56 protein-coding genes (1 of these 56 running past the window's edge) are annotated in these 56,797 nt (G+C 36.0%); all 56 read left to right on the top strand.

Going from position 1 to position 56,797, the window contains the following annotated elements; translation table 11 throughout:
• A protein-coding gene (gene fliM, locus ACOI1D_RS01535) for a flagellar motor switch protein FliM (protein WP_422498658.1) crosses the window boundary here: on the top strand, positions 1-524 show its 3' portion. Its footprint begins 472 nt before the window's first position; 524 of the gene's 996 nt are visible here — the last part of the coding sequence; its start codon lies beyond the left edge, outside the window; its stop codon occupies positions 522-524.
• Complete coding sequence (gene fliY, locus ACOI1D_RS01540) at positions 514-1,674, top strand: flagellar motor switch phosphatase FliY (RefSeq protein ID WP_422498660.1); 1,161 nt, start codon at positions 514-516, stop codon at positions 1,672-1,674. The genes fliM and fliY overlap by 11 nt, the downstream gene beginning before the upstream one ends.
• 21 nt (positions 1,675-1,695) lie before the next feature.
• Positions 1,696-2,058: a response regulator gene (locus ACOI1D_RS01545; protein ID WP_422498662.1), complete on the top strand. Its 363-nt coding sequence runs from the start codon at positions 1,696-1,698 to the stop codon at positions 2,056-2,058.
• A 7-nt stretch (positions 2,059-2,065) separates the two neighbouring features.
• Positions 2,066-2,725: a flagellar biosynthetic protein FliO gene (locus tag ACOI1D_RS01550; protein ID WP_422498664.1), complete on the top strand. Its 660-nt coding sequence runs from the start codon at positions 2,066-2,068 to the stop codon at positions 2,723-2,725.
• Positions 2,718-3,383, top strand: coding sequence for a flagellar type III secretion system pore protein FliP (gene fliP / locus ACOI1D_RS01555; protein ID WP_422498666.1), 666 nt, complete (start codon positions 2,718-2,720; stop codon positions 3,381-3,383). Before ACOI1D_RS01550 ends, fliP begins: the two co-directional genes overlap by 8 nt.
• A 45-nt stretch (positions 3,384-3,428) precedes the next feature.
• The gene (gene fliQ / locus ACOI1D_RS01560; protein WP_422498668.1) at positions 3,429-3,698 is read left to right on the top strand and encodes a flagellar biosynthesis protein FliQ; all 270 of its coding nucleotides are present in this window, start codon (positions 3,429-3,431) and stop codon (positions 3,696-3,698) included.
• Positions 3,699-3,701: 3 nt separating this feature from the next.
• A complete protein-coding gene (gene fliR, locus ACOI1D_RS01565; protein ID WP_422498671.1) occupies positions 3,702-4,481 on the top strand; it encodes a flagellar biosynthetic protein FliR in 780 nt (259 codons plus the stop codon).
• 1 nt (position 4,482) lies between these two features.
• The gene (flhB, locus tag ACOI1D_RS01570) at positions 4,483-5,562 is read left to right on the top strand and encodes a flagellar biosynthesis protein FlhB (RefSeq protein ID WP_422498774.1); all 1,080 of its coding nucleotides are present in this window, start codon (positions 4,483-4,485) and stop codon (positions 5,560-5,562) included.
• Between the two features lie 15 nt (positions 5,563-5,577).
• Complete coding sequence (gene flhA / locus ACOI1D_RS01575; RefSeq protein WP_422498673.1) at positions 5,578-7,611, top strand: flagellar biosynthesis protein FlhA; 2,034 nt, start codon at positions 5,578-5,580, stop codon at positions 7,609-7,611.
• A complete protein-coding gene (flhF, locus tag ACOI1D_RS01580; RefSeq protein WP_422498675.1) occupies positions 7,608-8,732 on the top strand; it encodes a flagellar biosynthesis protein FlhF in 1,125 nt (374 codons plus the stop codon). Before flhA ends, flhF begins: the two co-directional genes overlap by 4 nt.
• The gene (locus tag ACOI1D_RS01585; protein WP_422498677.1) at positions 8,725-9,588 is read left to right on the top strand and encodes a MinD/ParA family protein; all 864 of its coding nucleotides are present in this window, start codon (positions 8,725-8,727) and stop codon (positions 9,586-9,588) included. Before flhF ends, ACOI1D_RS01585 begins: the two co-directional genes overlap by 8 nt.
• Positions 9,589-9,595: 7 nt before the next feature.
• Positions 9,596-10,669, top strand: coding sequence for a protein-glutamate methylesterase/protein-glutamine glutaminase (locus tag ACOI1D_RS01590; RefSeq protein ID WP_422498680.1), 1,074 nt, complete (start codon positions 9,596-9,598; stop codon positions 10,667-10,669).
• Between the two features lies 1 nt (position 10,670).
• Entirely contained in the window at positions 10,671-12,704 is a 2,034-nt protein-coding gene (locus ACOI1D_RS01595; protein WP_422498682.1) for a chemotaxis protein CheA, read from the top strand.
• Positions 12,705-12,728: 24 nt separating this feature from the next.
• Complete coding sequence (locus tag ACOI1D_RS01600; RefSeq protein ID WP_422498685.1) at positions 12,729-13,199, top strand: chemotaxis protein CheW; 471 nt, start codon at positions 12,729-12,731, stop codon at positions 13,197-13,199.
• 6 nt (positions 13,200-13,205) lie between these two features.
• Positions 13,206-13,844, top strand: coding sequence for a chemotaxis protein CheC (locus ACOI1D_RS01605; RefSeq protein ID WP_422498687.1), 639 nt, complete (start codon positions 13,206-13,208; stop codon positions 13,842-13,844).
• Positions 13,837-14,334, top strand: a complete 498-nt coding sequence (locus ACOI1D_RS01610; RefSeq protein ID WP_422498689.1) for a chemotaxis protein CheD — start codon at positions 13,837-13,839, stop codon at positions 14,332-14,334. The genes ACOI1D_RS01605 and ACOI1D_RS01610 overlap by 8 nt, the downstream gene beginning before the upstream one ends.
• 38 nt (positions 14,335-14,372) lie before the next feature.
• Positions 14,373-15,143: a FliA/WhiG family RNA polymerase sigma factor gene (locus tag ACOI1D_RS01615; RefSeq protein WP_422498691.1), complete on the top strand. Its 771-nt coding sequence runs from the start codon at positions 14,373-14,375 to the stop codon at positions 15,141-15,143.
• A 103-nt stretch (positions 15,144-15,246) separates the two neighbouring features.
• Entirely contained in the window at positions 15,247-15,555 is a 309-nt protein-coding gene (locus ACOI1D_RS01620) for a hypothetical protein (RefSeq protein ID WP_422498693.1), read from the top strand.
• A 10-nt stretch (positions 15,556-15,565) separates the two neighbouring features.
• Positions 15,566-16,003, top strand: coding sequence for a DUF6115 domain-containing protein (locus ACOI1D_RS01625; protein WP_422498695.1), 438 nt, complete (start codon positions 15,566-15,568; stop codon positions 16,001-16,003).
• Between the two features lie 180 nt (positions 16,004-16,183).
• The gene (gene rpsB / locus ACOI1D_RS01630) at positions 16,184-16,939 is read left to right on the top strand and encodes a 30S ribosomal protein S2 (RefSeq protein WP_422498697.1); all 756 of its coding nucleotides are present in this window, start codon (positions 16,184-16,186) and stop codon (positions 16,937-16,939) included.
• A gap of 123 nt (positions 16,940-17,062) precedes the next feature.
• Positions 17,063-17,950 (top strand): translation elongation factor Ts, encoded by an 888-nt coding sequence (gene tsf, locus ACOI1D_RS01635; protein ID WP_422498699.1) that lies wholly within the window; start codon positions 17,063-17,065, stop codon positions 17,948-17,950.
• An 84-nt stretch (positions 17,951-18,034) separates the two neighbouring features.
• Positions 18,035-18,757 (top strand): UMP kinase, encoded by a 723-nt coding sequence (pyrH, locus tag ACOI1D_RS01640; RefSeq protein ID WP_422498776.1) that lies wholly within the window; start codon positions 18,035-18,037, stop codon positions 18,755-18,757.
• 2 nt (positions 18,758-18,759) lie between these two features.
• Positions 18,760-19,317 (top strand): ribosome recycling factor, encoded by a 558-nt coding sequence (gene frr, locus ACOI1D_RS01645; RefSeq protein WP_422498701.1) that lies wholly within the window; start codon positions 18,760-18,762, stop codon positions 19,315-19,317.
• A gap of 207 nt (positions 19,318-19,524) precedes the next feature.
• Positions 19,525-20,289 (top strand): isoprenyl transferase, encoded by a 765-nt coding sequence (locus ACOI1D_RS01650; protein WP_422498703.1) that lies wholly within the window; start codon positions 19,525-19,527, stop codon positions 20,287-20,289.
• Positions 20,290-20,304: 15 nt separating this feature from the next.
• Positions 20,305-21,102, top strand: a complete 798-nt coding sequence (locus ACOI1D_RS01655; protein WP_422498706.1) for a phosphatidate cytidylyltransferase — start codon at positions 20,305-20,307, stop codon at positions 21,100-21,102.
• An 86-nt stretch (positions 21,103-21,188) separates the two neighbouring features.
• A complete protein-coding gene (rseP, locus tag ACOI1D_RS01660; RefSeq protein WP_422498708.1) occupies positions 21,189-22,445 on the top strand; it encodes an RIP metalloprotease RseP in 1,257 nt (418 codons plus the stop codon).
• 186 nt (positions 22,446-22,631) lie between these two features.
• Positions 22,632-26,927: a PolC-type DNA polymerase III gene (locus ACOI1D_RS01665; protein ID WP_422498710.1), complete on the top strand. Its 4,296-nt coding sequence runs from the start codon at positions 22,632-22,634 to the stop codon at positions 26,925-26,927.
• A 252-nt stretch (positions 26,928-27,179) separates the two neighbouring features.
• The gene (rimP, locus tag ACOI1D_RS01670) at positions 27,180-27,650 is read left to right on the top strand and encodes a ribosome maturation factor RimP (RefSeq protein ID WP_422498712.1); all 471 of its coding nucleotides are present in this window, start codon (positions 27,180-27,182) and stop codon (positions 27,648-27,650) included.
• A 14-nt stretch (positions 27,651-27,664) separates the two neighbouring features.
• Positions 27,665-28,774: a transcription termination factor NusA gene (gene nusA, locus ACOI1D_RS01675; RefSeq protein WP_422498714.1), complete on the top strand. Its 1,110-nt coding sequence runs from the start codon at positions 27,665-27,667 to the stop codon at positions 28,772-28,774.
• Between the two features lie 13 nt (positions 28,775-28,787).
• Positions 28,788-29,069, top strand: a complete 282-nt coding sequence (rnpM, locus tag ACOI1D_RS01680) for an RNase P modulator RnpM (protein ID WP_422498716.1) — start codon at positions 28,788-28,790, stop codon at positions 29,067-29,069.
• The gene (locus ACOI1D_RS01685; RefSeq protein ID WP_422498718.1) at positions 29,059-29,358 is read left to right on the top strand and encodes a YlxQ family RNA-binding protein; all 300 of its coding nucleotides are present in this window, start codon (positions 29,059-29,061) and stop codon (positions 29,356-29,358) included. Before rnpM ends, ACOI1D_RS01685 begins: the two co-directional genes overlap by 11 nt.
• Positions 29,359-29,374: 16 nt before the next feature.
• Positions 29,375-31,477, top strand: coding sequence for a translation initiation factor IF-2 (infB, locus tag ACOI1D_RS01690; RefSeq protein ID WP_422498720.1), 2,103 nt, complete (start codon positions 29,375-29,377; stop codon positions 31,475-31,477).
• Positions 31,474-31,752 (top strand): DUF503 domain-containing protein, encoded by a 279-nt coding sequence (locus tag ACOI1D_RS01695; RefSeq protein ID WP_422498722.1) that lies wholly within the window; start codon positions 31,474-31,476, stop codon positions 31,750-31,752. The genes infB and ACOI1D_RS01695 overlap by 4 nt, the downstream gene beginning before the upstream one ends.
• 71 nt (positions 31,753-31,823) lie before the next feature.
• Positions 31,824-32,168, top strand: coding sequence for a 30S ribosome-binding factor RbfA (gene rbfA / locus ACOI1D_RS01700; protein WP_422498724.1), 345 nt, complete (start codon positions 31,824-31,826; stop codon positions 32,166-32,168).
• 80 nt (positions 32,169-32,248) lie between these two features.
• The gene (truB, locus tag ACOI1D_RS01705) at positions 32,249-33,142 is read left to right on the top strand and encodes a tRNA pseudouridine(55) synthase TruB (protein ID WP_422498726.1); all 894 of its coding nucleotides are present in this window, start codon (positions 32,249-32,251) and stop codon (positions 33,140-33,142) included.
• Between the two features lie 18 nt (positions 33,143-33,160).
• Complete coding sequence (locus ACOI1D_RS01710; RefSeq protein WP_422498728.1) at positions 33,161-34,099, top strand: bifunctional riboflavin kinase/FAD synthetase; 939 nt, start codon at positions 33,161-33,163, stop codon at positions 34,097-34,099.
• Positions 34,100-34,247: 148 nt separating this feature from the next.
• Positions 34,248-34,517, top strand: coding sequence for a 30S ribosomal protein S15 (gene rpsO, locus ACOI1D_RS01715; RefSeq protein ID WP_422498730.1), 270 nt, complete (start codon positions 34,248-34,250; stop codon positions 34,515-34,517).
• A 251-nt stretch (positions 34,518-34,768) separates the two neighbouring features.
• Positions 34,769-36,880 carry a polyribonucleotide nucleotidyltransferase gene (locus ACOI1D_RS01720; protein WP_422498732.1) on the top strand — a complete coding sequence of 704 codons (2,112 nt, stop codon included), beginning with the start codon at positions 34,769-34,771 and terminating at the stop codon, positions 36,878-36,880.
• A 547-nt stretch (positions 36,881-37,427) separates the two neighbouring features.
• The gene (locus ACOI1D_RS01725; protein ID WP_422498733.1) at positions 37,428-38,381 is read left to right on the top strand and encodes a polysaccharide deacetylase family protein; all 954 of its coding nucleotides are present in this window, start codon (positions 37,428-37,430) and stop codon (positions 38,379-38,381) included.
• A 40-nt stretch (positions 38,382-38,421) separates the two neighbouring features.
• Positions 38,422-39,642: a M16 family metallopeptidase gene (locus ACOI1D_RS01730; RefSeq protein ID WP_422498735.1), complete on the top strand. Its 1,221-nt coding sequence runs from the start codon at positions 38,422-38,424 to the stop codon at positions 39,640-39,642.
• Between the two features lie 80 nt (positions 39,643-39,722).
• Positions 39,723-39,956, top strand: coding sequence for a YlmC/YmxH family sporulation protein (locus ACOI1D_RS01735; RefSeq protein WP_422498778.1), 234 nt, complete (start codon positions 39,723-39,725; stop codon positions 39,954-39,956).
• A gap of 161 nt (positions 39,957-40,117) precedes the next feature.
• On the top strand, positions 40,118-40,999 hold the full coding sequence (dpaA, locus tag ACOI1D_RS01740) for a dipicolinic acid synthetase subunit A (RefSeq protein WP_422498737.1): 882 nt from the start codon (positions 40,118-40,120) through the stop codon (positions 40,997-40,999).
• The gene (gene dpaB / locus ACOI1D_RS01745) at positions 40,999-41,607 is read left to right on the top strand and encodes a dipicolinate synthase subunit B (RefSeq protein WP_422498739.1); all 609 of its coding nucleotides are present in this window, start codon (positions 40,999-41,001) and stop codon (positions 41,605-41,607) included. Before dpaA ends, dpaB begins: the two co-directional genes overlap by 1 nt.
• 10 nt (positions 41,608-41,617) lie before the next feature.
• Positions 41,618-42,841: an aspartate kinase gene (gene dapG, locus ACOI1D_RS01750; RefSeq protein ID WP_422498741.1), complete on the top strand. Its 1,224-nt coding sequence runs from the start codon at positions 41,618-41,620 to the stop codon at positions 42,839-42,841.
• 145 nt (positions 42,842-42,986) lie between these two features.
• Positions 42,987-43,697, top strand: coding sequence for a ClpP family protease (locus tag ACOI1D_RS01755; RefSeq protein ID WP_422498780.1), 711 nt, complete (start codon positions 42,987-42,989; stop codon positions 43,695-43,697).
• Positions 43,694-43,897 carry a YlzJ-like family protein gene (locus ACOI1D_RS01760; protein ID WP_422498743.1) on the top strand — a complete coding sequence of 68 codons (204 nt, stop codon included), beginning with the start codon at positions 43,694-43,696 and terminating at the stop codon, positions 43,895-43,897. The genes ACOI1D_RS01755 and ACOI1D_RS01760 overlap by 4 nt, the downstream gene beginning before the upstream one ends.
• 149 nt (positions 43,898-44,046) lie before the next feature.
• Complete coding sequence (locus ACOI1D_RS01765; RefSeq protein WP_422498745.1) at positions 44,047-46,335, top strand: DNA translocase FtsK; 2,289 nt, start codon at positions 44,047-44,049, stop codon at positions 46,333-46,335.
• A gap of 329 nt (positions 46,336-46,664) precedes the next feature.
• Entirely contained in the window at positions 46,665-47,390 is a 726-nt protein-coding gene (locus ACOI1D_RS01770; RefSeq protein WP_422498747.1) for a GntR family transcriptional regulator, read from the top strand.
• Between the two features lie 133 nt (positions 47,391-47,523).
• Complete coding sequence (locus ACOI1D_RS01775) at positions 47,524-48,618, top strand: BMP family lipoprotein (protein WP_422498749.1); 1,095 nt, start codon at positions 47,524-47,526, stop codon at positions 48,616-48,618.
• A gap of 190 nt (positions 48,619-48,808) precedes the next feature.
• Positions 48,809-50,344, top strand: coding sequence for an ABC transporter ATP-binding protein (locus tag ACOI1D_RS01780; protein ID WP_422498751.1), 1,536 nt, complete (start codon positions 48,809-48,811; stop codon positions 50,342-50,344).
• Positions 50,334-51,380, top strand: a complete 1,047-nt coding sequence (locus ACOI1D_RS01785; RefSeq protein WP_422498753.1) for an ABC transporter permease — start codon at positions 50,334-50,336, stop codon at positions 51,378-51,380. The genes ACOI1D_RS01780 and ACOI1D_RS01785 overlap by 11 nt, the downstream gene beginning before the upstream one ends.
• Entirely contained in the window at positions 51,381-52,340 is a 960-nt protein-coding gene (locus ACOI1D_RS01790) for an ABC transporter permease (RefSeq protein ID WP_422498755.1), read from the top strand.
• Between the two features lie 730 nt (positions 52,341-53,070).
• The gene (yfmF, locus tag ACOI1D_RS01795; protein WP_422498756.1) at positions 53,071-54,354 is read left to right on the top strand and encodes an EF-P 5-aminopentanol modification-associated protein YfmF; all 1,284 of its coding nucleotides are present in this window, start codon (positions 53,071-53,073) and stop codon (positions 54,352-54,354) included.
• Between the two features lie 5 nt (positions 54,355-54,359).
• Complete coding sequence (gene yfmH, locus ACOI1D_RS01800) at positions 54,360-55,643, top strand: EF-P 5-aminopentanol modification-associated protein YfmH (protein ID WP_422498758.1); 1,284 nt, start codon at positions 54,360-54,362, stop codon at positions 55,641-55,643.
• A 9-nt stretch (positions 55,644-55,652) separates the two neighbouring features.
• On the top strand, positions 55,653-56,369 hold the full coding sequence (gene ymfI, locus ACOI1D_RS01805) for an elongation factor P 5-aminopentanone reductase (RefSeq protein ID WP_422498760.1): 717 nt from the start codon (positions 55,653-55,655) through the stop codon (positions 56,367-56,369).
• Positions 56,370-56,488: 119 nt separating this feature from the next.
• Positions 56,489-56,749 carry a DUF3243 domain-containing protein gene (locus ACOI1D_RS01810; protein WP_422498762.1) on the top strand — a complete coding sequence of 87 codons (261 nt, stop codon included), beginning with the start codon at positions 56,489-56,491 and terminating at the stop codon, positions 56,747-56,749.
• Positions 56,750-56,797 lie beyond the last annotated feature (48 nt).

The following is a 56,797-nucleotide window of genomic DNA, read 5'->3' on the forward strand; positions in this document are numbered from 1 at the left end:
AGAAAGCAATTGTTAATCTCCAGGAAGCATGGTCTTCATTAGTAGAAATTGATCCAGTTTTGGAAGAATTCGAAGTAAATCCACAGTTTTTACAAATGGTCTCGCCTAATGAAACTGTTATCATTGTGTCTTTAAATACCAATATTGGTGAGACTAGTGGCTTGATTAATATTTGTATTCCACATATTGTACTGGAACCAATTATTCCTAAATTATCCGTACACTACTGGATGCAAACTTCCACCAAAAACAGAGACCCGGAAACCTACGACAAGCTTACAGAAAATATAAAACTAACGAAGGTTGAAGCAAAAGCAGTGTTAGGTGAAACAACGATTAACATTGAAGAATTCTTAGGGATGAAAAACGGTGACATTATGAATTTAAGCCAAGCTATAGATGATCCTTTAACGTTGGAAATTAATAATGAACCCAAATTTTACGTCCAACCAGGTAGACTACGGAATAAATTATCCGTACAAGTATTAGGAGAAATAGAGGGGGGAAACAGGGATGATGAGTGATGGCATGCTTTCCCAGGATGAAATTGACGCACTACTAAAAGTAGGGCAAGACGATGATGAGTTTGAAAACAAAGAAACAAACAATATAGATACATCTAATTACTTGACTAGCATCGAAGTAGACGCGCTCGGCGAAATAGGTAACATATCTTTTGGGAGCTCTGCAACTACACTATCTACTTTACTTAATCAAAAAGTTGAGATAACAACTCCAGAGGTGACTGTAATTAAACAGGAAGATGTCACAGACGAATTCACTTTTGATCATTTAAGTGTAAAAGTAGAATATGTAGATGGATTTATTGGACAAAACGTTTTTGTTATCAAGTCGGAAGATGCATCAATAATATCTGATATTATGCTTGGTGGCGATGGTACTAATCCATCAGAAGAATTAACTGACATACACGTAAGTGCTGTTCAGGAGGCAATGAATCAAATGATGGGTGCTGCTGCAACCAGCATGTCGACCATATTTAATAAAAAAATTGATATATCACCACCAACTGTAAAAAAACAACAGGCTTCTAACAATAAAAGTATTGATTTGAATGAATCAAATGACGTCTTTGTTAAAGTTTCCTTTCAATTAAAGGTAGGAACTCTAATTGACTCAAACATTATGCAGTTAATTCCAATTCCATTTGCAAATCAACTGGTTGAAGAGTTAATGAAACAATCACAACAGGAATCAAAGGAAGAACAGGCCGCTGCAGTTGAACAAGTGGAGAGAGAAAAAGCGAGTGAGCAAACTTCACAGACTCAAAAACAGGAAACAGTACAACAGTCGAGTCAGAAATTCCTTGGTAAAAATGCTGCCCAATCTTCAAACAACGTTCATCAAGCAACATTTTCTCAATTTGAACAAGTGGAACTTAGTAGTAACGAGCAACGGAACCTGGATTTACTCTTGGATATACCTTTAAAGGTTTCAGTCGAACTTGGACGTACAAAGAGAACAATAAAAGACGTACTGGATTTGTCTCCTGGCGCAATAATTGAATTAGACAAATTAGCAGGAGAACCAGTAGACATATTTGTGAACGACAAGCTAATTGCTAAAGGTGAAGTTGTAGTTATAGATGAAAACTTTGGGGTACGTCTAACAGATATCCTCAGTCAGTCTGAAAGGCTAAAGAAACTAAAATAAAACTATCAGGAGGAAAAACTAATGGGACAGCGTATATTAATTGTTGACGATGCAGCTTTTATGAGAATGATGATAAAAGATATTTTAAGTAAAAATGGATTTGATGTGGTTGGGGAAGCACAAGACGGTGCTGAAGCTATTGAAAAATATAATGAACTACAACCAGATTTGGTAACCATGGATATTACAATGCCAGAAATGGATGGTATAACTTCTTTAAAAAAAATAAAAGAAGAAAATCCGCAGGCGAAAATAATTATGTGCTCAGCAATGGGACAGCAAGCTATGGTCATTGATGCTATCCAGGCTGGGGCAAAGGACTTTATTGTTAAACCATTCCAAGCTGACCGCGTAATTGAAGCAATACAAAAGGCTTTAGACTAAAAAGCGAATGAATATGCTACTTAAAAAAATCGGGATTTGTATTTGCTTAATAAGTGCATACTTTCTGGGGTTTGGATATACCTTACAGGTTTCTGCGGCCGAACCAAATGCTAAGGAATGTTTGGAAAAAGAAGTTGATTGTAATGAGTTAAAAAATAATAGTACTGATGGAACGACAAATATTGTAGGTAAGAATGAAGACAGTTCTATCGTATTTGATTTAGTGAAAATGGTTTTTGCTTTAATACTTGTTTTAGCACTCATCTATTTATTATTAAAGTTTTTAAGTAAACGAAATAAAGTTTTTCAACAGGTTAGAGCTCTTGAAAATATAGGCGGAATTTCTGTAGGGCAAAACAAATCTATTCAAATAATACGTATTTCTAACCGAATATACATAGTTGGTGTTGGTGAAAATGTAGAATTACTACATGAGATTACAAGTGAAAAAGAAAAGGACGAATTACTAAATCTAAATCAAACAAATGAATTTCAGGCAGGTTCGTTAATTTCTTCTTTTTTCAAGCAGAAGAACAATAATGATCATTCAACAACTCAAACGAAAACCGATTTTAAAAATCTTTTTACAACAGAGCTTGATAAATTAAAAGATGGCAGAAGCAAGTTAATTAATCACCATAAACGAAAAGGTGATAAAGATGAATGAATTTGTAGATATGTTTTCCAGTTCAAACCCAGAGTCTGTTGCAACGTCTGTAAAGTTATTATTACTATTAACTGTATTGTCACTCGCACCAAGTATATTAATCTTAATGACTAGTTTTACAAGAATTATTATTGTACTATCCTTTGTTCGAACGTCTCTGGCAACACAACAAATGCCCCCGAACCAGGTACTGATTGGACTTGCTTTGTTTTTAACATTTTTCATAATGGCACCAACATTTAATGAAGTTAATGAAGAGGCACTTCAGCCTCTTTTCAATGAAGAAATAGGTTTGGACGAGGCATATGATCGTGCTAGTGCACCAATGAAGGATTTCATGGCAGCAAACACAAGACAAAAAGACTTGGCTCTATTTATGAATTATGCGGAAATGGACAAACCAGAAACAGTGCAGGATATACCCATGACCACATTAGTGCCAGCTTATGCAATTAGTGAATTGAAAACGGCTTTTCAGATGGGTTTTATGATATTCGTACCATTTTTAATAATTGATATGGCAGTTGCTAGTGTTCTAATGTCAATGGGTATGATGATGCTTCCACCTGTTATGATTTCGTTGCCATTTAAGATTTTATTATTTGTGTTAGTTGATGGCTGGTATCTTATCACCCGTTCATTACTAGAGGGATTCTAATGAATAAATACGGTAGTTTTTTAATGTATAGAGGGGATGGTTTGTATGAGTAGTGAATTTGTTTTAACACTAGCAGAAAAAGGCATTTATACGATATTACTTGTTTCTGGACCTTTATTAATACTGGCGCTGGCAATTGGGCTCTTAGTGAGTATTTTCCAGGCGACCACACAGATTCAGGAACAAACACTAGCATTCATTCCAAAAATTGTCTCTGTCTTTCTTGGATTAATTTTCTTTGGACCATGGATGTTAACAAAAATGGTCGAGTTTACAGCTGATATATATCAAAATTTAAATCAGTTTGTTGGGTAAAGCATGTTAGATATTATAAATTTAGCAAGTATACCCACATTTTTATTAATATTTGTTCGAGTAACAGCCTTTTTTGTTGCCTTACCACTTTTTTCATACAAAACTATACCGAATCATTTTAAAATAGGCTTTAGTTTTTTTCTTGCATTCATTATGTTTTACACTGTTGAATCTCCAATAATACCTATTGATGATACATTTGTTCTGTTACTTGTTAAAGAAGCGATTGTGGGATTGTTAATTGGTCTATTAGCTTATATTATACTGTCCGCAATTCAAATAGCAGGTGGTTTGATAGATTTTCAAATGGGATTTGCAATCGCAAACGTAATTGATCCACAAACAGGAGCACAAAGCCCTTTAACTGGTCAATATTTTTACATTATTGCACTTTTATTCTTATTATCGGTTAATGGGCACCATTTGTTTATAGATGGAATCTTTTTTAGTTACAATTTAATACCCATTGATGTTTTCGTACCTTTTCAAAATGAATCTTTAGTGAACTTTGTAATTGAAACCTTTAATAAAATGTTTGTTATAGCCTTTCAAATGGCTATCCCAATTGTAGGATGCTTATTTTTAGTCGATGTTGCACTTGGGATTATTGCACGAACTGTTCCTCAACTAAACGTTTTCGTGGTAGGCTTACCACTTAAAATATTTGTAAGCTTTGTTGCAATGTTGTTTTTTTTAAGCTTATATATGGTCTTGGTGAAAAGCTTGTTTGAAACAATGTTTAATGCCATGCATCATTTAATGCAGTTAATGGGAGGGGCTTAACATTCAATTAAAATTGGATCTTCAATTTTTTGCAGGTGAAAAGACAGAAAAAGCAACCCCCAAAAAAAGACAAGATTCCAGAAAAAAAGGACAGGTTGCAAAAAGCCAGGACATTAACACGGCATTCCTCTTATTTTTTTGTTTTTTACTCTTATCTGTGTTTGGAAGTAATATGGGATCAGGTCTTACGGCGCTATACAAAACAGCTTTCACTGAATATATTCACTGGGACTTAACAGAAAGTAATGTCCACCAGGTTTTTGTGGAAGGAACCATTGAAACTGCAAAAATCATTGCACCAATAATGGGGATCGCTATCGTCGCTGGATTGGTATCGAATTTTACACAAATTGGTTTCTTATTTACAACAGAACCACTGAAAATAGATTTGAAAAAGTTAGACCCAATCCAGGGTGCAAAAAGAATATTTTCTGCCCGTGCATTAGTTGAGTTAGCAAAATCTTTATTTAAAATTGTTTTTATGGGTCTTATAACGTTTGGGCTTATATGGTTTTATAAAGACGACATGATGATGATCTCGTTTAAAACTGCTGAAAGTGCTTTATCCTTTTTCGGTCAAATTACTATTATAATGGGGATTGCAGCAGCGCTTACGTTATTATTTATTGCAGTATTTGACTATGCTTATCAAAAGTTTGATTTCGAGAAAAATATAAAAATGTCAAAGAATGATATCAAAGATGAGCACAAAAATATGGAGGGTGACCCCTTAATAAAATCAAAAATCAAGGAGAAGCAAAGGCAAATGGCAGCCAGGAGGATGATGAGTGAGGTTCCGACGGCTGACGTGGTTATTACAAACCCAACTCATTTTGCGATTGCAATTAAATATGATGAAGCGAAAGCAAGCGCTCCATTCGTAGTAGCAAAAGGAATGGACCATACCGCACTTCGAATCAAAGAAATTGCAAAAAAAAATCATGTTATGACTGTCGAAAATAGACAATTAGCACGAGCGCTATACAGTGCAATTGACATTGGTAATAGTATACCAGAAGAATATTTTCAGGCTGTTGCCGAGGTTTTAGCTTATGTCTATCGATTAGAGAAGAAAGTATAGGTAGGGGGGAAATCCATGAAGGCACGAGATTTATCGGTTTTATTAGGCGTAATTTTAATCATTACAATGCTTGTCGTCCCACTACCGGGATGGCTATTGAGTATTCTAATTTTATGCAACATTATTCTAGCTCTTATTGTTATTTTAGTATCAATGAATACACAGGAAGCATTACAATTCTCTATATTTCCATCCCTATTGTTATTATTAACTCTCTTTCGATTAGCATTAAACGTCTCGACGACCAGATCAATTCTTTCTGACGGTGATGCTGGAGGCGTTGTGGAAACATTCGGTTCATTTGTAATTGGTGGCAACCCCTTGGTGGGTTTTGTTGTATTTATCATACTTGTTATTATTCAGTTTTTAGTTATCACAAAAGGTGCAGAACGTGTTTCTGAAGTTGCAGCTAGATTTTCCTTAGATGCAATGCCAGGAAAACAAATGAGTATAGATGCTGACCTAAATGCCGGTTTAATTTCCGAACATCAAGCTAAAGAGCGCAGGGAAAAAGTAGAAAATGAAGCTGATTTTCACGGTGCGATGGATGGAGCGAGTAAGTTCGTAAAAGGAGATGCAATCGCAGGGATTATTATCGTACTCATTAATATTGTGTTTGGAATAATCATTGGTATGCTTCAAATGGAGATGTCGTTTCAGGAATCACTGGATACATTTATGCGCCTAACGATTGGTGATGGGTTAGTAAGTCAAATACCTGCACTATTGATTGCAACTGCTACAGGTATAATTGTTACACGTGCTTCCTCAAAAGGGAATTTGGGTACTGATGTTACCGGTCAGTTACTGCAATATCCTAAACTTTTATTCATTGCGGCAGGAGCTATTTTTCTACTAGGATTGACTCCAATTAACTTTTTATTAACCACATCGTTGGCAGCGTTGTTGGCATTAAGTGGCTATATGTTACTAAAACAAGCAGAAAAAGTTGAAGAACCAGATATTGAGGAAGAGGAACAGTCAGAAAGTTCTGCAATGAAATCCCCCGAAAATGTAGTGAATCTATTAAACATGGATCCAATCGAATTTGAATTTGGATATGCACTGATACCATTAGTTGATGCGAGTCAAGGTGGTGACCTACTTGATAGAGTTATTATGATCCGGAGACAGTTAGCTATTGAACTTGGTGTTGTGATTCCGGTTGTTCGTATACGCGACAATATTCAGCTTAACCCTAACGAGTATCGATTGAAAATTAAAGGAAATGAAGTTGCTTTCGGAGAGCTCTTGCTTGACCACTTTTTAGCTATGACCCCTGGTTTGGACGACGACGACCTGGAGGGAATTGACACAAAGGAACCTGCATTCGGTCTTCCTGCAAAATGGATAAGTGAAGAAGTGAAGGATGAGGCTGAGCTGTCAGGTTACACTGTTGTTGATCCCCCATCAGTTGTGTCAACACACATAACAGAGGTAATAAAGAAACATGCACATACTTTATTGGGTCGACAGGAAACGAAACAATTGATTGATCACTTAAAGGAAAGCTATCCAATTCTAGTTGAAGAGGTAACACCAGAGCCGTTGTCATTTGGAGAAGTACAAAAAGTGTTGGCCAAATTATTAAGAGAAAATGTTTCTATCCGCAACTTACCAATTATCTTTGAAACGTTAGCTGACTTTGCAAAAATGACAAATGATACAGATTTGTTAGCAGAGTATGCCAGACAATCATTATCACAGCAAATCACCAAGCAATATGTACATGACGACATGTCGTTGAAAGTTATTACTGTTTCTGGGGCTGTCGAGAAAATGATAGCCGAGAATATCCAGCAAACAGAACATGGAAACTATTTATCTCTCGATCCAGATTCACAGCAGCTAATTATAAAAACAGTAAGTGAAGAGGTAGAAAGAATAGCATTGCAGGAAGATACTGCAATATTATTGTGCTCACCTGCAGTACGAATGTATCTAAAACAATTAGTTGAGCGGTTTTTACCTCAAGTTGTTGTATTGTCATACAATGAGCTTGAACCAAGTGTCCAAGTACAAAGTGTAGGGGTGGTGAATGTAGCATGAGAGTAAAAAAATATGTAGCGGCAACTATGCCGGAAGCTATGCATCAAATTCGCAAGGAACTTGGTGTCGATGCGGTAATACTAAATTCAAAAGAAGTTAGAAACGGAAAACTTTTTGGTTTATTTAAAAAAAGAAACATCGAAGTGATTGCAGCGCTTGATCCAGAGCCGAAAATGCCAAAGCCAAAAGTGAAGAATGAATTACCTGACATAAATATAGATAAAAAAACCGGAAATTCTCATGTGAAAAATGACTCCAATGTGCTTAACGAAATTAAACAACTCAAGAAATTAGTTGAGTTTCAAAATCAACAGGTCAAATCAAAGTTCAGTACACAGTACAATATTGTTTATCAACACTTAATGTCCCAGGAAGTTTCAGAATCGTTAGCGGCGGAAATTGTCAATTCTATTATTGAAAAGCATGGAGAAAACAATGATTTTGATCAACATACTATCTTTCAGGACACAATGAAAGAAATTACGAATCGTATTTCCTCCCTTTCGTTTGAAGGAATTACGTATGACAAAAAAATCATTCATTTTGTAGGGCCAACTGGAGTCGGTAAAACGACCTCGATCGCAAAAGTTGCTGCAAAAAGTATGTTAAAGGATCAGAAAAAGGTTGCATTCATTACTGCTGATACGTATAGAATCGCAGCTATCGAACAGTTAAAAACGTATGCTCAAATACTCGATGTACCTTTAGAGGTAGCTTATGATATTAAAGATTATAAGAATGCGGTGGAAAAGTTTTCCGATTTTGATTTGATACTTGTTGATACAGCAGGCCGAAACTTTCGTGATGAAAGATTTGTACATGAATTGAAGCAAAGCATTGATTTTAATAACGAAATTGAAACATACCTTGTGTTATCTTTAACTGCAAAACCGAATGATTTACAAAAAATTAGTGAACAGTTTAAACATATTCCTATAAAAGAGTATATCTTTACCAAAATTGATGAAACAAGACAATATGGCAGTATGCTAAACATTGCACTTGCAAACAAAACAGGAATTGCCTATATGACAAATGGTCAGGATGTACCTGATGATATCATAAAACCTAACCCTCAAAAAATTAGTGAGTATATAGTTGGTGAATACCGTGATGAATGATCAAGCAATGAGTTTACGCCGCAAGCTGCAGCAAGTAAACGATCCAAGGCAAGCAAAAACAATCTCGATTGTAAGTGGTAAGGGAGGAGTGGGGAAATCTAACTTCGCTTTAAATTTTTCACTTGAACTTTTAAAAAACAACAAAAAGGTTCTGCTGTTTGATCTTGATGTAGGAATGGGTAACATTGATATTTTGGTGGGACTAAATGCCAAAAGAACTATAGTTGATATGTTTGATGAAAAGCTTGGAATTCATGACATTATTGAAAAAGGTCCTGGCAATTTGTCCTATATTGCAGCAGGTAACGGTCTTTCTAGTCTGTTCATTTTAGATAATGACAAAAAAGATTACTTTTTGGAACAGTATAATGAATTAGTGCAGTTATATGATTACATTGTTTTTGACATGGGAGCTGGTGCAACAAGAGAGGGCTTATTTTTTATTCTAGCTTCAGATGAATGTATTGTTATAACTACTCCAGAGCCTACATCTATAACAGACGCATACGGAATGATTAAACACATCGTAAACAATCAAGGAAATATGCCGATATATGTGGTAATGAATCGCTCATTCACAAAAAAAACAGGTACAAAAGCACTAGATAGATTCCAACGAATTATAAAGCAATTCCTGACTATTGAAATACAACAAATGGGAATCTTACCGGATGACAGAACTGTGTCAACGGCTGTAACCAGACAAATACCATATACACTTTTAGATAAAAATGCTCCAATTTCACAAGCAATGAAACAACTTGTATCTAATTATTCACAAACCTCATATTCAACAAAAACGCAAGAGACGACATCATTCGTACAAAGAATAAAGAGATTTTTGATCGAGAGGTGAATGAGATATGTACAAAACGCAAACGCGTGTTTTAGTAATAGATGATTCGGCATTTATGCGGAAGATGATAACCGATTTACTATCTAGTAACGAACAAATAGAAGTTGTAGGAACAGCAAGAAATGGTGAAGACGGTTTAAAAAAGATAAAAGAGTTGTCACCTCATGTTGTTACATTAGATGTAGAAATGCCTGTGATGGACGGTATTGCGACTTTGAAAAATATTATGGATACGAATCCCATTCCGGTTATTATGCTCTCAAGTATTACGAAGGAAGGATCAACTAAAACGATACAAGCTATTTCAAACGGTGCAGTTGATTTCATCCAAAAACCTTCTGGTTCTATATCACTTGATATTGACAAAATCAAGGAAGAATTAATTAAGAAGGTAATTGCTGCAGCGAATGTAAAAGTCTCAAAGCATCCAAAGAGTACAGAAGATGTAGACTTTAAAACAGCAGTTAATCAAACGTTTAAAAATTCCCATGCTCAGACTATTGTTGCAATCGGGACTTCTACAGGCGGTCCAAGAGCACTGCAACGTGTATTGACAGATTTACCAGATGACTTTACAACCCCGATTGTAATTGTTCAACATATGCCACCAGGTTTTACAAAGTCTCTTGCAGATCGATTAAATACCCTAACCAAAATACATATTAAAGAAGCAACACATGGAGAAATCATTCAAAAATCAACTGTTTATATAGCTCCTGGTGATTTTCATTTAAAGATAAGAAAAATGGGTACATCTTTTGCTGTTGAATTATCAAAAGAAGCGGAACGCAGTGGTCATCGGCCATCCGTAGATGTTTTATTTGAATCATTAGCCGAAATACCTAATGTAAACAAAATAGCAGTTCTTTTAACAGGGATGGGAAATGATGGTTCAAAAGGACTGCAACGCCTTAAGGAAAAAGATTCAAGCACGGTTGTTGTTGCAGAAAATGAAGAATCATCAATTGTATATGGAATGCCTAAGGCAGCTATAAAAACTAATACAGTTAATCATATTGTACATCTACATCAGGTCGGACATACAATTTCCAATTTAATTAAAAAACCAAGGGGGATGTAAGATGGATACAACGCAATACTTAGATGTATTTATAGATGAAAGTAATGAACACCTTGAGGCCCTATACAAACACTTGTTAGCTCTAGAAAAAAATCCTAAGGAAAAATCAATTATAGGTGAAATTTTTAGATCTGCCCATACACTTAAAGGTATGTCTGCCACAATGGGGTTTAGTGATTTGGCAAATTTAACACATCAACTGGAAAACGTTTTCGATGGTATTAGGTATGATAAAATTTCAATTAAAACGGAAACTATGGATGCTTTATTTGAAGCAGTAGATCATTTAAATGCTATGGTTGAAAATATTAGAGATGGAGGGAAAGGAGAACGTGATGTTAAGCAGATTGTTTCTATTTTAAAAAAAGTGGAACATGATGACCAGGATATCACCGATTCAGAACAGTCTTATATAGAACCGACGGAAGTAGTTAATTCACTTCAATCCATCTCAACCTTAGATGAATTTGAACTCTCTATTTTAAATGAATCAGCAGAAAGAGGATATACAAATTATGAAATTACTGTCCACTTAAGGGAAGATTGTCTTCTAAAGGGTGCGAGGGTGTTCATGATTTTTGAGGTCCTTGAAAAATTGGGTGAAGTAATTAAAGCTGATCCCCCTGTTAATGAGTTGGAAGAAGAGAATTTCGAATATTCATTCAGTGTATTATTCATATCTGAAAGCAGCAAAACAGATATAGAAGCAAATATTAACAAGGTTTCAGAAATCGAAAATGTAATTGTAAATTCATTTTCAGTCAAAGCTTATAAGGAAAAGCAGCAAATAACACCTTCCGAAATAGTTGCCGAACAAAAACAGACGAGTGCGACAGTAGAAAACAAAAGTGAACCTGCCACAAACAATAATAAAAGAACTTCTAGTAAGACAATTCGAGTTAATATTGAGCGATTAGATGTTTTAATGAATTTATTTGAAGAATTGGTAATTGATCGTGGAAGGTTAGAACAGATTTCGTCAGAGTTAAACAATAATGACTTACAGGAAACTGTTGAAAGAATGTCTCGAGTATCAAGTGATTTGCAGAGTATCATATTGACTATGCGTATGGTCCCCGTTGATCAGGTTTTCAGTCGTTTTCCAAGAATGATACGACAACTAGCACGTGATCTTGGCAAAGATGTAGACGTTGAAATTGTTGGTGCTGAAACAGAATTGGACCGTACGGTAATTGACGAAATTGGTGACCCTCTAGTTCACTTAATACGAAATGCAATGGATCACGGGATTGAAATTCCAAGTACTCGAAAAGAAAAAGGAAAGCCTGAAAAAGGAACAGTTAAATTACAGGCATACCATAGTGGGAATCATGTATTTATCGAAATTTCCGATGATGGTGCGGGCATTGATAAAGATAAGGTTTTAAACAAAGCTATTTCGAATGGGGTAATTGCTGAGGCCCAGGTAGAAACTTTAACGGAACAACAGGTTTATGAACTTATTATGGCAAGTGGTTTCTCAACAGCAGACACAATTTCGGATATATCTGGTCGTGGTGTTGGATTAGATGTCGTTAAGAACACAATAGAGTCACTCGGTGGAAGTATTACAATTGATGCAACTCTAGGACAAGGATCTACTTTCTCTGTTCAATTACCGTTGACTCTATCAATTATGTCCGTTCTGTTAGTAGAATTAAGTGAAGAGAAATATGCAATCCCATTATCATCTATTATAGAGACGGCGATAATCCATAAAGATCAAATTATGCAAGCCCATAATAAAAAAGTTATTGATTTTCGTGGGAAGGTTGTACCACTGGCATTTTTAAATGACATTTTTGATGTTGAGAATAAAAAAAATACAACTGATTCTGACTATCTATCTATCGTAATTGTAAAAAAAGGTAATAAATCAGCAGGATTAGTTGTGGATTCATTCATTGGTCAACAGGAAGTAGTGTTAAAGTCACTAGGTAACTATTTAACCAATGTTTTTGCCATTTCGGGGGCAACAATACTTGGGGATGGTCAGGTAGCTTTAATTATCGATAGTAATGCTTTAGTGAAATAGGAAGTTACATAAGGAGGAATAAAAATGGAAAACCAAACGAATTTGGATAAAAAAGTAATCGTCTTTCAGCTTAATGAAGAAGAATATGCCGTATCTGTCACACAAGTAGGTTCGATTGAACGAATGCAACCGATAACCCGGGTTCCACAAACTGCAAACTTTGTAAAAGGTGTCATCAATCTTCGTGGTGTTGTTACACCCATCATTGATCTTCGTATTCGCTTTGGAGTTGAACCAGTTGCCTTTCAGGAATCAACCAGAATAATAATTGTTTATATGAATGATCTGGAAGTTGGGTTAATCGTAGATGCTGCCAACGATGTAATAGACATACCTGAGAGTAGTATTGAACCACCTCCAGAAGTAGTAGGAACTGTTGATGTGGATTATATTGAGGGTGTAGCTAAATTAGATAATCGGTTATTAATTTTGTTGGATTTACAAAAGGTCCTATCGCAGCATGAAATGGAAGTACTACAAAACGTGGAAGGTTAGGGGAATATGGATTTTACCAATGGTTTAACTAGTGTTCAAATGGACGTTTTACGAGAAATTGGCAATATTGGTGCGGGAAATGCTGCCACTTCATTGTCAAAGCTTTTAAACAAGAAAATAGATATGCATGTGCCAGCTGTCAAAATTATCCCGTTTGACGATGTAATGGATATAATAGGTGGTCCTGAAAATTTAATTGTAGCAATCATGATCCGTGTACAGGGGAATGCACCAGGAACTGTATTTTTCCTATTAACTGCTGAAGAGGCTGAAAATCTTGTTGGTCAAATAACATCCGACCGGGAGTTTAGAATTTTTAATGCGGAACCGCCAAGCGAACTTGCTATATCAGCTCTTCAGGAAGTTGGTAATATATTAGCAGGATCTTATTTAACAGCGCTTTCCGATTTCACCTCAATTAATATGCAACCTTCTGTACCATCTTTAAGTATTGATATGGCAGGAGCAATATTGACTGCGGGGTTATTGGAGTTTTCTCAAATTATGGATTATGCCATTATCATTGATACAACTATTAATGAAACAGAATCTTCAAGCGGTGTGAATGGTAAGTTCTTTTTGCTACCGGACCCAGACTCTTTTGACCAAATATTTAAATCACTAGGAATTGACGATTATGAATGAAATACAAACTGTTATAAAAGTAGGGATAGCCGATTTAAAGTTGGTTAAGGCTCCGGACGTCGTACGTACTTCAGGATTAGGATCCTGTGTTGGGGTAGTTATTTATGATTTGCGTAAGAAGATTGGGGGATTAGCCCATGTCATGTTACCAGATTCAGCAATAGGCAAGAAGGACAATATCAATATTTATAAGTATGCTGATACAGCGATTGATAGTTTAGTAAATCAATTATATTCTTTAGGGGTCCAAAAAAAGTCTTTGCAGGCAAAATTAGCTGGAGGATCACAAATGTTTCAATTCGCCACCTCATCCAATATGATGCGGATCGGTCCTAGAAACGTGGAAGCAGTTGAAGAAAAATTGAGTGAGCACAAAATACCAATAATTTCTTCTGATGTAGGAGGAAATTGCGGGAGAACAATTGAATTTGATCCGAATTCAGGTAAACTAAAGGTACGAACCGTTCACAAGGGAGAAACTTTTATATAGGTTTCTTTTAATTCCAGACTAAGGGAGGAGCACATAATATGAATACAGATAACTCTCCTCTAGAGAAGGAGCTGTGGGACAAATGGTTGTCTGATCAAGACTCCGATTCAGCTAATGAGCTAATAAAAAACTACCTGTACCTAGTAAATTTTCATGTGGAACGAATTGCAAGTCATCTACCTAAAAATGTTAGTAAAGATGATCTGAAAAGCTTTGGATTATTGGGGTTGTACGATGCGCTTAAGAAATTTGAAACTAGTAGAGATTTGAAGTTTGACACGTATGCCTCTTTCAGAATTAGGGGAGCTATTATAGATGGACTTAGGAAAGAAGATTGGCTTCCTAGATCCATTCGTGAGAAAACAAAGAAAATTGAGCAGGTATCCCAATATTTGGAGCAAAAATATCAACGCAAACCTTCTTCTAGTGAAATTGCAAAGGAATTGAACATGACTGCATTAGAAGTTGAAACGAATACTATGGATTCCCTTTTTGCTAATGTCTTGTCAATAGAGGAGAAGCCAAAAGATGGCTTTAATGATCATAAAGAGGGTATTGGATATTCAATCACAGATAATGATACGTCGGTTTCACCTGATGGACATTTACTAACTAAAGAGATAAAAAAAGAATTAGTAACAAGTATTAAATCACTAAATGAAAATGAACAAATGGTAATTAGTCTGTTTTATAATGAAGAACTTACGTTGACTGAAATTGGACAAGTACTAGAGTTGACAACATCAAGAATCTCGCAAATACATAAAAAAGCTATTTTTAAACTAAGAAATACATTAGCTAAGATGTAGCTTTGAATACATATGGCAGATTTCCAGCATCATGCAGGTGATTTTAATTAAAGTAATATTGTTATTTCAGCAATGACAATTTTAAGTGAAGGATGTGGTTCTATTGAGTTGGAAATCGATAGAAATGCAGGTCGCACTACCACGTACACAGGATGCTGGCAAAATGCAGGAACAGATGATGAAACAGAGCCAGTATCTTCAAGATGCTTTAGCTGATAAACAACTAAAGCAAAGTGATCTGAACCGTAAGCGGGTTGCTAATTCTGAAGAAACTTCGCATATTAAAACATTTAACGATCAAAATCAGTCTAATGATGACATACAAGAACATTCTAACGGCAAACCTAAAGACAGTGGCTCACCGACGGATCAACACCCATATTTAGGAAAGAGTATAGATTTTAAAGGATAGAAGGGATTTTATGGTATCATTTTTATTAATTATCAGCTTTTTATTACACATTGTAACATTTCTTGCACTCTATCAACTGTATAAACAAGTACAGTTACCAAAACAAGAAATTCCATCTAAAGACATGATGGATCTCTTTGAAACGTATTTAGAGGATATAAAACTGGAAAATAGAAGATTAGAAGAAACATTAACAGATAAACCACAAGAAAAACAAAACGTTGAAACAGATAAGGATCTAGAAACCACTAAAAGAGTTGTGAAAAATGCAGATGAAAAGGTATATTCAACACCTGAAGTTGGAGATGATGTACTATATGAAACGTCAACGCATGCCAAAGTACTTCAAATGCATGACCAAGGCATGTCCATAGAAGAAATTGCTCGAAAAACCAATAGCGGGAAAACTGAAGTAGACTTAATTGTAAAATTGCATACAAAAAAATAGCATTAGTACTTGATAGCATGAATTACTTATGATATATTAATTGATGGTGCAAATACTATAATTGTACTTGTGAACACATATCACACACGTTTGTCGATTTATGTAAGAGGTGCCTAAGTACGTGGTCCTTATATAAAAAAGACGCAAACGGAGGAAAAAAACCAATAGGAGGAATTTATTATGTCAGTAATTTCTATGAAGCAATTACTTGAGGCTGGTGTACATTTTGGTCATCAGACTCGTCGTTGGAACCCAAAGATGAAAAAATACATCTTTACGGAGCGTAACGGCATCTACATTATCGACCTGCAAAAAACAGTTAAAAAGGTTGATGAAGCATACAAATATGTAAAAGAAATCGCAGCTAACGGCGGTACAGTTCTTTTTGTAGGAACTAAAAAGCAAGCTCAGGACTCTGTTCGTGATGAAGCAATTCGTTCAGGTATGTTCTTTGTAAACCAACGTTGGTTAGGTGGAACACTAACAAACTTTCAAACAATCCGTAAACGTATCACTCGTTTGAAAAATATCGAGCGTATGGAAGAAGATGGAACGTTTGACGTACTTCCTAAAAAAGAAGTGGTAAACTTACTAAAAGAAAAAGATCGACTAATGAAGTTTCTTGGTGGTATTAAGGAAATGAAAAGAATTCCGGACGCAATGTTCGTGATTGATCCACGCAAAGAACGCATTGCGATCGCTGAAGCACATAAATTAAACATTCCAATCATCGGTATTGTAGATACAAACTGTGATCCAGATGAAATTGATTATGTTATCCCAGCAAATGACGATGCAATTCGTGCAGTAAAACTTTTAACTTCTAAAATGGCAGACGCTATCATTGAAGTAAAACAAAGTGAAGAAGCAGAAAGAATTGCAAACGAAGAAGAAGCTGAAGAATCTACAGAAGCTGTAGAAGCAGACAAAGAATAGTAATGAGAAGATTAGGTGATAAGAGGATAAGCCTTTTATCACCTTTTTTAAAGAACCTAATACTTAGGCATTTTACTTCAAGAAAACAAATACTTATGAAAGATTTTTAAGGAGGATTTAATAATGGCAATTACTGCACAAATGGTAAAGGAATTACGTGAGAAAACTGGCGCTGGAATGATGGATTGTAAAAAAGCACTAACAGAAACTGATGGCAATATTGAGCAAGCAATTGATTATTTACGCGAAAAAGGTGTAGCAAAAGCCGCGAAAAAGTCAGATCGAATCGCTGCTGAAGGCTTGACACATGTAGAAGTCGACAACAACACCGCTGTTTTATTAGAAGTTAACTGTGAAACAGACTTTGTTACTAAAAATGATCAGTTCAAATCACTTTTGACTAAACTAGGTAGTCACATTATTGTAAACAAACCAGCAACAGTTGAAGAAGCACTTCAACAAGAATTAGATAGTGAAGGAAATAACGTAGAAACGTACATTAATTCTGTTATCGCGAAAATTGGTGAAAAGATTTCATTACGCCGTTTTGCTATTGTGACAAAAACTGATAATGATTCATTCGGTTCATACCTTCATATGGGTGGACGTATTGGTGTTTTAACACTACTTGAAGGTACTACAGACGCGCAAGTTGCTAAAGATGTTGCAATGCATGTTGCTGCAGCAAATCCACTTCATATCTCACGTGATGCAGTTTCTGAAAGTGAAGTTAATCGTGAACGTGAAGTATTAAAAACACAAGCATTGAACGAAGGAAAGCCTGAAAACATTGTTGAAAAAATGGTTGAAGGCCGCTTAGGAAAATTCTTTGAAGATATCTGTCTATTGGAACAGAGCTTTGTAAAAGATCCTGATCAAAAGGTTAAAAAGTTTGTAGCAGATAAGAATGCAACAGTTAAATCATTTGTTCGTTATGAAGTAGGCGAAGGAATGGAAAAAAGAGAAGATAACTTTGCAGAAGAAGTTAGAAATCAAATAAATAATAAATAAGTCGATGAAACAGGGGGCATTTGATGTTCCCTTTTTTCTCAAAAATAAATGTATAATATAATTAATTAAATTTCTGTGGAGGTTATTATGACAGCTCGTTACAGTAGAATAGTATTAAAATTAAGTGGCGAAGCATTAAGCGGAGACCAAGGATATGGGCTAGATCCAAAAGTTGTTCAGTCTATAGCAGAACAAATAAAGGATGTTGCCGATTTAGGTGTTGAAGTTGCAGTAGTTGTAGGTGGAGGCAACATCTGGAGAGGTAAAGTCGGAAGTGAAATGGGTATGGATCGTGCCAATGCAGATTATATGGGTATGCTTGCAACAGTCATGAATTCTCTTGCATTACAAGATAGCCTGGAAAACATAGGTATACAAACCAGGGTTCAGACTTCGATTGAAATGCGTCAGGTTGCTGAACCATACATCCGCAGAAAAGCAATTCGTCATCTAGAAAAGAAACGTGTTGTAATATTTGCAGCTGGAACTGGGAATCCCTATTTTTCTACTGATACAACAGCTGCACTCAGGGCAGCTGAAATCGAAGCAGAAGTGATATTAATGGCTAAGAATAATGTTGATGGGGTATATACTGATGATCCTAAACTAAATAAAGAAGCGACAAAATACGAAAATCTTTCGTATTTAGATATGATAAATGAAGGTTTAGGTGTTATGGATTCCACAGCATCATCACTTTGTATGGACAATGATATTCCGTTAGTGGTATTTTCTATATCAGAAGAAGGTAATATTAAACGTGTTGTACAAGGTGAAGTAATTGGTACAACAATAAGGGGGAAATAATAATGTCTGATGCAATTTTGAATCACACACGAGAAAAAATGACACAAGCTGTACAAGCATTCTCAAAAAACTTAGCAACAGTTAGAGCAGGAAGAGCTAATCCATCATTACTTGATAGTGTGTATGTTGATTATTATGGTGCTTCCACACCATTGAATCAGTTGGCTACTATTTCTGCTCCAGAAGCAAGGATGTTACTCATTACGCCTTATGACAAAACATCGATCGGTGAGATTGAAAAAGCAATTCAGAAAGCAGATTTAGGAATTTCACCATCAAGTGACGGAAACATTATTCGCATAGCTATTCCTTCACTAACTGAAGAGCGCCGTAAAGATTTAGTTAAAGTTGTTGGGAAATATGCGGAAGAAGCGCGTGTACAGGTTAGAAATATTCGCCGTGAATCTAATGATCAGCTTAAAAAGGCTGAAAAAAATGGTGACCTAACGGAAGATGAGCTACGCGGTGCGCAAGATAACGTACAAAAAGCAACAGATCACAACATAAATGAAGTTGATCAAGTAGCTAAGAATAAAGAAAAAGAAATTATGGAAGTTTGACATAAATTGCTAACAACATGATAATGCCCCCTAATTTAGGGGGTTTTTGTTTTTTTACTAAATCGGTATAATAAATAATGGATAATCGTGATATAATGGAAACTTATCATATATAACTATAACAATCATATAATTCTTTTATCCGACATATTGATGAAAATGGAAAGGATTGTATATACACAATCAATCGTATTCGGAGGACAAATTATGTCAATGAAATTCCCTTTTTTTAGAACAAAAAAAGTAACAGATGATTCATTTAAGGTGGAAGAAACAAATATACCTAGACATGTTGCTATAATTATGGACGGAAATGGTCGTTGGGCCAAAAAACGAGGACTTCCCAGAATTGCTGGTCATAAAGAAGGCATGAATGTAGTAAAGGAAATTGTTAAGGCTGCAACGTATTATAAGGTAGAAATCCTGACGTTATATGCCTTTTCAACAGAAAACTGGAAACGGCCAAAATCTGAAGTAGAATTTCTTATGAAATTACCTAAAGAATTTTTACATACCTACTTGCCCGAACTAATTGAAAAAAATGTAAGAATCGATACAATTGGTGAGTTTGACGGACTACCGATCCATACAAAAGAAGCAATTCAAAATGCAAAAGAACAAACGAAGGATAATGATGGATTATTATTAAACTTTGCTTTAAACTATGGAAGTAGATTTGAAATAATGCGTGCGATTAAACAGGTCTACACAGACATTGAAGAAACAGAGTTAACAATTGATCAGTTGGATGAAGAAATTTTTTCCGAATATTTGTATACACAAGGGTTATCTGACCCTGATTTGTTAATACGAACAAGCGGTGAACAGCGATTAAGTAATTTTTTGCTTTGGCAATTAGCTTATGCAGAATTTTGGTTTACCGATGTATTATGGCCAGATTTTAGTGAAGAAATTTTTAAAAAGGCTCTTCATGATTATCAACAGAGGAAGAGACGCTATGGAGGCATTTGAGGTGTTGAACAAAAGATGAAGCAACGAATACAGACAGCTATATTGGCATTAGCTATTTTTATACCATTTATCGTTATTGGCGGATTACCATTTGAAATTTTTGTTTACTTCATGGCAACAATAGCATTAATTGAACTATTACGTATGAGAAAAGTGGGTAAATACTCTATTCCAGCGATTATGTCTATTATTATTTTATGGTTTTTAATACTGCCATCACATTATGGTGAGGATGTATTGTGGCTATCTAAAACAGAAATTGTTATGTTATTTGCTATGCTGTTATTGTCTTATACCGTTTTATTAAAGAATAAATTTACATTTGAAGATGCTGGATTCATCATGTTAGCAACCGTTTATGTGGGAATGGGATTCTTCTATCTAATGGAGACAAGAGATGGTAAGGAACTAGTAGGGTTAATGAATATATTTTATGTATTATTGGTTATTTGGGCAACAGACTCAGGGGCTTATTTTTTTGGACGGGCAATAGGAAAAAAGAAATTATGGCCTATGATTAGTCCTAATAAGACTATTGAAGGTGCACTAGGTGGTATACTAATCTCAATTATTGTGGGAGTCATATACCATATAGTTACACCTTTTCCGCATTCTCTAGTAATTGTTATAGCTGTAACCATTCTTGTATCCATTTTTGGTCAAATTGGGGATTTAGTTGAATCTGCTTTTAAGCGTCACTATGGTGTAAAAGATTCAGGGGACATACTACCTGGTCATGGTGGGATGTTGGACAGATTAGACAGTTTATTATTTGTTTTACCACTGCTGCATTTCATTCGTTTTTTTAATTGAAGAACCGATTTAAAAAAGTTGAATGGGCATGTAGTATAAGGTAGTATTAGGTGTTAAATAGTTTTATCAAAAGGAAGGTGCTGTAGTTGACCACAGTTATTGCGTTTATTTTTATGTTTGGTTTACTCGTGTTCATTCATGAGTTAGGTCACTTAATATTTGCAAAACGTTCTGGAATGTTAGCGCGTGAATTTGCAATTGGATTTGGCCCGAAAATATTTGCTTTTACCAAAAATGAGACTGTATATACAATCCGATTACTTCCTGTTGGTGGATATGTTCGTGTTGCCGGTGAGGATCCGGAAATTGTAGAACTTAAACCAGGACATCATATCGGTATTGAGTTTAATAACAAGGGAAAAGTTAATAAAATAATTGTGAATAATAAATCTAAGCACCCTAATGCTCGTGTAATTGAGGTAGAACGTGCAGATCTCGATCTCGACTTAATCATTGAAGGTTTTGAGATTGACGAAGAAGAACGATTAAGATTTGAAGTAGACCCAAAAGCATTTTTCGTAATGGATGAAAAAGAAACACAGATAGCACCTTATGACCGACAATTTGCTTCTAAAAGTATCGGTCAACGGGCAATGCAATTGTTTGCTGGCCCGATGATGAACTTCATCCTTGCCATATTTATCTTTCTGATATTAGGTTTTATTCAGGGTGTGCCTACTGAAAGGGCCTTACTTGACGAGATTCAACCTAATAGCCCAGCATCAGAGGCAGGATTTCAATCAGGAGATGAAATAGTCCAGGTTGAAGGTAACTCAGTAAGCACCTGGGAAGAGTTTACAAAAATAATTCGTGATAATCCTGAAGAATCTCTGTCGTTGGAAGTTGAACGTGATGGAGAAATTGTGGCTATCACAGTTGTTCCACGTGAGATTGAAGCTCAAGGAGGAACTATCGGCCAAATTGGTGTCGGGCAAGCGTTTGAAAAGTCTATTGTTCAAACAATCCAATACAGTTTCACCCAAACTTACGATATAACAAAACTTATTTTAACTAATTTAGGTATGTTAGTTACTGGCCAGTTATCAATTGATATGCTATCAGGACCAGTAGGTATTTATGATGCAACTGATCAAGTTGTACAGACCGGTTTCATGAACTTCTTAATGTGGACTGCAATATTGAGCATTAATTTAGGTATCGTGAACATGGTGCCATTACCTGCACTTGACGGTGGACGTTTACTGTTTGTAGGTATTGAAGCTGTTCGTGGAAAACCAATAGACCCACAAAAAGAAGGGGTTGTTCACTTTATTGGTTTTGCGTTATTAATGTTATTAATGATAGTTGTTACATGGAATGATATTCAACGATTGTTCTTATAGGAGTAGGGCAAAGCAGGCTTATAGTAAAGCAAATGAGAACCCTTGTCTAGTAGACAAGGGTTCTCAAACCTTGAATTTAGTAGTAAGGAAAGTATAAAAACTTTCCTTACTACATAAGTGCAACTGAGGCTTGGCGAAAAGCCAGCAATTCTAACCTTTATTTGCGCAAGTATGGGGGAAGCGAAAATGGATATATCAAAAACTGAAAAAATGGAAGTATTATTAAAGCAATTAGAACTATCTGAAAATGAAATTTCTACTTATTTTAAAGATAGTCAATTAATTCGTTTAGAGGTATATAAGCAAGTGAAAAAATGGCACTTTCATATTCAAATCAACAGTATGCTGCCCTTTGGGGTTTACCAGGTTTTAACAACAAAGCTAAAAGATTCCTTCAGCCAGATTGCACAGGTTGATTGGACAATATACACAGAAAATAAAGATGAGACTGACACATACATCTGTGATTATTGGCAGAATTTTTTACAATCTATAACAAATATTTCTCCAGCTTATAAGGATTTGATTCATAACCAGATTCCAACTGTTCAAAGTAATAAACTATCTATTACTGCTCGGAATGAGGCTGAAGCAGCTGCCTTAAGAAAGAGACTGGAAACTGCATTTAAAACGTATTGTGGCAAAGTAGGGAGCCGTTCTTATCAATTAGAAATTAACGTTAAAACTGAAGATAAAGATTTACAGGATTTCCGTAATCAAAAAGCTAAAGAGGACCAGGAAATCATTTTGAAAACTGTTATAGAGAAGGAAAAACGCGAGAAAAACATTTTAGATAAAGATAATGGTAAACCTTTTTCTATTGGCTATGGTATCCCTGATGAACCGATGGAAATGGAATTGATTCAGGATGAGGAACGTCGTGTTACTGTCCAAGGATACGTTTTCTTTGTTGATATCCGTAAATTGCGTTCAGGTCGTAGTTTGTTGATTGCTAAAGCTACAGACTATACTGATTCATTACAAATAAAAATGTTTTCGAAGAATGACGAAGATGTTCAAAAGTTCGAACAGCTGAAAAAGGGTATGTGGGTCAAAGCTAGAGGGAGTATACAAACAGACATGTATACAAATGAACTTGCGATGATGGCGAATGATATTCTGGAAGTGAAAGTTAATCAAAAGAAAGATGAGGCACCTGAAGACAAAAAGCGTGTAGAATTACATGCTCATACTACCATGAGTCAGATGGATGCTGTTATATCACCAACTCGATTGGTAGAACAAGCTGCAAAATGGGGGCATAAAGCTGTTGCGATTACAGATCACGCAGGAGTGCAGGCATACCCTGATGCACATGCTGCTGGCCAGAAAAATGACATTAAAATCATTTATGGTGTTGAAGCAAATTTAGTAGATGATGGTGTGCCAATTGCATATAACGAGCATGATATACAATTAGAAGATGCAACTTATGTAGTGTTTGACGTTGAGACTACTGGTTTATCAGCAGTTTACGATACCATTATTGAGTTAGCTGGGGTAAAAATTAAAAATGGGGAGATCATTGATCGTTTTGAATCCTTCGCTAATCCACATCATAAGTTATCCGAAACAACGATTAATTTAACAGGAATTACAGATGATATGGTCGTTAATGCGCCGGAAATAGGCGATGTCTTACTTGACTTCAAAAAATGGATACAAGACGATGACATTTTAGTTGCCCACAACGCAAGCTTTGACATGGGGTTCCTAAATGAAGGATACAAAAAAATTAATCATGCTAAAGCAACGAATCCAGTTATAGATACACTAGAACTTGCCCGATTTTTATTTCCAGAACTAAAGAATCACCGCTTAAATACGCTCTGTAAAAAGTTGGATATCGAGTTAACCCAACATCACCGTGCAATTTATGATGCTGAAGCAACAAGCTATTTGCTATGGAAACTAGTTCAGGATCTTTTAGAAGTGGAAATAACAAATCATAATCACCTAAATAATCACATGGGAGAAGGAAATGCATATCAGCGTTCCCGTCCTCAGCATTGTATTTTACTTGCTAAAAACCAAGAAGGATTAAAAAACATCTATAAATTAGTCTCTCATGCACATATTGATTATTTTTACCGTGTACCGAGAATTCCAAGATCCAAGCTGCAGAAACTCCGTGAGGGGATCCTTGTAGGTTCTGCTTGTGACAAGGGTGAAGTCTTTGAAACAATGATGCAAAAATCAAAAGAGGAAGCTGAGAAGGTCGCTGAATTTTATGACTATATTGAAGTACAGCCACCTGCTAACTATGCTCACTTAATTGAAAAAGAGCTTGTTGAAAATGAAGCACAGCTTTATGATATCATTTCTAACCTGGTGGACTTGGGTAAACGAATGGATAAGCTTGTTGTAGCAACAGGAAACGTTCATTATATTAATGAGCATGAAAAGTTGTACAGACAAATATTAATTTCTTCACAAAATGGTAATCCATTAGCAAGACAAACGTTACCGGATACACCATTTAGGACAACAAATGAAATGATAGATTGTTTTCATTTTTTAAATGACCAGACAAAAGAAGAGATTGTAGTTACAAATACGAACAAATTAGCTGATTCTATTGAAGAAATTTCACCTGTTAAAGATGAATTATATACTCCGACTATTGAAGGTGCAGATCAAGAAATTCGCGATTTAAGCTATAATCGTGCAAAATTTATTTATGGGGAAAAACTGCCTGACCTGGTAGTTGAACGACTTGAAAAAGAATTGAACAGCATTATTGGACATGGATTTGCTGTTATTTATCTCATTTCACATAAACTAGTGAAAAAATCACTGGATGAAGGATATTTGGTTGGTTCCAGGGGTTCTGTTGGTTCTTCATTTGTAGCAACCATGACAGAAATAACAGAAGTTAATCCTTTGCCACCCCATTATGTTTGTGGGAAATGCCACTATTATGAATTCATTACTGATGGGTCTGCTGGAAGTGGATATGACCTTCCCGATAAATCGTGTCCTACTTGTGATATCGAGTTAAATAAAGATGGTCAGGATATTCCATTTGAAACGTTTTTAGGTTTTAAAGGAGATAAAGTTCCGGATATTGACTTAAACTTTTCTGGTGAATACCAACCGAAAGCACATAATTATACAAAAGAATTGTTTGGGGAAGACAACGTATTTCGGGCTGGAACTATTGGAACGATAGCTGAGAAAACAGCCTATGGATATGTTAAGGGATATGCTTCTGACAAACAGTTAGTCTATAAGAATGCTGAAGTTGACAGATTGGTCCAGGGATGTACAGGGGTGAAAAGAACTACTGGACAGCATCCAGGTGGCATTATTGTTGTACCTGACGACAAAGAAATATATGATTTTACGCCTATTCAGTTCCCGGCAGATGATCGAAATAGTGAATGGAAAACAACGCATTTTGATTTTCATTCCATCCATGACAATTTACTCAAACTAGATATTCTTGGGCATGATGATCCGACTGTTATACGTATGCTTCAGGATTTAAGTGGTATTGATCCAAAAACAATCCCAACAGATGACGACGGAGTAATGAAGTTATTTTCTGGAACAGAGTCAATTGGTGTTACAGAAGAACAAATTAATTGTAAAACCGGAACTTTAGGTGTTCCCGAATTCGGCACTAAATTTGTTAGACAAATGCTCGAAGATACAAAGCCAAAGACGTTCGCAGAACTCGTTATCATTTCAGGACTATCTCATGGGACAGATGTATGGCTTGGTAATGCACAGGAACTTATAAACGATGGTATTTGTACGCTGCCAGATGTTATTGGGTGTCGTGACGATATCATGGTGTACCTTATGCATAAAGGTCTGGATGCTTCGCTCGCATTTAAAATAATGGAATTTGTCCGTAAAGGTAAAGGTCTTCAAGATGAATGGATAACCGAGATGAAAAAACATGGCGTGCCTGATTGGTATATTGACTCATGCAAAAAAATAAAGTATATGTTTCCAAAGGCCCACGCGGCAGCATATGTATTAATGGCTGTTCGTATAGCCTACTTCAAGGTCCATCACCCTATTTTCTTTTACGCAGCATACTTTACAGTACGTGCGGGTGATTTTGACTTGATTTCAATGGTTAAAGGATCGAGTGCAATACGTGAACGTGTTGCTGAAATTGCTTATAAGGGAAATGATGCTAGTCCTAAAGAAAAAAGTTTAATGACTGTATTGGAAATCGCCTTAGAAATGCATGAACGTGGTATTGGATTACAACAGGTTGACTTATACAAGTCAAGTGCTACAGAATTTATTGTCGATGGAGATACTTTAATACCTCCTTTTAATGCAGTAGATGGACTTGGAACAAACGCTGCTTTGAACATAGTAAAGGCTCGTGAAGATGGAGAGTTTCTGTCAAAAGAAGATCTTAGGGAACGAAGCAGGATTTCCAAAACTGTATTGGAGTACCTAGACAGTCAAGGATGTTTAAAGGGTATGGCCGAAAAAAACCAATTATCCTTGTTCTAAAAGAGTTCAATGACTAGTACCTTGCTTAAAACACAAAATTATGATATAGTTTTATTGGTAAGAAATGATACGAACGGTTAAGAGAGTGGGAGAACCCCACTCTTTCTTCATACTACCATCCTACTTAGAAAATCCCCTTGCCACATTTACTAGGCAAGGGGTTTATTTTGAAAAAAACATAGTGGTTAAATGAATTTGGGTAGTATGGTTCATAATAAGAAACAAATACAATTGAATAGAGGAGGATTGTTCTTGAGTTCCCAAGTGATTAAAAACACCGAAAATTTGTTGCAGCCTATTTTAGAAGAAAAAAACCTAGAGTTGGTTGACGTTGAATATGTCAAAGAAGGAAAAAATTGGTTTTTACGCGTCTACCTTGATAAAGAAGGCGGTATAGATATAGCAGAATGCGGAGAAGTTTCAGAGCAATTAAGTGAGAAGTTAGATGAAACAGACCCAATTACGGATGCTTATTTTCTTGAAGTTTCTTCACCAGGTGTAGAACGACCACTAAAAACAGAAGCTGATTTCGAAAAAAATGTTAGTAAAAATGTTTTTGTAAAGCTATATGAACCTATTGATGGGGAAAAAGAGTACGAGGGAATCTTAACTGGTTTTTCTGAAAGTACTGCAAGCATTGAGTATAAAGTTAAGACAAGAAAAAAAACAGTTGAAATTCCATTTAATAAGATAGCAAAAGCAAGAACCGCAATTACGTTATAAAGGGGGAAAATATAGTGAGCAGTCAGTTGTTTGACGCGATTGATTATTTAGAAAAAGAAAAAGGTATTAACAAAGAAGTGTTACTAGAAGCTCTTGAAGCTGCATTGATTTCGGCTTATAAGAAGAACTTTAAATCTGCTTCGAACGTTCGTGTTGATTTGGATGAAAAGGCCGGAACAATGCGTGTGTTCTCTAGAAAAGTAGTTGTAGAAGTAGCCGAAGATGTTCAAGAGCAAATCTCACTAGAAGAGGCTAAACAAATTAATCCCAATTATGAATTGGAAGATATTATTGAGCTTGAAGTAACACCGAAGGATTTTGGAAGGATAGCCGCACAAGCCGCAAAGCAGGTTGTTACACAACGCGTAAGAGAAGCTGAACGTGGTGTGATTTTTAGCGAGTATGCTGATCGCGAAGAGGACGTCATGACTGGGATTATTCAACGTCTTGACCCACGTTTTGTATATGTTAATCTGGGTAAAGTTGAAGCTAAACTCCCAGAAGCTGAACAAATGTCCGTTGAAAACTACAATGTTCATGACCGTTTAAAAGTATTTGTTACCAAGGTGGAAAATACTAGTAAAGGGCCACAAATCTATATTTCTAGATCACACCCTGGTTTACTCAAACGCCTGTTTGAAATGGAAGTACCAGAGATATATGATGGCACTGTGGAAATTAAATCTGTTGCTCGTGAAGCAGGAGACCGATCCAAAATTTCTGTTTATGCCAGTGATCCAGAGATCGATCCTGTTGGTTCCTGTGTAGGTCAAAGAGGACAACGTGTGCAAGCAATTGTAAACGAACTAAAAGGTGAGAAAATTGATGTGGTTGAATGGTCAGAAGATCCTGTTGAATATGTATCAAATGCATTAAGTCCTTCCAAAGTAGTTGAAGTTCTTGTTAATGAAGAGGCAAAGTCTACGACAGTAATTGTACCTGATTATCAATTATCACTTGCGATCGGAAAACGCGGACAAAATGCACGTTTAGCTGCAAAACTTACTGGTTGGAAGATTGATATTAAAAGTGAATCTGAAGCACTCGAAAGTGGTTTATTGAGCAGTTCAACTGAAGAGAGCAGCACTTATTCTGACGATGACAATGAAGACCTGTTTGAATAAGGAGGATGTCTAAATGGGACAGACAAGAAAGATACCTCAAAGAAAATGTATAGTAACGAATGAAATGAAACCAAAAAAAGAGTTGATTCGAATTGTCCGCAACAAAGATGGAGAGGTCTTTGTAGATGAAACCGGGAAGAAAAATGGTCGTGGTGCTTATTTATCAAGAGAGTTAACTGTGATAGAAAAAGCCGAAAAAAATAATGTGCTAAATCGTCATTTAAATACCCAGGTAGAAGAATCTATTTTTGACGAACTGCGGCAGTTAATTTCAGGAAAGAAAAATGAAAAATAATTATTTGAATATGGTCGGTCTCGCTTACAGAGCAAGAAAATGTTCGCTTGGAGAAGAAGTAGTAAAAGATATAAAAAAGAAAAGAGCAAAACTTGTTTTACTAGCGAATGATACAGGACCACAAACAACAAAAAAAATAACGGATAAATGTAAGACCTATGAAATACCTTTACGAGTAGTTGATGACAAAGAAACACTGTCAAACTCTATTGGTAAATCAGAAAGAGTAGCAATTGCAATTTTAGATGCAGGTTTTGCGGATAAGATAAAGTCGTTACTCGATAATTAAATTCGGGGGTGAACGTATGACTAAAATGCGCGTATATGAATATGCTAAAAAGCAAAATACGACAAGCAAGGATGTCATTCAAAAATTAAAGGAGTTAGATGCAGAAGTGTCTAACCACATGTCTACTATTTCAGATAATCTAATAGGGAAATTAGATGATAAATTTAAAACTAAAGAAAAAACAAATCCTGTTTCACCAAATAAGAAAACAGAGAATAAATCTGTGAAAAAGCCAGAAAATAAAGGTAAGCCATCATATAACCAGTCAAATCAAAAGAGCAACCAATTTCAACAAAATAAACAACGTCACAAAAAAGGTAATACGAATAAAAACGTTCAAAAGCAACAACCTGTTGTTAAAGAAATTCCTAAAGAAATTAAATACAGCGATACGTTGAATGTTAGTGAACTTGCTCAAAAGTTAAACAAAAAAGAAGTTGAAATCATTAAAAAGTTAATGGGTCTTGGAGTAATGGCTACCAAAAATCAGGATCTTGATGATGACACAGTAGAACTACTATGTGAAGGTTTTGGTGTTGCTGTTAAAAAGGAAATCATTTTGGCAGATACTGATTTCGACAAGTACAAACAAGAAGATAACAAGGATGATTTAATTGAGCGTCCTGCAGTAGTGACAATCATGGGACATGTAGACCACGGTAAAACTACGCTATTAGATTCCATCCGTCACACAAAGGTAACAGAAGGTGAAGCAGGTGGTATAACGCAGCATATTGGTGCTTATCAAGTAGAAAATGAAGGAAAAAAAGTTACATTTTTAGATACCCCTGGGCATGCTGCATTTACAAGTATGCGCTCTAGAGGTGCACAAGTAACCGATATAGCTGTTTTAGTTGTTGCAGCTGATGACGGTGTAATGCCACAAACTGTTGAAGCAATTAACCATGCAAAAGCTGCAGAAGTTCCAATTATAATTGCTGTAAACAAAATGGATAAAGAAGGGGCAAACCCTGATCGCGTTATGCAGGAATTAACAGAGTATGAACTGGTTCCAGAGGACTGGGGCGGAGACACTATTTTTGTTCAACTATCTGCTGTTAATAGAGAAGGTATTGACAATCTGTTAGAGATGATTTTACTTGTTTCTGAAGTAGAAGAACTAAAGGCTAATCCTAAATTGAATGCAATGGGTACCGTTATTGATGCGCAACTTGATAAAGGTAGAGGCTCAGTAGCAACATTGCTTGTTCAAAATGGAACATTGCGTGTAGGGGATTCTATTGTTGTTGGTAACACGTTTGGTCGAATTCGTGCTATGGTAAATGATCTTGGTAAAAGGGTTGATGAAGCTGGACCTTCAACTCCTGTTGAGGTAACAGGTTTGAACGATGTTCCACAGGCAGGAGACCAATTTCTTGTATTTGAAGACGAGAAAAAGTCACGTCAAATTGGTGAAGCGCGTCAACAGAAACATATCCAGGAAAACCGTGGAGGACAAACGAAAGTTAGTTTAGACGACTTGTTCGAACAAATTAAGCAAGGTCAAATGAAAGAGATAAATATTATAATTAAATCTGATGTTCAAGGGTCCTCAGAAGCATTGGCAGCCTCACTTCAAAAAATAGAGGTAGAAGGTGTGAAGATTAAAATCATTCATACTGGTGTTGGTGCAATTACAGAATCCGATATCATTTTGGCATCAGCATCAAATGCAATTGTTATTGGGTTTAATGTGCGACCAGACGTAAATGCTAAGAAGACTGCTGAATCCGAAAAGGTAGATGTGCGTTTGCATCGTGTAATTTATAATGCAATTGAAGAAGTGGAATCTGCAATGAAGGGTATGCTAGACCCTGAGTACGAAGAGAAAATTGTAGGTCAGGCTGAAGTACGTGAAATTTTCAAAGTATCAAAAATTGGAACAATCGCTGGTAGTTACGTAACTGAAGGTAAGATCACACGTAATTCAGGAGTTCGTGTAATTCGTGATGGTGTTGTTCAATTTGAAGGCGAACTGGATACCTTAAAGCGTTTTAAAGATGACGCTAAGGAAGTTGCAAAAGGTTACGAGTGTGGTATTACAATTACAAACTTTAACGATATTAAAGAAGGCGATGTAGTTGAAGCATATATCATGCAAGAAATAGAACGTAAATGATCCTAGTTGCGGAAGTGGAGTGTATACTTTATAACACGCATTCGTTGAAAGATAAGCGCTCTGTATTAAAAAGAATCATGAATAAATTGAGAAAAGACTTTAACATAGCTATTACAGAACTTGATTATCATGATTTATGGCAACGTACAAAATTTGGAATTGTAACTATTTCAACAAGTCATACACATGCAGAGCAAATTATTCATGAAGTATTTAGAGTAATTGATGAATACTCAGAATTGGAACGAACCATTACGCAAGTAGAAAGAATATAATTTAGTAAAGATTGATAAGAAATGTTGTTTAACGTTTTTAGAATGACGTTACAACTTAAGAGGTGATTGTCATGAGTGAAGTTCGTGCAAATCGAGTTGCGGAACAAATGAAAAAAGAGCTCGGTGAAATTATGACTCGTAAACTTAAAGATCCGCGTGTTGGTTTTGTTACCGTTACGGATGTTGAAGTTACAGGGGATCTACAACAAGCTAAGATTTTCATTTCCGTGTTGGGAGACGAAAAACAAAAACATGAAACACTAGTTGGACTTGCAAAAGCAAAAGGATTTATTCGATCTGAAATTGGTCAAAGAATTCGCTTACGCAAAACACCGGAGCTTGTATTTGAATTTGATGAGGCATTAGAATATGGTAACCGTATTGAAGTTATTTTACGTGATTTGAACAAAAAATAGCTAGTAACAAAGTGGAAAATCTGACGTCTATGATACAAGTAGGGTCAGATTTTTCCTTGTATAGCAAGGAGGCAGATTCAATGAATGGCATCTTACCATTATGGAAGCCTGCAGGAATGACGTCGCACGACTGTGTATCAAGAATCAGGAAGCTATTTGGTACAAAGAAAGTTGGACATACCGGTACACTGGATCCTCAGGTAGAGGGAGTTCTTCCCATCTGTATAGGACAAGCTACGAAAATTGTTCCTTTTTTAACAGATACTAAAAAAGTCTACATAGCAGAGCTCTCCTTGGGTACTTCAACAGATACAGAGGATGCTGAAGGTGAAATTATCGCAAAAAAAGAGGTTCAGCATGTACCTTCATCAGAGGAAATTGAAAAAGTCCTAGGCGAATTTAGGGGTAAAATCATTCAGGTCCCACCAATGTATTCTGCAGTAAAGGTAAATGGCAAAAAATTATATGAATATGCTCGTGCAAATGAAAAAGTAGACCGTCCAAAAAGAGAAGTGAATATTCATCACTTACAACTTTTAGAAACAGATGAGAATAAATTCAAGTTGAAAGTAGTTTGTTCGAAAGGTACATATATTAGAACACTTTGTGTTGATATTGGTAAGGCGTTAGGGTATCCAGCACATATGTCAGGACTGCTTAGAACGGAAACTGGTTCCTTCACAGAAGAAGACACTGTTAGTTTTAAACAAATAGAGGAAAAAGCAGATTCACAACAACAATCTGAACTACTTTTTCCGATAATTAGGGGACTATTACATTTAGATCATTATTCAGTTGATGATGAAACATCTAAAAAAGTTCTTTTTGGGCAAAAATTAACAAAACCTGTGATAAACTTAAGTACAGACCAATTTGTTATTTTATATCAGGGGGAAGTACTAGCTATCTACCAAACGCATCCCGAAAAGTTAAATCAAATTAAACCAGTTCGTGTTTTTTCTTTAAAAGATTAAAAAGTGCAGGTGAAAAAAATGAGAACTATTGAATTAATATATCCACATACATTAATACTAGAAGAGCTGCCTAAGACAGTTGCGGCAATTGGTTTTTTCGATGGCATTCATAAAGGTCATCAAGAAGTAATTAATACTGCCGTATCAAAAGCAAAGGAATCGTCGATGGAGAGTGCAGTTATTACATTTCATCCACATCCGTCAGTTGTATTGAAAAAGGAAACTGAACATGTACAATATATTACGCCAATAAGGGAAAAGCAGGAAATCCTGCAGCAAATGGACGTTGATCGATTGTATATCATAAATTTCTCGAAAAAACTTTCTTCTTTAAGTCCTCAGGAATTTATCGATCATTTCATTCTGGGGTTAAACATCAAGCATCTCGTGGCTGGATTTGACTTTTCATACGGACACAAGGGCAAAGGAAACATGAATAATATCAATTCGTATACAAGAGGTAAATTTGATTGCACAACTATTAATAAAGTTGAGCTTGATAATGAAAAGGTTAGCTCAACAAAGATCCGTTCCCTGTTAGTAAAAGGGAACGTCGAAAAAGTAAATGAATACCTTGGAAGAAAATTATCCGTCCATGGAACAGTTGTTGAAGGTGATAAACGAGGAAGAACTATTGGATTTCCTACTGCAAACCTAGAAATAAACGATGACACATTGTTACCAAAAATTGGTGTTTATGCTGTGAAGGCCTTATATAAAGGTGAGGTTTATGAAGCAATGGCCAATCTCGGTGTTAAACCTACGTTTCAACCAAATGAAACTAAACCAAAAGTAGAAGTGAACATTTTTGATTACTCCAATGATTTGTATGGTGAAGAATTACAAATTGAATGGTGTACTTTCATTCGCGATGAAAAAAAATTCAATGGCGTAAACGAACTCGTAGAACAAATCAAATCGGATGAACTAGAGATCCGTCGCTACTTTTCCTCGTAAGGTAATTTAATACAAATATGTTATATTACTTGCAATTTCGCTCAATTAGTTGTACGCTTAACATCGTAAAACCATTGCTTGGCAAAACGAAACTCCGACGTTTGCTAGGGAATTGGGGCTATGAAACTAATAATAGGAGGTGAGCCTAATGGCTATCACAAAAGAACGTAAGAATGAAATCATTAATGAATATAAGGTTCATGAAAATGATACAGGATCACCAGAAGTACAAATCGCTGTACTTACTGCTGAAATCACAACGTTAAATGAACATTTACGTACACACAAGAAAGATCATCATTCACGTCGTGGTCTTTTGAAAATGGTTGGTAAGCGTCGTAATTTGCTTAATTATTTGCGTAATAATGATGTTACACGTTATCGCGAACTAATTCAAAGACTTGGATTACGTCGATAAGTTTTTAAAAAGCGGGAGAAATCCTGCTTTTTTTAATATTCAATTGTCTAGCTTCAGTACCTAGTGACTGGGATTTTCTTCTCTGTTCTTCAATTCATAAATAAGTTGAGAGTGAAAAGTAGAGCCCTTTTATCTTACCTTGATCTTGAACGGATTAGTGCATTCATATGTGCTTACGCTTTTCTTATTTACATACGAGGGTTTTATCGATAAAATAAACATAGTAGCTTTTGAAAGGAGTACTCAATCTAATGGTAGAAAAAAAATTATTCTCCACTGAAATTGCTGGTAACAAATTTACAGTAGAAATTGGAGAACTTGCAAAACAAGCAAATGGAGCTTGCATGATTCAATACGGTGACACATCTGTGTTAACTGCTGCAACAGCATCAAAGAAGCCAAAAGATTTACCCTTTTTTCCATTAACTGTTAATTACGAAGAGCGCTTATATGCAGTAGGAAAAATACCTGGTGGATTTATAAAACGTGAAGGTCGTCCAAGTGAAAAGGCAATTCTTGCATCACGTTTGATTGACCGACCAATTCGTCCTTTGTTTCCGGATGGATTTAGAAATGAAGTTCAGGTTATCAGTACTGTAATGAGTGTTGATCAGGACTGTACATCAGAGATGGCAGCGATGATAGGTTCTTCTATTGCACTATCTATTTCTGATATCCCATTCAGCGGTCCTATCGCTGGTGTTGTAGTTGGACAAGTTGATGGTCAGTTTGTCATCAATCCAACTAGAGAGCAACAAGAAAAAAGTGATATTGAACTGACTGTTGCAGGGACAAAAGATGCAATTAATATGGTTGAAGCAGGAGCAGATGAAGTTTCTGAAGAAGTAATGCTTGAAGCAATTATGTTTGGACATGAAGAAATTAAGCGTCTTGTTGCGTTCCAGGAAGAAATTATTGCTGTTGTTTCTAAAGAAAAAACAGATGTTACATTGTTTCAATTAGATCAGGACTTACTTAGTAAAATTGAAAGTGAATCAAAGGAAAAATTAGTTAAGGCAATTCAAGTTTTTGAAAAACATTCGCGTGAACAAGCAATTGAAGAAGTAAAAACTGAGGTTCTTGAAGTATATGAAAACGAAGAGGATAGTGTTATTAAACAAGTAAAGTCCATCCTTGATAAAATGGTAAAGGATGAGGTACGTCGTTTGATTACAAAAGAAAAGATTCGTCCTGATGGTCGTAAACCAGATGAAATCCGCCCATTAACATCTAGAATTGGTGTATTGCCAAGAACACATGGTTCTGGTCTCTTTACCCGTGGACAAACCCAAGCACTAAGTGTATGTACATTAGGAGCATTGGGTGACGTTCAAATTCTTGATGGTTTGGATTTAGAGGAATCAAAAAGATTTATGCATCACTATAATTTCCCTCAGTATAGTGTGGGAGAAACAGGACCGTTACGTGGACCTGGACGTCGTGAGATTGGTCATGGTGCCTTAGGAGAGCGTGCTCTTGAAAAAGTTATGCCTTCAGACACTGACTTTCCTTATACAATTAGACTTGTATCAGAGGTCTTAGAATCAAATGGCTCAACCTCGCAAGCAAGTATCTGCGCGAGTACGTTAGCATTGATGCATGCAGGTGTTCCGATTAAAGCACCAGTTGCTGGTATTGCTATGGGATTAGTTAAATCTGGTGATGACTATACAATCTTAACGGATATTCAAGGTATGGAAGATGCTTTGGGTGATATGGACTTTAAAGTTGCTGGTACAAGCAAGGGAGTAACAGCATTACAAATGGATATCAAAATTGATGGTCTATCAAGAGAAATATTAGAAGAAGCTTTAACGCAGGCTAAACAAGGAAGACAGCATATTTTAGACCACATGCTTGAAACGATTGAACAGCCTAAGACAGAGCTTTCTGAGTATGCACCTAAGATTCTCACCATGTCTATTAAGCCCGATAAAATCCGTGCTGTTATTGGACCAAGCGGGAAGCAAATCAACAAGATTATTGAAGAAACAGGAGTAAAAATAGATATTGAACAAGATGGCAGTGTATTTATTTCTTCCATTGATTCTTCAATGAATGAGAAAGCTAAGAAGATTATAGAAGATCTAGTACGTGAGGTCGAGGTTGGTCATTTATATCTAGGTACAGTTAAACGTATCGAAAAGTTTGGTGCTTTTGTTGAAATCTTCAAAGGGAAAGATGGTTTAGTTCATATTTCCGAGCTTGCAGAAGAACGGACAAACAAAGTGGAAGATGTAGTTTCCATAGGTGATGAAATTATGGTTAAGGTTAAAGAAGTTGATAATCAGGGAAGAGTTAATCTTTCTAGAAAAGCTGTAATTACCGAAGAAAAAGAAAAAAATGAAAAATCAAGATCATAATAGAATTTATGGAACTGCAAAGAGACTGGAAATCCAGTTTCTTTTTTATTTTGGCTTTTTTTATGGTTGGTGTGTTTGTCACAAATCCTATAAACTGCGACGTTACTTACCGCTACGGAAATACACTACGCGCACCTTAGGGAGGCTGTTGAGCCTCCTCGTGCTCCGCACTGCGGGGTCTCACCGATGCCTTTTCCTCCCGCAGGAGTCTCCGTGTATTTCCTTCGCTGGCATAGAACTAAACAAACGACCACCATGAATACTATATTGATTGGAGTGGAGGCAGAATACGAAGACCCCGAAAGAAGCGTTCTTTGCTTCTGAGGAGACTGAGGCCGTGCCCGTGGAAAGCGAAGTATTCTGCCGGAACGGCGGCGTAAAAAGAATTTTCACTACGCTGCACTTTACATCGACTACGAAATTTCAAGAGCTACAATAATTACGAAGGTTTTTTCTATCTATCTCTAAGACACATCCGCTTCCCTGTGCTTTTCCTCGCATATCTTGTCCTTTTTGTTCATATGATTGGAAGTAGAGGGGGATGAGTATGTATAAAAGGGTTATCCAGGCACTTGTATTTTTCTTATTAGTTTTTCTATCCTACAATCAATTTTCTAATCCTTATTCAATTGAAAACATCAATACAATTTCAGATATACAACACACGATGAAGGAAAAGGATCCACTTTATAGTGAATTAGTAATAAAGAAAACGGCGTACAAGATTCCACCACAAAATGCAGTGATTGACAAAGTATGGAAAAAAATTCCTGGATTAAATGGCAGAGTTGTTGACGTTGAGAAGTCCTATCAAAAAATGAAAAAAGATGGAGTATTTAATAAAAATCTACTCGTGTTCAATGAAGTGAAGCCATCTATTACATTAAAAGACTTGCCACCTGCTCCTATTTATCGGGGCAACCCGAATAAAAAAATGGTTGCATTAATGGTCAATGTTTCATGGGGGACGGAGTACATACCAGAAATATTAAATATATTGAAAGAACATAAAGTAAAGGCAACATTTTTTATTGATGGAAAATGGGCGAAAAATAATGCGAAATATGTAGAGATGATAAGTGAACAAGGGCATGCTATTGGTAATCATGCATATAACCATCCAGATATGGCTCGCTTGTCAGAGCAAGAGATTAACGAACAAATTAAACTTACCAACGATACCATAGAAGCAATCATTGGTGAAGAACCAACATTTTTCGCACCACCTAGTGGAAGTTTTACTGAACAAGTCGTAAAAGTAGTATCAGATTATAAGATGCAAACAATATTATGGAGTGTAGATACCATTGATTGGAAGAATCCTTCAGTATCTGTTATGATGAATCGAGTATTATCTAAACTTCACCCTGGTGCAACAATATTAATGCATCCAACTGAAGCTATTGTTCGTGGATTGGATGGTTTAATCGTTGCAATTAAAAAGGATGGATATCATATGGGTACTGTTAAAAAGTTACTTTCTGAGAATCGGATAAATTAGGTAACTGTAACCGTACACAAAATTATAGGAGGACACATCATTGATTGAAAAACATACATGTAAAAATGGGTTGCGAGTTGTACATGAAAAAATCTCTACAGTCAGATCCGTGACAATCGGTATTTGGGTATTAACCGGATCACGTAATGAAACGGAATCAAATAATGGCGTTTCACATTTTTTGGAGCATATGTTTTTTAAAGGAACAGAGACCAGATCAGCAAAAGATATAGCTGAAGCATTCGATGCTATTGGTGGGCAGGTTAATGCATTCACTTCAAAAGAATATACGTGTTTTTATGCGAAAGTTTTAGATAATCATAAAGAATATGCTTTAGAAATCTTATCAGACATGTTTTTTAATTCTTCTTTTGATGAAGGGGAAATGGAACGAGAGAAAAAAGTTGTATTAGAAGAGATAAAAATGTATGAAGATACACCTGATGATATTGTTCATGACCTTTTATCGCATGCTTCGTATGGAGATCATCCATTAGGCTATCCGATACTTGGTACTGAAAGTCATTTAAAGTCATTTACTCCAAATACATTAAGGAATTATATCGCTGACAGGTATACTCCAGATAATGTCGTTGTTTCTGTGGCAGGCAATGTTGACGATCATTTTATTAGTAGAGTGGAAGAACATTTTGGCCAGTACCAGCCTAAAGAAAATAAGACATCATTGGTAAAACCTGTATTTCATGCAAAACATATGGAACGGAATAAAGAGACAGAACAAGCACATTTATGTATTGGGTATGATGGATTACCAATTGGTGATGATCTTACATATAGTTTGATTGTTATGAATAATGTTTTAGGTGGTAGTATGAGTTCCAGACTATTTCAGGAAGTTAGAGAACAGCAAGGTTTAGCATATGCTGTATTTTCATATCACTCTTCATTTTTAGACAGTGGAATTTTGACTGTCTATGCAGGTACAGGTAAAGAACAATTGCCTTTGTTAAGGGATACGATTTCTAGCACTGTTAACGAACTGATTTCATCTGGATTAACAGATAAGGAATTGAATAACAGTAAAGAACAATTAAAAGGTAACCTACTATTGAGCCTTGAAAGTTCCAATAGTCGTATGAGCAGAAATGGCCGAAATGAACTACTTCTAAATAGGCATCGGACAATGGACGATATGATAAAAGAGATTGATGCCGTCGATCACGGAACTATCCAATCTGTAATAGAAACAATATTCAAGTCAGAACCATCAACTGCTTTAATTGCTCCAAAGCAAAACTAATTTGTTTAATGACCTATATGACATAGGTCATTTTTTTTTACATATAGTTATAGTACGTCTTATTAAATGAGGTGAGAGGTATCCGTTACAAAGACATCAGTGGAAAAGAGATTGTAAATGTCAGCCATGGTTCTAGATTAGGTGTTCTTGGTGCTACTGATTTGGAAATTGATGAAAGAACCGGACAAATTAATTCATTCATCATTCCAAATTATAAATGGTTTGGTTTGAAAAAAGAAGGTGCGGAAACCAAAATTTATTGGAATTCAATAAAAAAGATTGGCGAAGATATGATTATGGTTGAAACAGATTAAAGTTTTAAATTTGTTGGCATAAAGGGGTTAGTAGCTAATAGTTACTAGCCTTTTTTTTATTTTTATCTTTTCAATTATTCACTAACCCTGAGAAAACACATAAGCTATAAAAGTAATGAATTCAAAATGCCTTTTTGTATAGCAAGGAGTGTTTAATGTATATGGGTAATTTAATAGCTGTAATAGGTGGCGATGCCAGATATTTAGAACTAATACAGCAGCTTCAAAAACTAGAAGATACAACCATTTGCTTAATTGGATTTGATAAATTAAACCAAGGATATACCGGTTTAAAACAAATGGATTTTTCTGAACTAGATCCCAAGAAATTAGATATGGTAATTCTACCTGTGACAGGAACAGATGATACTGGGATAATTGAACCTGTTTTTTCAGATCAGCCCATTTATTTAACAAAAGACTGGGTCCAACAATTAAAAAGTAGTGTTTTAATTTTTACTGGTATTACAAATGATTATTTAACTTCTATTACACGTGATACGAATCGCCGTTTGATTACGTTATTTGACAGGGATGACATAGCGGTATACAACTCTATACCAACTGCAGAAGGAACAATTATGATGGTAATTGAACATACAGATTTTACTATCCATTCTGCAAATGTTCTCGTGGTTGGTTTTGGACGTGTTGGAAAAACAATTGCAAATAAGTTTGCTGCACTTGGTGCCAACGTGTCAGTTTGTGCTAGAAAAACAGAAGATTTGGCACGTGTTTCAGAAATGGGCTACGAAGCTATTTTATTCGATCAACTTTCAAGTAGCACATCAAGTTGCGACATATTAATTAATACCATTCCAGCACCTGTAATTACTAAAGAGGCTATTCAATATCTTCCGTCTCATGGATTAATTATTGATTTAGCATCAAAACCAGGTGGTACTGATTTTGAATATGCTGAACAAAGGGGAATTCAAGCTATTCTAGCGAAAAGCTTGCCTGGAATCGTTGCACCTAAAACAGCTGGAAGAATTTTGGCGGACGTCATTAAACAGTTTTTAACTGGCAAGGAGGAAAAATGATGAGCTTAGCAGGTAAACGAATTGGTTTTGGAGTTACGGGATCACATTGCACATATGACGAGGTGTTCCCGGAGATTGAGAAATTAATGAACCTAGGTGCGGAGGTTGTTCCAATTGTGACATATACAGTAAGAACGACTGACACAAAATTTGGTAAGGCAGAAGATCATATTGAACGAATTGAATCTATAACAGGTAAAAAAGTGATTGCTACAATGCCGGATGCAGAACCACTTGGACCTAAAGAGCCACTTGATTGTATGGTAATCGCTCCGTTAACAGGCAATTCAATGAGTAAATTTGCAAATGCTCTAACAGATTCACCAGTTTTAATGGCGGCAAAGGCTACTATGAGGAATCGAAAACCAGTTGTGTTAGGTATTTCAACCAATGATGCGCTTGGTCTAAATGGAGTGAATTTAATGCGGTTAATGGCAAGTAAATACATCTATTTTATTCCGTATGGCCAGGATGATCCATTCAAGAAACCAAATTCACTAGTTGCACACATGGATAAATTAACTGATACTATAGAATCAGCACTATTATTTGAACAAATTCAACCAGTCATTATGCCCTACCTAGATAATAATGAGGTAGTAAAGTAGAGGTGCTTAAATGACAATTTTAGTACAAAAATTCGGGGGTACATCATTACAATCAAAAGCCAGCATTTCAAAAGTAGTTTCCCATATAAAAAATGCAATAGAGAAAGAATATAAACTGGTAGTTGTAGTATCAGCATTAGGCCGTAATCCTGATCCTTATGCTACTGATACCTTACTGGGTCTTATTGATACGTCTATACCTCTTTACGATAAACGTGAAACCGATCTATTACTGTCTTGCGGTGAAACGATTGCAAGCGTAGTGATATCAAACGAATTACAGTGTAATGGTATTAAATCAGTTGCACTCACAGGCGCACAGGCGGGGATTATCACCACATCAGAACATACCAACGCAAAAATTAAAGGCATAAATACGGCACGTTTATTAAACGAATTGGATAAGTCTGATGTTGTAATAGTTGCAGGTTTCCAAGGACAAACTTCAACAGGTGAAATAACCACTATTGGCAGGGGGGGTAGCGACACAACTGCCGCTGCACTTGGGGTAGCACTTAATGCTGAAAAGGTGGAAATCTTCACCGATGTTAACGGAATCATGACAGCCGACCCACGTATGGTAAAATCCGCAAGACAATTAAAATTTGTAACGTATACAGAAATGTGTAATTTAGCATATCAGGGTGCTAAAGTCGTTCATCCCCGCGCAGTTGAACTTGTTATGCAAGCAAATATACCATTGCACGTTCGATCTACTTATTCAAATGAAGAAGGAACACTGGTAACAAATTCAAGTGTCCATGAAATACGAGACCAGCTTATAACAGGTATTGCTCATATGCCAGCGATAACACAAATCAAAATAAAGAACAGGGACGAGATTCATCGACTCCATTCTGAAGTGTTTAAGGTGTTGGCAGATGCAGGAATTTCCGTTGATTTTATCAATATATCACCAACCGGATTACTTTTTACCATCCCTAAGGATTACACCCAGACTGCAGTTGATCATATAACCAAATTAGGTTTTCATCCGCAAGTAAATGAAAATTGTGCTAAGATTTCAGTAGTAGGTGCTGGAATGAGGGGCGTTCCTGGCATTGCTTCTAGAATAGTTCATTCACTAACTGAAAAAGGAATTCAAATCCTGCAATCTGCTGATAGCCATACCACAATTTGGGTATTAATACATGATAAAGACGTAATGACTGCGGTTAATGCGTTACACAGTGATTTTGATTTAAGTTTACCATTAAAAACCAGTGTACAATAACAGGAAAATTATATGCTTTTAAAAAATTAAGCTACCAACAAAAAATTGTTGGTAGTTTTTATAATAAGAAGACATCCTATTGTTCATACTACTTGGTAACAGGATAAACAAGAGGAGTGTTCCAAAAATGAATAATGAAACTTCAATGGAGAAAGAAAAAAAACAAGATGATGACAATAAGTCGGCTTTGGTTGAAAAAATACAGCAGCTTGGCCAATCCAATGTTCCGCAGGCCCCTGACTCTAATATTCATGTGTTGACTATTATAGGACAAGTTGAAGGTCATATACAATTGCCGCCACAAAATAAAACAACAAAGTATGAGCATTTAATTCCACAGTTAATAGCTATTGAACAAAATCCTAAAATTGAAGCAGTGATCATTTTACTTAATACAGTTGGTGGGGATGTTGAAGCTGGGCTTGCTTTGTCTGAAATGATAGCATCTATCTCAAAGCCAACAGTATCAATTGTACTGGGTGGAGGGCATTCAATTGGGGTACCTATAGCTGTGGCTACGGATTATTCATTTATTGTTCCTACCGCTACCATGATTATTCACCCTATACGCCTAACAGGAATGGTTATCGGAGTACCTCAAACGTTTGAATACCTTGATAAAATGCAGGACAGAGTAGTTAATTTCGTAATAGGTCATTCAAATATAGCAGAGGAAAAATTCAAGGATCTAATGTTCGCAAAAGGTAATCTAACACGTGATATTGGATCAAATGTTGTAGGGGCAGATGCAGTAGAATATGGATTAATCGACGCAATTGGTGGGGTTAAAGAAGCAATGGAAAAGGTAAATGAACTTATTGGCAAAACCAAACATAACGGAAGTGAAACGCAATGATACTATACACGCCTATGTTAGAATCTGACATTTTTCCAGAAGACACTAACAGTCATTCGAATAGATCTGTAATTATTCACCAAAACAGATCTGTCTATGTAGAAAAAAATAAAGACGGGAAGTATCAGATCCTTCAATTGCTCTCAACAGATCCACATGATTTCATGAACCCAAGCTATCAACCAGGGGCTATTCTATAATCCCCTAAATTAATCAGAGATTCAATATACATTCTATGCTATAATAGCCTTAGGTAATAGATATGGTCGAACCCTTGTCAAAGTTTAGTGGCAGGGGTTTCATATTCTATTAATAATACTATTTTTTGATTTACTTGAGGTGAAAAAGCATGGCTAAAAAAAGAAAGAGAAAAAAAAAGAGTCAATTAAAGAAACAAGTTAAATACGAACTATTGGGGTTACTGTTTCTATTTATCGCAATTTTTGGTAGTGGAGCCGGTATTATTAGTAATGGTGCAATTCCTAGTATACTAGAAAACATATTTCAATTCTTCTTTGGGATATGGTATTTTGTAGCGTCAGTAATTTTGCTTCTAACAGGTCTTTTCTTAATTGTTAAAAGAAGATATCCAGATTTCACCCACAAGAAAATGATTGGTTTTTACATTATTTTTGTTGGAACATTGCTGTTAACACATATTCAGACCTATGAGGTACTATTATTGAATTCAACTGATAACTCAATTATACGTTCCACATGGTCAAGAATTTTCACTTATATTAACGGTCCCGGTGAACTATCTGACACTGGAGGAGGAATGTTGGGAGCTATAATGTTCTCTTTTTGTTATTATCTATTTTCGTCTATTGGGGCAAAAATAGTAGCTGTATTTGCTATTTTAACAGGAATAATTTTTCTGACCGAGTTTTCATTTGGGGATTTTACGGCAAAGCTTTGGTTAAAGGTCAAACTATACATAAAAAATTATAAAGTTAAAATGAAAGAAAGAAAGGCTGCGAGAAATGAAGCAGATGAAATTCCAGAAATAAAGAATGAAGCAATAACTCAACAGGAAGCTGATTATGAAGAACCTGTAATACAGGATTTCACCGACGTGGCTTATTCAATTGATATACCTGAGCAGAATGTTGAACAATCCAAACCAGAGCAGCCAAAGACTGAAAACAAGGCCAATAATGAAATAGATTCAGAGTTAGGCAGCACATTACCAATGACAGAACCTGAAAACTACGAGTATGAATTACCATCTCTTGACTTGTTGATCGAGCCAAAGCATAACTCACAACAGCAAGAGAAATCACATATACAAGCTACTGTAAGGAAATTAGAAAAGACTTTTACTAGTTTTGGAGTAAAAGCAAAAATCACTAAGGTTCACGTAGGGCCAGCTGTGACAAAATATGAGGTTTATCCAGAAGCTGGAGTAAAAGTAAGTAAAATTGTAGGACTTCATGATGATCTAGCACTTGCTTTAGCTGCTAAAGATATTCGTATCGAGGCACCGATCCCTGGCAAATCCGCTGTTGGTATAGAGGTCCCTAATACTGAAGTTGCAATGGTTTCTTTACGTGAGGTAATAGATACTACTATCTCAAATCAAACCTCTAAACTATTATTCGGATTGGGTCGTGACATATCTGGGGATGCGGTAGTTGCGGAATTAAATAAAATGCCGCATCTATTAATAGCTGGTGCAACTGGGAGTGGTAAAAGTGTTTGTGTTAACGGGATTATTACCACTATTCTAATGCGTGCAAAACCACATGAAGTCAAAATGATGATGATTGATCCTAAAAAAGTGGAGTTGAATGTATACAATGGTATTCCGCATTTGTTGGCACCTGTTGTAACTGATCCCAAAAAAGCATCAAGAGCCTTGAAAAAAGTGGTATCTGAAATGGACAGAAGGTATGACCTATTTTCTGATACGGGTACCAGAAATATTGAAGGATACAATGAATATATTCGTAAATACAATTTATCTGCTGAAGAAGAAAAACAACCAAATCTACCATATATAGTAGTACTTGTCGATGAATTAGCTGATTTAATGATGGTCGCATCAAGTGAGGTAGAGGATGCCATTACTAGATTGGCACAAATGGCCCGTGCAGCCGGCATTCATCTAATTATAGCAACTCAACGCCCTTCTGTTGACGTAATTACCGGTGTGATTAAAGCAAATATCCCTTCAAGAATTGCATTTAGTGTTTCATCCCAAACAGACTCCAGAACAATTCTGGATTCAGGGGGGGCAGAAAAATTACTTGGACGTGGTGATATGCTATTTATGCCAACTGGTTCGTCTAAACCAACCCGTGTTCAAGGTGCTTTTTTGTCTGATGAGGAGGTCGAACGGGTTGTTGACCACTGTATTGAGCAACAAAAGGCTTCTTACCAAGAGGAAATGATTCCAGAAGAAACAAGTGAAATCCAATCAGAAGTAGAAGATGACATATATGAAGAAGCTGTCCAGCTTATCACGGAAATGCAAACGGCAAGTGTTTCTATGTTACAACGCAGATTCAGAATTGGTTATACAAGAGCAGCAAGGTTGATTGATGCGATGGAAGATCGGGGTATCGTAGGTCCATACGAGGGGAGTAAACCACGTTCTGTATTAGTAACCCAACCTTCAGAAGAAAAACTTTCCTGATAGATAATCAGGCAAAAGCTGTGAATTTCACACTTATGCCTGATTTTTTTGTTTAAGCAGTAAAGAAAGTACAAAAAACTTTCTTTCTACATACGTGCAACTAGGACTTTCGCCGTTAAGGCTTTGCGATTAGCCAAGTTTTCTAAGATAATCGTTTTATAATGAATGATATAAAAATTAATAGAAAAAGTGGAAAAATAGTACTTTTGTTTAAAAATTTATCAGATAGTGTTTATTTATTTATCTAAAAGTGGTATATTTATGTCGGACAAAAGAGTCATACGTCAGATGTCAGATCTCTTTTCCTAGTTTGTTTACAGGGGGTCACTATGTCAATCAAAACAGATTCACGTCATCTATATTTACAAGTGATTGAAGAAATTAAGCGTGACATTCAAAAAGAAAGGTATAGGGAAAAAGAAAAACTTCCATCAGAATTTCAACTTTCTAAGGAATTAGGAGTTTCGCGTGCTACTTTAAGGGAAGCGCTGCGTATTTTGGAAGAAGATAATGTTGTAACACGTAAGCATGGTGTTGGTACATTTGTAAATCCTAAGCCTATTTTTTCATCTGGTATTGAAGAGTTAAACAGTGTAACTTCCATGATTCTAAATTCTGGAAGAAACCCAGGATCACAGTACTTATCTACAGAACTAATTGAACCAATGGAAGAAGACAGGATTAAGTTTTCTTCACCGGAACTTCAGACTATTGCACAAATTGAACGAGTAAGAACTGCAGATAATGAACCAGTTGTTTTCTGCATTGATAAAATACCTGAGGGATTAATTCCACTTGAACGCGTGCAGGAAGAGGATTCTATTTTTAAGCTACTAGAAGAATATTCACATAAAAGAATTGCGTACGCTGTGACATTTATCGAACCTGTAGGATATCAAGAGCGAGTTTATAAAATTCTTAATTGTAATCCTGAGCAATCATTGTTACTTTTGAAACAAATGCATTATACAGCAGAAGATGAGGCAGTATTATATTCGGCAAACTATTTCCGTTCTGATGTATTTAGCTTTCATGTTTTAAGGAAACGTATGTAAGGGGTTTCATTTATGCCTCGATGTAAATATTGAGGTAGTGAATTTAAGATTATTACTTCAAGGGGGTGGTTGTTAACGAACTTGACGCTTGTATTGTTAAACTCTTTAACTACTAAAAAATGGGGGTATTAGATTGAAAAATCGTAAATATTTATTATTATTTTCTGTACTGTTAACTTTAGGTATGCTTTTAGCAGCTTGTGGTGATTCAGGTGAGGAAACGAAAAGTTCAGAAGGAAATAAAACAGAAGATTCTATTGACTACAAGGTTGGTATGGTAACAGATGTTGGTGGAGTAGATGACAAGTCTTTTAACCAATCAGCGTGGGAAGGCTTAAAAGCGTGGGGTGAGGAACACGGCGTTAAGAAAGGCGAGAACTTTAACTACGTTCAATCAAATGAAGATGCAGATTATTTGCCGAACATTACACGTCTAGTTCGTGAAGACTATAACCTAATCTATGGAATTGGTTACAAATTAAACGATGCAATTGCTAAATCGGCTGAACAATATCCTGAAACAAATTTTGCTATTGTTGATTCTGTTGTAGATAAGCCAAACGTTGCAAGTATTACGTTTAAAGAACATCAAGGTTCTTTCTTGGTTGGAGTAGCAGCAGCAATGAAATCAAAAACGGGTAAGATTGGTTTCGTAGGTGGAACTGACTCAGAGCTTATTAACAAATTTGAATCTGGATACATTGCTGGGGCAAAATCAGTAAACCCTGACATTGAAGTGAAAGTACAATATGCAGGTGCTTTTGATGCTCCAGATGATGGTAAATTGATTGCTTCTAGCATGTACAATGATGGTGTAGATGTGATTTATCATGCATCAGGTGCTACAGGTAATGGAGTATTCGCACAAGCTAAAGATATCAAACAAAATAACCCTGAAAAAGATATTTGGGTTATTGGAGTAGACCGTGACCAACATGAAGAAGGTCAAATTGGTGATAACAATGTGACACTAACTTCTATGGTTAAACGAGTTGATATTGCAGTACAAGATGTTGCAAATCAAGCAATGAATGGAGAATTCCCTGGCGGAGAACTTCTTGCTTATGGTCTAGCAGACAATGGTGTATCTGTTGCAAAAACAAACAAAGAAGCTATGACTGAAGAAATCCTAAAAGCAGTTGAAGATTGGAAAGAGAAAATTACCAGTGGTGAAATTGAAGTACCACAAACTAGAGAAGAAACTAAGAAATTTTTAGAAGCTTTATAATAAATTAATCACTATTTTAAAGTATTACAACTTACAGGATGTAATAAAGGCTGGAAACCCCAGCCTTTTATTACGCTTATGGTATTCATTTTGAAAGTCTTCAACTGAAGGGGAATGTTCCGGCCCTTTTCATTTGGTGATCTTTCAATCAAAAATAATGATAGTGATGTTTAATAGGGGAGTGAACAATGTGGAATACGTAATAGAAATGCTTAATATACGCAAGGAGTTTCCAGGTATTGTTGCTAACGATAATATTACAGTCCAATTAAAAAAAGGAGAAATTCATGCATTATTAGGAGAAAATGGTGCAGGAAAATCAACTTTAATGAATGTATTATTTGGTTTGTATCAGCCGGAAAAAGGAGAAATTCGTTACAATGGTGAGAAAGTAAGCATTACAGATCCTAACGTTGCAACAAAACTGGGAATTGGAATGGTACACCAGCATTTTATGTTAGTTGAAAACTATTCAGTTACTGAAAATATTATTCTGGGTAACGAACCAACTAAAAATGGTAGAATTAACATTAAAAAGGCAGAAAAAGAAATTCAGGAGTTGTCAGATAGGTACGGACTTAAAGTAGACCCCTCCGCCAAAATTCGCGATATTACTGTAGGAATGCAACAGCGTGTCGAAATACTTAAAACATTATACCGGGGTGCCAATGTTCTAATATTTGATGAGCCAACCGCAGTCTTGACTCCGTTGGAAATTAGTGAATTAATTCAAATTATGAACTCTTTGATTAGAGAAGGCAAATCAATCATTTTAATCACACATAAACTGAAGGAAATCATGCAGGTTTGTGACAGATGTACAGTAATTCGTAAAGGTAAAGGTATTAAAACGGTTAATGTTAGTGAAACAAATGTGACAGAGCTTGCATCCTTGATGGTTGGAAGAGAAGTTAGTTTTAAGACTGAAAAAAAACCAGCGAAGCCAACTGACGTTGTATTAGAAATCAATAACTTGAATGTGAAGGATTCAAGGAATGTAAACCTAGTTAAAAATTTAAATCTTGAAGTTCGTGCTGGTGAAATTGTTGGTATTGCAGGAGTAGATGGTAATGGTCAAACAGAATTAATCGAAGCGATTACTGGATTAACCAAATCACAGTCCGGCGCAATTACAATTAATGGAAAAAACATTACCAATTTTAAACCACGTAAAGTTATCGAAAGTGGAGTGGGACATATACCACAGGATAGGCATAAATATGGGCTTGTTCTAGACTTCCCAGTAGCAGAGAATATGGTTTTGCAAACGTATTATCAAAAACCTTATTCAAAGAATAATATTCTAAGCTTTAAAGATATTTATGACAAAGCACAAGAATTGGTTGAGGAGTATGATGTTCGGACCCCTAGCATTCATACGAAAGCACGAGCACTTTCTGGAGGAAATCAACAGAAAGCAATAATTAGTCGTGAAATAGATCGATCACCTGATTTACTCATTGCAGCCCAGCCAACACGAGGATTAGATGTAGGTGCAATTGAATTTATTCATAGTAAGCTAGTGCAAGAAAGAGATAAAGGCAAGGCAATTTTACTCGTATCCTTTGAACTTGATGAAGTGTTAGATGTGAGTGACCGGATTGCTGTTATGTTCGACGGCCAAATAGTGGCAAACGTTAGCCCAGAGGAAACAAATGAGCAAGAACTAGGATTGCTTATGGCTGGCAGTAAGTTAGCAGAGGCAGGTGATAGTGATGACATCTAATAAGTTATTCAATATTTTAGTACCCGTAATTTCTGTTTTATTAGGCTTGATTTCAGGTGCTATTCTTATGCTGATTTTTGGATATAATCCAATAGAAGGCTATTTAGCATTGTGGAATGGAGCATTTGGCGATCTATACTTTATGGGGGAAACAGTGAGGCAAATAACGCCTTATATCTTAACAGGTTTAGCAGTTGCCTTCGCTTTTAGAACTGGTTTGTTTAACATCGGTGCTGAAGGTCAGGTAATTGTTGGTTGGCTTGCAGCAATTTGGGTTGGTCTTGCTGTAGATGCGCCTATTTACATTCATTTGCCATTAGCCGTACTGGCAGCGGCTGTAGCTGGTGGAATCTGGGGCTTTATTCCAGGAATTCTAAAAGCAAAACTGGGCGTCCACGAAGTAATTGTAACAATTATGCTAAATTATACAGCACTATATGTAACAAATGCAGTTATCCGAAATGTATTAACGGATTCAAAAGATTCAACAGAAAATATTCCTGCTACTGCATCCATGGCATCTGAATGGTTACAGCAGCTTACTTTCTTTTCACGAATGCACTATGGCATTTTGCTAGCGTTATTTGCAGCGCTAATTATGTGGTTTATTATTGAAAAAATGACGATAGGTTACGAGCTACGTTCTGTTGGATTTAATCAACATGCATCTAAATATGCTGGAATGAATGTCCAAAAAAATGTAGTTTTATCAATGGTCATTGCTGGAGCCTTCGCGGGGCTTGCAGGAGCAACTGAAGGGTTAGGTACATTTGGTTACATGTCTGTGCAATCTGGTTTTACAAATTTAGGTTTTGACGGTATCGCAGTTGCACTATTAGGTGCAAATACAGCCATAGGTGTTATTATTGCAGCTTGCCTGTTTGGTATATTAAAGGTCGGTGCTCAAAACATGCCTCTTGAAGCAGGTGTACCATCAGAATTAGTAGACATTATAATAGCTATTATCATATTCTTTGTAGCATCAAGCTATATTATTCGATGGGCTATTTTGCGCTTTAAAAAGGAGGGGAAATAAATGAACATTGTAGATCTTCTGCAAACAATTATTCCAACTGCATTATTCTTTTCAGCACCCCTTATCTTTACTGCGCTTGGCGGCGTATTCAGTGAACGCTCTGGAGTAGTTAACATAGGACTTGAAGGGTTAATGGTAATGGGAGCTTTCGTTGGTGTTGTCTTTAACCTTACGTTTGCTGATACATTGGGTATGTGGACTCCTTGGGTATCAATTCTAGTTGCGATGGTAGTATCAGCTATCTTTTCACTTGTTCATGCTGTAGCATCTATCACCTTTAGAGCGGATCAAGTAGTAAGTGGTGTGGCAATTAACTTCCTTGCTCTAGGTCTGGGAGTCTTCTTGACTAAACAATGGTATGACAAAGGTCAAACAGATATGGTAAATAAACCTTTCTATACTACGGATATTCCCTTTTTACGTGAAATTCCAGTTTTAGGACCGATTTTCTTTGAGAACATTTATTTAACAAGTTATTTAGCAATAATTCTTGCTTTTGTAGCCTGGTATGTATTATATAAAACACCATTTGGATTGAGACTTCGTGCAGTTGGTGAGCACCCTATGGCGGCAGATACAAATGGAATTAGTGTATTTAAAATGCGTTATGTAGCGGTAGTAATATCTGGTGCAATGGGTGGTCTAGGTGGTTCGGTTTTTGCTTTAACAATTGCATTAAACTTTTCGCATGCCACGATTGTTGGCCAAGGTTTTATGGCACTTGCGGCAGTTATATTTGGTAAATGGCATCCTCTAGGCGCAATGGGTGCAGCACTGTTTTTTGGTTTCGCACAAAGCCTGAGCATAATAAGTGCTGGAATTCCGTTACTTGAGGATATCCCACAGGTATTCCTGTTAATAGCTCCATATGTTCTAACAATTCTTGCTTTAGCAGGATTTATTGGTAGAGCAGAAGCACCAAAAGCCAATGGCGTACCATATATTAAAGGAAATAGGTAGACTTAAAAGCTGACCTGTAGATTACTCTGCAGCTCAGCTTTTTTTCTTATGCTAATCCATTCATAAGGCTCTTTTCATATGTTTTGTTACTGTTTAATCCTCACAGTTGATACAAACCAAACTGCGACGTAACTTACTTTTCTAGAAGCAGTTCCGGCAGAATACTTCGCTTTCACCACTCCGGGTAAAAGTGCGACATTTGCTCAAGCTAATGCTTTCACAGTGTCTTCTATGCCGCCTGGCACGGCCTCAGTCTCCTCAGAAGTAAAGATCGCTTCTTCCGGGGCCGTCGGACGCGTGCTGTTCTAAGCAGGAGTCTACGCATTCTGCCTTCACTAGGTTAGAAAACTACGTATGAAGCCTTTGTTTTTACGGGAATTCTCCTTGAACAGAAACTAACTAAGCGGAAAAATGCGAGACTCTAGTGGGAAAGGAACAGTCTGAAGACTCCGCAGTGAGCGGTTTTTGCTCCGAGGATGCTGAAGCGTTCCCCAGGAAAGCGAGTGTTTTTCTGCAGCGTTGGACCAGCACCAATTTAGGTTGGTAGGAAATAAGTACAGCGGTTACGTCGCATTTTATAGATTTTGTATCAGAAACAACTATCTTTAGAAAATAGTAATTCACAAATACGGAAATTTCTCTTAAATAGTAAATTATATTGGTAAAACTGGTTAATACTACTATATAGTTTAATTATAACTTTAAAAAATAATAGTCTGGAGTTGTTTTCATGAATCAAGTGAATGAACAGGTAGTGCAAGTGGGTGGACTTAATTTCCACTTAGTGCCTAGCAAAAAATTTAAAACGTTGAATTTTGTAGTTAAGTTTAAGGGGAAACTGGATCGTTCAACAATAACCAAGCGTGCTTTACTACCTTATCTGCTGCAGCAGGGTACTAACCGTTATCCAAGCCGCAGTAAACTACAGCAAAAACTTGATGACTTATATGGTGCAGTTTTGTCAATAGATGGTACTAAAAAAGGAAATTCTCATATTATTACGTTTCGTTTAGAAATCCCAAATCAGCGGTTCCTTGAGAATGAATCTAAACTAATTGAAAGCACTATAGAACTCCTAAATGAAGTCATAACAAATCCAAATGTATCTGAAAACAGTTTTGATTCAGCTATTGTCGACAGGGAAAAAGAAACATTAAAACAAAAGATAAGCTCTATTTTGGACGATAAGATGAGCTATGCTAACATGCGCCTAATTGATGAAATGTGTGAAAATGAAGTATACAAAACACATGTTCATGGATATGTGGATGATTTGCCAAAGTTAGACGAAAAAAACTTATTTGCATATTACCAATCCATGCTAAGCGATGATTCTGTTGATTTATATGTACTAGGTGATTTTGAAGAAGAAGAAATGAAAAATACAGTGAAAAATATCATGAAAAAAGAATTTACCTCAAACAAGTCAATCGAATCAACGGCAGATGAAAAAAAGAAAGATGTTGAAAAAAATACTGTAACTGAAAAGCAGGAGCTGCAACAAGCGAAACTTCATATAGGGTATCGAACAAATTGTACCTACAGTGATGAATTGTATGCCGGACTCCAGGTTTTCAATGGAATGTTTGGTGGATTTCCGAATTCCAAGCTATTTATTAATGTTCGAGAGAAAAACAGTCTCGCCTATTATGCTTCTTCACGTTTAGAAAGTCATAAAGGGTTGTTATTTGTTTTTAGCGGTATTGCACCCAAAGATTTTAAGCAAGCTAAAGAAATTATGGATGAACAGATGACTGCAATGAAGAATGGTGATTTTATAGAGGATGAAATCAGTTCTACAAAAGAACTAATTATAAATCAATTACTGGAAACATTGGATCATCCACAGGGAATTATTGAAATGTTGTACCAACAAGTAGTAGCTAATCATTCATTAACTCCCGATATGTTAATTGCAAAAATCCAAAATGTTAAAAAACAGGATATTTTAGATGTAGCAAATGGGATTCAGGAAGACACTACTTATTTACTTACAACAAATGGAGAGGGGTAATCAAATTGTCCAAAAAGAGATATGATAATATAGACGAGGTATTAATAACAGAAAAACTCTCCAATGGATTAAATGTGTTTTTATTACCAAAAGAAGAAGTTTCAAAAACATTTGCTATTTTTTCAACTAATTATGGATCTATTGATCTTTCCTTCATTCCTAGAGACAAACAAGAATCTGTTACTGTTCCAGAAGGTGTAGCACACTTTTTAGAACATAAACTGTTCGAGAAAGAAGACCATGATGTATTTGCTGACTTTAGTAAACAAGGGGCTTCAGCAAATGCATTTACTTCTTTTTCTGAAACAGCTTATTTATTCACAGCAACAAATTATATCGAAAAAAACATTGAGACCTTACTTGATTTTGTTCAGGAACCTTATTTTTCAGACAAATCAGTAGAAAAGGAAAAAGGTATAATTGGGCAGGAAATTACCATGTACGATGACCAACCAGACTGGCGGGTTTTTATGGGTACAATTCAAAATTTGTTTCATAATCACCCTGTTAAGGTAGATATTGCTGGAACAGTTGAATCAATTTCGGCAATCACGAAGGAAGATCTCTACGAATGCTACCAAACTTTTTACCATCCTGCTAATATGACACTGTTTATTGCTGGGAATTTTGATGAGGAACAAATAATGAAGCTGGTCAAAAAAAACCAGGAATCAAAAGAATTTAGCCCTGCAGATGAAATTAAACGGATTATGCCAAATGAACCAAAAGAAGTTTATAAGAAAGAAACAACTATAAAGATGCCCGTTTCTATACCTAAATGCGCGGTTGGCATTAAAAGTTTAGTAAGCGAAACCGACAATGACACCTTTTTGCTGAATGATCTTCTTCAGGGTATGATCTTGGATTTTTATTTTTCTGAGGGTGGGTCCTTCTACCAAAAGTTATACGAATCAGGTATAATTGACAAAAGTTTTTATTTTGAAGCCAACGTTGAAAAGGGATTTGGTTATGCAATTATTGGTGGAAACACCTCAAATCCTGAGAAATTTAGTGAAGTTGTAAAAGAAATGCTACTCAGTATAAAAGAGAAAAAATTAAGTGAAGATGATTTTTCACGCATGAAAAAGAAACAAATTGGACAGTTGATACGAGCGATGAACTCAATAGAGTTTATATCAAAAAAATACATTCATTATCACACAATGGGGATAGACTTTCTTGAAATCATTCCAAGATTGCATTCACTTAAACATGAAGAAGTATCCGCATTTTTAAATGAATGGATACAAGAGGAGCAATTGACTACATTTAAAATTAAAGCAGAGTAGGGATATTTAATGGGGAGAAATGTGTTACTCATAGGAGCAAGCGGCGATATTGGACTTGCGATTGCCGAACAATTGGCAAGTGATGGATATAGTCTTTTGCTTCACTTCAACAAGCATAGTGGAGGATTCAGAGGTATACGTGAAAAGTTTGGAGATGAATGTATAATATCGGAAATCCAAGCTGATCTCAGTCGTGCTGATGGTGTTAAGGGCTTGTTAAATAAGATAGTTTTCCCTGTAGACGCTATTATTTTTGCAAGTGGGAGATCTCACCATTGGCCGTTTCAAGATAGTAAAGAAATCGACATGGACGAAATGTTAACGCTACATGTTAAAGCACCTTGGATGATTGTTCACGATCTCCTACCCTCAATGATACAAAATAAAGAAGGTAAAATTATCTTTATCACATCTATATGGGGGGATGTGGGTGCAAGCAACGAAGTCATGTATTCATCCGTAAAAGGAGCGCAAAACAGTTTTGTGAAAGCCTTAGCAAAAGAGGTCGCAGTAAGTGGTATTTCTGTAAATGCAATTAGCCCTGGTTTTATTGATACAAAAATTAATCAGCATTTATCAGTGGAAGAAAAGCAAGCAATAGTAAATCATATACCCAGTAATAGATCGGGTTCGCCAGATGATATTGCTAATGCAGTTCGTTTTCTTATGGATGAAAAGTCAAATTATATTCAAGGTGAAATAATTAATATAAATGGTGGGTGGTAAATTTCTTCCATCAATTGTATCAACCCTCGTACTAATCCAGCTTTCTTATCTTGCATGTATAAAGTATTTATAACTTCAAATACTATCTATGTAAAATAAGTTCAAAAGGAGGATGTTTGATGTCTGTTTTAGATAACTTTGATACATGGAAAGGCTTTTTGTCGAGCCGTCTGCAACAAGCGCAATCAGAAGGTATGAGTCAACAAGCTGTGAACAATGTGGCATTTGAGGTTGGGGATTACCTGTCGAAAAGTGTTGATGCAAAGAATGAAGAAGAGGCAGTTTTAAGAGAGTTATGGAATGCTGCTTCAAAAGAAGAAAAACAATCTTTAGCAAGTACGATGGTAAAACTTGTTCAAAACCAAGGGAATACCCATTAATAATATTATTTAGTAAATGGAAAGAAGCTGAAGTATAATTCAGCTTCT

The sequence above is a fragment of the Virgibacillus sp. DJP39 genome (assembly GCF_049310925.1).
Classification (GTDB): Bacteria; Bacillota; Bacilli; order Bacillales; family Amphibacillaceae; genus Virgibacillus_F.

Coding starts and splice junctions, on each gene's coding strand:
- fliY (WP_422498660.1), top strand. CDS start 514: ATGATGAGTGATGGCATGCTTTCCCAGGATGAAATTGACGCACTACTA.
- ACOI1D_RS01545 (WP_422498662.1), top strand. CDS start 1,696: ATGGGACAGCGTATATTAATTGTTGACGATGCAGCTTTTATGAGAATG.
- ACOI1D_RS01550 (WP_422498664.1), top strand. CDS start 2,066: ATGAATATGCTACTTAAAAAAATCGGGATTTGTATTTGCTTAATAAGT.
- fliP (WP_422498666.1), top strand. CDS start 2,718: ATGAATGAATTTGTAGATATGTTTTCCAGTTCAAACCCAGAGTCTGTT.
- fliQ (WP_422498668.1), top strand. CDS start 3,429: ATGAGTAGTGAATTTGTTTTAACACTAGCAGAAAAAGGCATTTATACG.
- fliR (WP_422498671.1), top strand. CDS start 3,702: ATGTTAGATATTATAAATTTAGCAAGTATACCCACATTTTTATTAATA.
- flhA (WP_422498673.1), top strand. CDS start 5,578: ATGAAGGCACGAGATTTATCGGTTTTATTAGGCGTAATTTTAATCATT.
- flhF (WP_422498675.1), top strand. CDS start 7,608: ATGAGAGTAAAAAAATATGTAGCGGCAACTATGCCGGAAGCTATGCAT.
- ACOI1D_RS01585 (WP_422498677.1), top strand. CDS start 8,725: ATGAATGATCAAGCAATGAGTTTACGCCGCAAGCTGCAGCAAGTAAAC.
- ACOI1D_RS01590 (WP_422498680.1), top strand. CDS start 9,596: ATGTACAAAACGCAAACGCGTGTTTTAGTAATAGATGATTCGGCATTT.
- ACOI1D_RS01595 (WP_422498682.1), top strand. CDS start 10,671: ATGGATACAACGCAATACTTAGATGTATTTATAGATGAAAGTAATGAA.
- ACOI1D_RS01600 (WP_422498685.1), top strand. CDS start 12,729: ATGGAAAACCAAACGAATTTGGATAAAAAAGTAATCGTCTTTCAGCTT.
- ACOI1D_RS01605 (WP_422498687.1), top strand. CDS start 13,206: ATGGATTTTACCAATGGTTTAACTAGTGTTCAAATGGACGTTTTACGA.
- ACOI1D_RS01610 (WP_422498689.1), top strand. CDS start 13,837: ATGAATGAAATACAAACTGTTATAAAAGTAGGGATAGCCGATTTAAAG.
- ACOI1D_RS01615 (WP_422498691.1), top strand. CDS start 14,373: ATGAATACAGATAACTCTCCTCTAGAGAAGGAGCTGTGGGACAAATGG.
- ACOI1D_RS01625 (WP_422498695.1), top strand. CDS start 15,566: ATGGTATCATTTTTATTAATTATCAGCTTTTTATTACACATTGTAACA.
- rpsB (WP_422498697.1), top strand. CDS start 16,184: ATGTCAGTAATTTCTATGAAGCAATTACTTGAGGCTGGTGTACATTTT.
- tsf (WP_422498699.1), top strand. CDS start 17,063: ATGGCAATTACTGCACAAATGGTAAAGGAATTACGTGAGAAAACTGGC.
- frr (WP_422498701.1), top strand. CDS start 18,760: ATGTCTGATGCAATTTTGAATCACACACGAGAAAAAATGACACAAGCT.
- ACOI1D_RS01650 (WP_422498703.1), top strand. CDS start 19,525: ATGTCAATGAAATTCCCTTTTTTTAGAACAAAAAAAGTAACAGATGAT.
- ACOI1D_RS01655 (WP_422498706.1), top strand. CDS start 20,305: ATGAAGCAACGAATACAGACAGCTATATTGGCATTAGCTATTTTTATA.
- ACOI1D_RS01665 (WP_422498710.1), top strand. CDS start 22,632: ATGGATATATCAAAAACTGAAAAAATGGAAGTATTATTAAAGCAATTA.
- rnpM (WP_422498716.1), top strand. CDS start 28,788: ATGGGACAGACAAGAAAGATACCTCAAAGAAAATGTATAGTAACGAAT.
- ACOI1D_RS01685 (WP_422498718.1), top strand. CDS start 29,059: ATGAAAAATAATTATTTGAATATGGTCGGTCTCGCTTACAGAGCAAGA.
- infB (WP_422498720.1), top strand. CDS start 29,375: ATGACTAAAATGCGCGTATATGAATATGCTAAAAAGCAAAATACGACA.
- ACOI1D_RS01695 (WP_422498722.1), top strand. CDS start 31,474: ATGATCCTAGTTGCGGAAGTGGAGTGTATACTTTATAACACGCATTCG.
- rbfA (WP_422498724.1), top strand. CDS start 31,824: ATGAGTGAAGTTCGTGCAAATCGAGTTGCGGAACAAATGAAAAAAGAG.
- truB (WP_422498726.1), top strand. CDS start 32,249: ATGAATGGCATCTTACCATTATGGAAGCCTGCAGGAATGACGTCGCAC.
- ACOI1D_RS01710 (WP_422498728.1), top strand. CDS start 33,161: ATGAGAACTATTGAATTAATATATCCACATACATTAATACTAGAAGAG.
- rpsO (WP_422498730.1), top strand. CDS start 34,248: ATGGCTATCACAAAAGAACGTAAGAATGAAATCATTAATGAATATAAG.
- ACOI1D_RS01720 (WP_422498732.1), top strand. CDS start 34,769: ATGGTAGAAAAAAAATTATTCTCCACTGAAATTGCTGGTAACAAATTT.
- ACOI1D_RS01725 (WP_422498733.1), top strand. CDS start 37,428: ATGTATAAAAGGGTTATCCAGGCACTTGTATTTTTCTTATTAGTTTTT.
- dpaA (WP_422498737.1), top strand. CDS start 40,118: ATGGGTAATTTAATAGCTGTAATAGGTGGCGATGCCAGATATTTAGAA.
- dpaB (WP_422498739.1), top strand. CDS start 40,999: ATGAGCTTAGCAGGTAAACGAATTGGTTTTGGAGTTACGGGATCACAT.
- dapG (WP_422498741.1), top strand. CDS start 41,618: ATGACAATTTTAGTACAAAAATTCGGGGGTACATCATTACAATCAAAA.
- ACOI1D_RS01755 (WP_422498780.1), top strand. CDS start 42,987: ATGGAGAAAGAAAAAAAACAAGATGATGACAATAAGTCGGCTTTGGTT.
- ACOI1D_RS01760 (WP_422498743.1), top strand. CDS start 43,694: ATGATACTATACACGCCTATGTTAGAATCTGACATTTTTCCAGAAGAC.
- ACOI1D_RS01765 (WP_422498745.1), top strand. CDS start 44,047: ATGGCTAAAAAAAGAAAGAGAAAAAAAAAGAGTCAATTAAAGAAACAA.
- ACOI1D_RS01770 (WP_422498747.1), top strand. CDS start 46,665: ATGTCAATCAAAACAGATTCACGTCATCTATATTTACAAGTGATTGAA.
- ACOI1D_RS01785 (WP_422498753.1), top strand. CDS start 50,334: ATGACATCTAATAAGTTATTCAATATTTTAGTACCCGTAATTTCTGTT.
- ACOI1D_RS01790 (WP_422498755.1), top strand. CDS start 51,381: ATGAACATTGTAGATCTTCTGCAAACAATTATTCCAACTGCATTATTC.
- yfmF (WP_422498756.1), top strand. CDS start 53,071: ATGAATCAAGTGAATGAACAGGTAGTGCAAGTGGGTGGACTTAATTTC.
- ymfI (WP_422498760.1), top strand. CDS start 55,653: ATGGGGAGAAATGTGTTACTCATAGGAGCAAGCGGCGATATTGGACTT.
- ACOI1D_RS01810 (WP_422498762.1), top strand. CDS start 56,489: ATGTCTGTTTTAGATAACTTTGATACATGGAAAGGCTTTTTGTCGAGC.